The sequence below is a fragment of the Microbacterium gilvum genome, assembly GCF_039543865.1.
Lineage (GTDB): Bacteria > Actinomycetota > Actinomycetes > Actinomycetales > Microbacteriaceae > Microbacterium > Microbacterium gilvum.
In genome coordinates this window covers 111,154-167,558 of record NZ_BAABKO010000007.1, presented here as the reverse complement: position 1 = coordinate 167,558, position 56,405 = coordinate 111,154, and the positions used below count along the sequence as shown (strand labels likewise).

Below are 56,405 nucleotides of genomic sequence, written 5' to 3'. Positions count from 1 at the left end.
TCACGTACTCGACGGCGCGGCGGCCGGCGCGCTTGCCGAACACGTTGATGTCGAGGAGCGAGTTCGTGCCCAGGCGGTTGGCGCCGTGCACGGACACGCACGCGCACTCCCCCGCCGCGTAGAGGCCGGGGACGACGGTGGTGTTGTCGGCGAGCACCTCGGCGTCGTTGTTCGTGGGGATGCCGCCCATGGCGTAGTGCGCGGTCGGCATGACGGGCACGGGCTCGACGACGGGGTCGACGCCGAGGTAGGTGCGCGCGAACTCGGTGATGTCGGGGAGCTTCGTCTCGAGCACCTCGGCGCCGAGGTGCGTGCAGTCGAGGTAGACGTAGTCCTTGTGCGGACCGGCGCCGCGCCCCTCGAGCACCTCCTTGACCATGCAGCGCGCCACGATGTCGCGCGGCGCGAGGTCCTTGATGGTCGGGGCGTACCGCTCCATGAACCGCTCGCCGGAGGCGTTGCGCAGGATCGCCCCCTCGCCTCGGGCGCCCTCCGTCAGGAGGATGCCGAGGCCGGCGAGACCGGTCGGGTGGAACTGGAAGAACTCGATGTCCTCGAGCGGGAGGCCCTTGCGCCAGATGATGCCGACGCCGTCGCCCGTCAGGGTGTGCGCGTTCGACGTCGTCTTGAAGACCTTGCCGAATCCGCCGGTGGCGAAGATGACGGCCTTGGAGTGGAAGACATGCAGGTCGCCCGTGGCGAGCTCGTAGGCGACGACGCCCGCGATCTTCGTCTCGCCGTCCTCGCCCTCCACCGTGATGAGGTCGAGCGCGTAGAACTCGTTGAAGAAGTTGATGCCGAGCTTGACGCAGTTCTGGAACAGCGTCTGCAGGATCATGTGCCCCGTGCGGTCGGCGGCGTAGCACGCACGGCGCACGGGCGTCTTGCCGTGCTCAGCGGTGTGGCCGCCGAACCGGCGCTGGTCGATCTTGCCGTCGGGCGTGCGGTTGAAGGGCAGGCCCATGTTCTCGAGGTCGATGACCGCGTCGATGGCCTCCTTGGCGAGGATCTCCGCCGCGTCCTGGTCGACGAGGTAGTCGCCGCCCTTGACGGTGTCGAAGGTGTGCCACTCCCAGGAGTCCTCCTCCACGTTCGCGAGAGCTGCGGCCATGCCGCCCTGCGCGGCGCCCGTGTGCGAGCGCGTGGGGTAGAGCTTCGTGATGACGGCGGTCTTCGCGCCGGGGCCCGCCTCGATGGCGGCGCGCATGCCGGCGCCGCCCGCACCGACGATGACGATGTCGAACTCGTGGTAGTAGACGCCGTCCTTGAGGACGGCATCGGGGTGCTGTGCAGTCACGTCTTCCATCAATCCTGTCGTCAGTTGGCCGCGGCGGCCTGGCAGACCTCGTACAGCACGCTGTCGGGGTTCTCGAACGCCCCGAACACGCCGGCGCACGGGTCGAAGGTGAACACGACGAGCGTGCCGAGCACGATCATGAGCGCCGCGACGACGATGATCACCCCGACGAGCGCCGTGCGCACGGTCTTGCCCTGCACGTAGTCGTTCACGATCGTGCGCATGCCGTTGGCGCCGTGGATGAAGGCGAGCCAGAGCATGAGCACGTCCCACCACTGCCAGAACGGCGAGGCGAACTTGCCGGCGACGAACGCGAAGTCGATCGCGTGCACGCCGCCCTCCGGCACCATGAGGTTGACGAAGAGGTGGCCGAAGATGAGCACCACGAGCAGCACGCCGGAGACGCGCATGTAGAGCCATCCCCACTTCTCGAGGTTGACGCCCCGACGAGCCGGGCGCTGCGGCGAGCGGGGTGCCGCGAGATCCGCTGCGGTCATCAGTGCCCCCCTCCGAAGTCGCCGAACACGTTCATGAGGTGACGCGGGGTGAAGCCGGCCATGACGACCGCCCACACGCCCAGCACGCCCCAGAAGAGCTGACGCTGGTACTTCGCGCCCTTCGACCAGAAGTCCACGAGGATGATGCGCAGGCCGTTGAAGGCGTGGAACGCGATCGCGCCGACGAGGGCGACCTCGCCGACGCCCATGATGGGGGTCTGGTAGGTGCCGATGACCGCGTCGTACGCCTCAGGGGAGACGCGGATGAGCGCGGTGTCGAGCACGTGCACCAGGAGGAAGAAGAAGATCGCGATCCCGGTGATGCGGTGCAGCACCCACGACCACATGCCCTCGCGGCCGCGGTACAGGGTGCCCCTCGGTGTTCTCGATGTCGTCTCCGACACCCGCGGTGTCGGACGCACGGTAGCGGACAAGATCGTCCTCCTGCTCTCAGCCTTGCGAGGCGGGCGCATGGCGGCGCCGCCGATCGCCCTTCAGGCTACTCCCAGCCGAGGACGTCGGCCATCGAGGAGGGCCTAACTGTCTCGACATCGAGAGGTCAGGGCAACCTTACCGGATGGCCGCTCGTCGCGACGCGAGACCGTAACGCCCGCCTTGTAGCCTGGGCGCATGCCTGAACCGATCAAGGACTTCTTCGCCGTCATCCCCGCGGGCGGCGTGGGCTCGCGACTGTGGCCCCTCTCCCGCGCCGAGACCCCGAAGTTCCTGCACGACCTGACCGGATCCGGGCGGTCGCTGCTGCAGGAGACCTGGGACCGGCTCCTCCCCCTCGCCGACCGCGAGCACATCGCCGTCGTGACGGGCCGCGCGCACGGCCCGAAGGTGGAGAACACGCTTCCCGACATGCCGGAGCACAACGTGTTCGTCGAGGCCGACCCTCGCGAGTCGGCCGCCGCCATCGGCCTGGCCGCGGCCATCCTGCACCGCCGCAATCCCGACGTCGTCATCGGCTCGTTCGCCGCAGACCACGTCATCAAGCGCCAGCGCGTGTTCGAGTTCACGGTGCGCCAGGCCGTCGCCGTCGCTCGCGCGGGCTACATCTGCACCATCGGCATCCAGCCGTCCGAGCCTGCCGTGGGGTTCGGCTACATCAAGACGGGCGACGAGCTCGTCGTCGACGACGCGCCGCTCGCGGCGATGGTCGACACCTTCGTCGAGAAGCCCGACCTCGAGACGGCGCGGCGCTACTACGCCGACCGCTCCTTCCTCTGGAACGCGGGCATGTTCATCTCGCGCGCCGACGTGCTGCTCGAGGAGCTGAAGGCGAACGAGCCCGAGCTGCACGCGGGCCTCGTCGAGCTCGCCGAGGCGTGGGACGACCCGTCCCGCAAGGAGGAGACCGTCGCCCGCGTGTGGCCGACGCTCAAGAAGATCGCGATCGACTACGCCGTCGCCGAGCCCGCGGCCGCGAAGGGGCGTCTCGCCGTCGTTCCCGGCCAGTTCGACTGGGACGACGTCGGCGACTTCGCGAGCCTGTCGAACCTCGTCGCCGACGGCGACAGCCAGCGGATGAGCGTGCTCGGCGACAACGAGAAGGTCATCGTCGACGAGTCGACGGGCCTCGTGGTGTCGCACTCCAACCGCGTCATCGCGGTCATCGGGGTCGAGAACCTCATCGTCGTCGACACGGAGGACGCGCTCCTGGTGACGACGAACGAGCACGCGCAGCGCGTCAAGGGCGTCGTGGGCAAGCTGCACGAGGGCGGCCGCGACAACGTGCTCTGAGGCCGCTGTCGGGGGCGCTCGGTAGGTTGGACGGCATGCCACGAAACCTCCGCGTCGCCACCGTCAACGTCAACGGCATCCGCGCCGCCGCCCGCAAGGGCATGGCCGGATGGCTCGACGCAGCCGACGTCGACATCCTCACGCTCCAGGAGGTGCGCGGCGAGCGCGAGCACCTCGACGCCGCCCTCCCGGGATGGACCATCCTCGAGGACGTCGCCCTGCAGAAGGGGCGCGCGGGCGTCGCCATCGCGAGCAGGCTCGAGCCGACAGCGTCGCGCACGACCCTCGGCGACGACGCGCTGGAGTCGAACGGGCGATGGCTCGAGGCCGACTTCGAGGTCGAGGGCGAGCGGGTGACGGTCGTGAGCGCGTACGTGTTCACGGGCGAGGTCGACACCCCGAAGCAGGAGCAGAAGTGGGCGTTCCTCGACGCCATGAGCACGCGACTGCCCGAGCTCGCGGCCGAGGGAGCCCATGCCGTCGTGACGGGCGACCTCAACGTCGGGCACCGCGAGCTCGACATCAAGAACTGGAAGGGCAACGTCAAGAAGGCCGGCTTCCTCCCGCGCGAGCGCGCCTACTTCGACCGCTGGCTCGGCGAGAAGGGCGCCGAGATCACGGGCGTCGACGGCACGACGGGCACGGGGCTCGGCTGGGTCGACGTCGGCCGCCGGTTCCACGGCGACGTCCCGGGCCCCTACACCTGGTGGTCGCAGCGCGGCCAGGCGTTCGACACCGACACGGGCTGGCGCATCGACTACCAGCTCGCGACGCCTCCGCTCGCGGAGCGCGTCCGCGCGTACCGCGTCGACCGGCACGCCTCGTACGCCGAGCGCTGGACCGACCACGCCCCCGTCGTCGTCGACTACGCGTTCTGACCCCGACGCCGGAGGCCCCGCGGGGCCTTCGGCGTTCGCCCGTCCTCGTTCACCGCGTGTTCACCTGCGCACCGCAGTCTGGTCATCCGGCACTCCTAGCGTCACCACGTGCCCTGCGACCCGGCGGGGCCATCCCTGACACTGAACCGAATGAGGATTCACCGTGAAGATCACTCGTCTTTCGAGCCTGGCCGCCGTGGGCGCCGTCGCAGCCCTGTCCCTCGCCGGCTGCGCCGCGAACGAGGGGACCACGTCGTCGACCGGTGGCACCGAGGACTCCGCCGCCAGCTCGATCAGCGGCACGATCGAGGCGACCGGCGCCTCCTCGCAGGAGGCCGCGCAGCAGGCGTGGGTCACCGCGTTCCAGACCGCGAACCCCGACGCGACCGTGCTCTACACCGCCACGGGCTCCGGCACCGGCCGTGAGAACTTCATCTCCGGCGCCTCCGACTTCATCGGCTCCGACCGCGCCTACACGGCCGACGAGATCGCCGCCGGCGGCTTCGGCGCGTGCACGAGCGACGACATCCTCGAGGTCCCCGCCTACATCTCCCCCGTCGCGATCGCCTTCAACCTCGAGGGCATCGACACGCTCAACCTCGACGCGGCGACGATCGCCGGCATCTTCGCGGGCGACATCGCCAACTGGAACGACGACGCGATCGCCGCGCTCAACGAGGGCGTCGAGCTCCCCGACCAGGCGATCGTGCCGGTGCACCGCGCCGACGCGTCGGGCACGCAGGAGACGTTCACCGCCTACCTCGAGGCGACCGCGCCCGAGGTGTGGACGAACGAGGCCTCCGACGAGTGGCCGCTGCAGTCGGGTGAGGGCGCCGACGGCACGTCGGGCGTCGTCGACGCCATCACGAACGGCGTGGGCTACATCGGCTTCGCCGACGCGTCCCGCACCGAGGGCCTCGGCCAGGTCGCGGTCCAGAACGGCGACGAGTTCGTCGCGTACTCGGCCGACGCGACCGCCGCGCTCGTCGAGGCCTCGCCGCTCGAGGAGGGCCGCTCCGCCCACGACCTCGCGTTCGCCGTCGACCCGGCCGCCGCTCCCGCCGGCGCCTACCCGATCGCGCTCGTGAGCTACCTCATCGCCTGCACCGAGTACGAGGACGCCGAGGTCGCGGCCCTCGTCAAGGAGTACATCTCCTACGTCACGAGCGAGGACGGCCAGCAGGTCGCGGCCGAGGCCGCCGGAAGCGCCCCGCTCTCCTCCGCTCTGCAGGAGCAGATCGCCACGGCTCTCGACGCCATCGTCGTCGAGTGACCCGCAAGGGCCTCGACAGCTCGACACGACCATGAAGGTGCCCCCGCGCTCCGCATCCGTCCGGGATCGCGGCGCGGGGGCATCTCCGTGCGAACCACGCACCCCATCACGATCCGACCACCCGAGGAGCGGGACCGCATGACCACGACCACCACGGAGAGCGAGGCGCCCTCCGGCGCTCCCTCCGGCCCGACGGCGCGGCCCAAGGCCGTCACGCGCCTCGGCGACCGGATCTTCTCGGGAACCGCGCTCGCGGCCGGGACGATCATCCTCATCACCCTCGCCGCGGTGGCGATCTTCCTCATCGTCCAGGCGATCCCGGCGTTCAAGGCGGACACCTCCGACAACCACATCCTCGAGGGGCAGCCGTTCCTCGCCTGGGTGTGGCCCTTCGTCTTCGGCACGCTGTGGGCGTCGGCGATCGCGCTCGTCATCGCCGCGCCGATCGCACTCGGCATCGCGCTCTTCATCTCGCACTACGCCCCGCGCCGGCTCGCCGCCGTGCTCGGCTACGTCATCGACCTGCTGGCGGCCGTCCCCTCCGTGGTGTTCGGCCTGTGGGGGGCCCTGACGTTCGCGCCGATGCTCGTCCCCTTCTACCAGTGGCTGAACAGCAACTTCGGGTGGATCCCGATCTTCGGCGGGACGCCGTCGGGCACCGGCAAGACCATCCTCACGGCGTCGCTCGTGCTCGCGGTCATGATCCTTCCGATCATGACCGCCATCTGCCGCGAGGTGTTCCTGCAGACGCCGAAGCTCCATGAGGAGGCTGCGCTCGCGCTCGGCGCGACGCGCTGGGAGATGGTGCGGATGGCCGTGCTCCCGTTCGCGCGCAGCGGCATGGTGTCGGGCGCCATGCTGGGGCTCGGACGCGCACTCGGCGAGACGATGGCCGTGACGCTCGTGCTCTCGCCCCTCGGCATCGTCACGTTCAACCTGCTCAACCCGGAGAACCCGACGACGATCCCCGCGATCATCGCCCTCCGGTTCCCCGAGGCGCACGACGAGGGCGTGTCGACGCTCATCGCGGCCGGCCTCATCCTGTTCATCGTCACCTTCGCCGTCAACGCGATCGCGCGCTGGATCGTGGCGCGTCGTGCCGAGTTCTCTGGAGCGAACTGATGTCCGCCGTCACCGCAGGCGCCGCACCCCGCGCGTCGCTCTCCGCAGGCCACCTCCCGCGCTGGGTGCCGTGGGCGCTCCTCGCGTTCTCGATGTTTGCCTCAGCCGTGCTCTTCACGGTGCTGAACACGAGCGGCGACATCGCGGAGTTCAACATCGCCGGCACCGTCTTCGTGGGGATGGTCGTCTACATCGGCCTCATCGCGCTCACGTCCTCCCTCGGGGAGACGCGTCGGCACGCGGTCGACCGCGTCATGACGACGCTCGTCGCGACGGCGTTCATCATCGCGCTGCTGCCGCTCATCTCGCTGCTGTACACGGTCGTCGTGAACGGCATCGCGCGCTTCGACGGGGAGTTCTTCAGCTTCTCGATGCGCAACATCGCCGGAGAGGGCGGCGGGGCCGTCCACGCCATCTGGGGCACGCTGCTCATCACCCTCGGCGCCACCGTCATCTCGGTTCCGATCGGGCTCATGACGGCGATCTACCTCGTCGAGTACGGGCGCGGCCGACTCGCGAAGGCCATCACGTTCCTCGTGGACGTCATGACCGGCATCCCGTCGATCGTCGCGGGCCTGTTCATCTACGCGGTGTTCGCCCTCCTCTTCGGGGCCGGAACCCGCATGGGCATCATGGGCTCGCTCGCCCTGTCGGTGCTCATGATCCCCGTCGTGGTGCGCGGCAGCGAGGAGCTGCTCCGGATCGTCCCGAACGAGCTCCGCGAGGCGTCGTACGCGCTCGGCGTGCCGAAGTGGCTGACGATCGTCAAGATCGTCATCCCGACGTCGATCGCCGGCATCACGACGAGCGTCATGCTCGCCATCTCGCGCGTCATCGGCGAGACGGCACCGCTCCTCCTCACCGTCGGCATCGTCCCGAACATGAACCTCAACATGTTCGACGGCCAGATGGCGACGCTCCCCGTGTTCGCCTACATGCAGGCGAAGTACCCCGGTCTTCCGGCCGATGCGTACTTCGAGCGCGCGTGGGCGGCCGCTCTCACCCTCATCCTCATCGTCATGGTGCTCAACCTCGCCGCGCGTCTGATCGCCAAGATCTTCGCCCCGAAGATGACCGGCCGCTGACGGCCCCTCGACCCGAACGACTCCACAGAAAGAGACCCAGGTGTCCAAGAGCATCGAAGTCAACGACCTCAACGTCTACTACGGCGACTTCCTCGCCGTCGAGGGCGTGTCCATCGACATCAAGCCCCGCACCGTCACGGCGTTCATCGGCCCGTCGGGATGCGGCAAGTCCACGTTCCTGCGCACGCTCAACCGCATGCACGAGGTCATCCCGGGCGCGCGCGTCGAGGGCGAGGTCCTCGTCGACGGCCAGAACCTCTACGGGCAGGGCGTGGACCCCGTGCTCGTGCGCCGGCAGGTCGGGATGGTCTTCCAGCGGCCGAACCCGTTCCCGACCATGTCCATCCGCGAGAACGTGCTCGCGGGCGTGAAGCTCAACAACAAGCGCATCTCGAAGGGCGACGCCGACGACCTCGTCGAGAAGTCGCTCACGGGCGCGAACCTCTGGAACGAGGTCAAGGACCGCCTCGACAAGCCGGGCTCGGGCCTGTCGGGCGGCCAGCAGCAGCGTCTCTGCATCGCGCGCGCGATCGCCGTGTCGCCCGACATCATCCTCATGGACGAGCCGTGCTCGGCGCTCGACCCGATCTCGACCTTCGCGATCGAGGAGCTCATCGGCGAGCTGAAGAACGACTACACGGTCGTGATCGTCACGCACAACATGCAGCAGGCCTCGCGCGTGAGCGACCGGACCGCGTTCTTCAACATCGCCGGCACAGGCAAGCCCGGCAAGCTCATCGAGTACGACGACACGACGAAGATCTTCACGACGCCGTCGGTGCAGGCGACCGAGGACTACGTCTCCGGCCGCTTCGGCTGAGCAGTCCGCGCGCCTCGGAGGCCGGTCCCGCTCGGCGGGATCGGCCTCCGGCGTCTCCGGGCAGCGGTCATCCCCCGACGCGCCCGGGCTGCACGGGCGGCTGGGCACCCGCCGGGAATGCCGTGCTCCCGGTGCCCGTTAGACTGTGATGGCCGGGCCGCAGTAACCCCGGGCTCCAATATTCGCCGCTGCGAGCGGCCTTCCGCCGTGAGGCGTTCTCTGCGGCCCGGCTTCGTCGTCTCCGGCGGTCAGTCGAGCGACTCCCGTCGCCACAGCCGCGCCGCCGCCGTGAGGTCGGCGGCGAACGCCGACAGCCGCAGCGCCCGCGTCGTGAGCTCCGACGCCCGCGCCGGCTCGGTCGGCTCGTAGTCGTCTGCGAGGTGCGTCGCCCCCGATGCCTGCACGCGGCAGAACGCCGCCGTGCGGTCGAGTGCGACGGCGTAGTCGCCGGTGAACGCGCCGCGCAGGATGGTGTCGATGAGCGCGACGAGCTCGTCCGGCCCGGCCGGCGCCGGCGCGCCGGCGACCACGGTATCGGCCGAGTGCAGCTCCGCGCTCCCCCGCTGGTAGAGCAGCGACGCCGTCCGGGGGTCGTCGTGGATGGCGAGCTGCACGAGGTAGAGGCGCCAGAGCGAACCGGGGAGCGACCGGGCGGGCGACTGCGACCACAGCTCCGCGATGTCGTCGATGCCGTGGCTCGCGGTGAAGGAGACGAGGCGCTCGACGACGCCGGCGTCCGGTTCGTGGCGCACGCGGGCGAGCAGCGCCGTCGCGGTGGCATGCGCGGCGCGCGAGATCTCCGCGGGATCGGCTCCCGCGAACAGCCGATCGAACGTCTCGGACGGCCGGCGCACCGGCTTGCTGAACTCCGCACTCATCCCCAGAAGGCTACGCGCCGCACCGCGTCGCGGGGCCGGGAGCGCCTCCAGGGGGCGCCGGTAGAATAGGAGGCGTTCAACGGCCGTGCCGGGCCCTTCAACGGCCGTGCCGGGAGAGGTGCGCGAAGAACGCGTCGCCGAGCCGCTCGACGTCGTCGAACGTCAGCGTGAGGTGCTCGCCCAGCGCGTTCCCGAGGACCGACTCCGCGCGGTCGTAGCGGATGCCGCGGCGGTCCGCGAGCACCCCGTCGGCGAGCACGGCCTCGACGACGAGTGCGAGCTCTCCCGACGGCCCGCGGAGGTCGCCGCGGTCGATGAACCAGCGGTCGAGTGCGAGCAGGATGCCCTCCGACGCCCGCCGCTCGCCGATCGTGTGCACGTCTCTCGCCGCCCGGAGCGTCTCGTCGAACCACTCGCGGCCGGCCCTCTCGGCGTCCGCTCCGACGCCGCGCCTGCCTCGCATGGCCCGAAGCTACCACCGCGGCCGACTAAAGTGGATGCGGGCCTATAGCTCAGTCGGTAGAGCATCGGACTTTTAATCCGCGGGTCGAGGGTTCGAGCCCCTCTGGGCCCACCATCACGAGACGTCTGCATCAGTCCTGGACCTGCCGGTGCGCAGTCCCCTACCCTGGGCGGGTGGAGATCGCCTACCTCGCCGGAATCGCGGTGCTCGTCATCGTGACGGCGTCGGCGCGCGGCATCCTCCGTTCGGCGCGGACGCGGCGAGAGCTGCGCGATCGGCACGAGGCCATGGTGCGCACCGGCGCTCTCGACGTCCTCGCGGCGCCGTCCGAACGCTCGGGTCGGGGATGACGTGGGTCCGGGCGCACCGGCCCGGAGTCCCTAGACGAGCTCCGCTCCGGCGTGCGCGAGCTCGGCGAGGGCGCGCTCGGACGACTCGGCCGCGACCCCGGCGACGAGCGACGTCAGCACGCGCACGTGCTGCCCGAGGGCGATCGCGTCGAGCGCCGAGGCCCGGACGCAGTAGTCGGTCGCGATGCCGACGACGTCGACTGCCTCGATGCCGTTCTGCGCGAGCAGCTCGGCGACCGTGCCGCCGGCGTCCGCGGTCCCCTCGAAGAGCGAGTACGCGGGCTTCCCCTGCCCCTTCCTCACGTGATGCGTCACGGCAGACGTGTCGAGGCCCGGGTCGTACTCCGCCCCTGCCGTCCCGGCCACGCAGTGCACCGGCCACGTGTCGACGAAGTCGGGCGCATCGGGCGCGAAGTGGCCGCCGTTGTCGCCGTCCGCGTCGTGCCAGTCCCGTGACGCGATCACGAGCGCGTAGTCCGCGCCGTGATCGGCGAGATGCCGCGTGATCCCGGCGGCGACCGCGTCGCCGCCGTCGACGCCGAGCGCGCCGCCTTCCGTGAAGTCGTTCTGCACGTCGACGATGAGGAGCGCCCTGGTCATGCTCAGAGGGTACGCCGCCTCACGCGTCGACGCTCCCCGCGAAGGGCGCGAGGGCGTCGCGGATGGCCGTCAGCCGTTCGACGTCGAGCCCCGTCCGCGCCATGATCTGCTCCGGCACCTCGAGCGCCAGCCGGCGCAGCGCGGCACCCTCCTCCGTCAGCCCGATCGCGAGGCGGCGCTCGTCGTCGGCACGCCGCTCCCTGCGGACGTATCCCTGGGCCTCCAGGCGCTTCACGAGCGGCGAGGCCGTCGCGGGCTCCAGCGCGAGAGCCGATGCGAGGTCGCCGAGCGTGCGGGGCGACTCCTCCCAGAGCGCGAGCATGACGAGGTACTGCGGGTGGGTCAGCCCGAGCGGCTCGAGCACCGGCCGGTAGATCGCGACGACGTTGCGCGCGGCGGTGACGATGGCGAAGCACAGCTGGTTGTCGAGCTTGAGCAGGTCATCGCGTTCCGTCACGCATCCACCCTATCGCGAGCGAATAGTTAGTACACTAATCACTATGACCCCTCGCAGAAGGAAGCCCCTCCGCACGCGGATCCGCGAGGCCGGCGGGTTCTACCAGTGGTTCAACGGCACGCTCATCCGTCTGGCGGGCCCCGCCCAGCTCGGCGAGGGCCGCGGCACGCCCTGTCACCGGTGCGGTGCGGACAAGGCGGACCATGTGCTCGTGGACGGCGAGCTGCGCTGCCCCTGATCCGATCAGGCCGCTGCGAGGACGAGCTGGACGGCCGTCGAGACGACGCCGAGGGCGCCGAACCCCAGCGCCGTCCACGCGAGCAGCCGCGGGAGCGGCGACCGCGCGTGCAGTCGCGCGCTGCCCGGATGGTCCACCCGCGTGAAGAGGTCGAGCTCGTCGGCATCGCCGGCCGCTCGGCGCAGCTCCTCGGTGAGGGGCGCCTCGCCGACGACGTGGCCTGTCCCGAACCATCGCACGATGCCGTCGTCGGGGAGCACGAACGCCCGCACGGGCGTCCAGGTGCCGTCCGCGAGCCGCGCGACGACAGCGGCCGCCCCCAGCACGGCGAACGCGCCGAAGCCGATCCACGAGAACAGCTCGGTGATCGCGCCGATCACGCTGCTCGGGTCCATGACGCTCCAGGGGGTACGGCAGAAGGCGCGCCACGCGGGACGCGCCTTCTGCGACAGGCAGATCGATTCTAGAGGAGCGGCTCCCCCGGCGATGGCGCGGCAGGGGGGGTGCCGTCCCCCGCCGCGCGCCGCTCCGGGTCTAGAGTCGGTACCGACCACGGCAGTCCGATGAGGAGCGTGACGCATGCTGATCGTGTCGATGAGCACTTCGGTCGACGGGTACATCCACGACCGCACGGGGGACTTCCAGTGGGGCGCGCCCGACGCCGAGCTGTTCGCCTTCCACCTCGCGTTCGTCCAGGAGGCGAAGGGTGTCGTCCTCGGCCGGCGTCTCTACGAGACGATGCGCGTATGGGAGACCGATCCCGCCATGCGCGGCACGGCGGACGAGGCCGCCTTCGCCGACGCGTGGACCGCCCTGCCGAAGCTCGTCTTCAGCCGCACCCTGTCCGAGGTGGATGGCCGCGCGCGACTCGCGACGGGAGAGATCGCGGAGGAGATCGCGGCGTTCACAGCCAAGGTCGGCGGCGACGTCGAGATCGGCGGGGCGGAGATCGCCGGGCAGGCGATCGCCCTGGGTCTCGTGGACGAGTTCCGCGTCTTCCGCTATCCCATCATCGTGGGAGGCGGAGCACCGCTCCTCCCCCACGTCGCCGATCCGATCGCCCTCGACCTCGTCGAATCTCGCGTGTTCGGCGGGCGCGTCGTCTACGAGCGGTGGCGGCGCGCGGACGGCTGATCCGTCCGTCGGGGTGCGGCCGTCAGGCGCGCGCCGCGCGCCCGAACCGCGCCTGGTCGACGAGCTCGCGGAACTCCCCCACCCGCGGGACGTCGAGGAACCGGACGCCGACCATCGGAGCGTCCTCGGTCGGCTCGTCGAGGGGGCCGTACTCCGCGGGCGGGACGACCGCGGCGTCGAAGAACACCACCGTGCCGCAGCCGAAGATCCTGTCGAGCAGTCCCTGCTGCACCTCGATCGACGTGATACGCGACAGCGGGATCTCCCGGGACCGCTTCCAGATGACGCCCCAGCGGCGCTCCACCCGCAGCGTCGTGAGGGTGAAGACCGTGCACCACCACCTGCTCACCGGCACGACGAAGTAGACGATCTCGACGATCGCGATGATCGCGTGCACGACTGGCTGCCCCCAGTCGTCGAACCATGCGGCGCCCGTCGGTGCTGGCCAGAAGACCGCGACGAGCACATGCGCGGCGATGAGGACGAGCTGGAGCACGACCGTCCAGAACAGGCGCTTGGGATGCGTGCGCACGCGGGCCAGGAGAACCTCTCCCGTGTCGTCGCTCATCGTCCGCTCCTCCCTGTCGGCTGGCTCGATCGGAGCCAGCGTATCGGCAGGGGACGCGCGGATGTGATTCCGCCCCGCACCTGCCCTCGGCACCCCGGAACACGCGAAAGGCCCGGTCGGACATGCGTCCGACCGGGCCTCATCTGGAGCCACCTGTCGGAATCGAACCGACGACCTATTCATTACGAGTGAATCGCTCTGCCGACTGAGCTAAGGTGGCGTTCCCGTGCCGCCTGAGCGGCACAAGAGACAAGCATAGCGGCTCGCGACGCGTGCGGCGAACCGGCGGAGACGGCCGGGCGTTTCGCGCCACGGCCGTCTCGATCACGAGCAGACGCGGCCGTCCTCCGGCACCGTGCCATCCAGGAAGAACGCCTCGACGGTCTCGTTGACGCAGTCGCTCACGCCGTTGTAGGCCGTGTGCCCTTCGCCCTCGTAGGTGAGCAGGACGCCCGACGCCAGCTGGTCGGCGAGCGAGACGGCCCACTCGTACGGCGTGGCGGGGTCGCCTGTCGTGCCGATGACGAGGATGGGCGCTGCGCCGTCCGCGGCGATCTCCCCGCGCGTGCCCGTGGGCTCGAACGGCCAGTACGCGCACACCGACGCTCCCGACCAGTACGGCGCGATGGTCGGCGCCTCCTCGGCGATGCGCTGCTCGACCGCGGCCGACGCCTCCTCCGACTCGGCGGGGTAGTCCATGCAATTGTAGGCGTTGAAGGCCTCGGTCGAGTTGTCGGCGTAGCCGCCGCCCGCGTCGCGGCCGTTGTAGAAGTCGGCGAGGAAGAGCGCCGTCGCCGGATCGCCCTCGAGCGCCTCGGCGAGCGCCTGCGTGAGGTACATCCAGTTGGCCTCGTTGTAGAGCGCCGCGATGATGCCGGTCATGACCGTGTCGGCGCCGACGACCCGGCCGTCCGCAGCCGCGAGCGGGTTGGCGTCGACCGCGGAGAGGAGCGCGGAGAGGTCGCCCATGGCGTCGTCGACGGTGCCCGTGAAGGGGCAGTCGGCGCCCGTCGTGCCGTCGACGCACGCCTGCATGTAGGTGCGCAGGGCCGATTCGAAGCCGATCGCCTGCGTGAGGCCGACGTCTTCCCCCGACGCCGACGGGTCGATGGCGCCGTCAAGCACGAGGCGGCCCGTGCGCTCCGGGAAGTTCTTCGCGTACGTGGCGCCGAGGAAGGTGCCGTAGGAGTAGCCGATGTAGTCGAGCTCGGTCTCGCCGAGCACCGCGCGGATGAGGTCGAGGTCGCGCGAGGACTGCTCCGTGGTGATGAACTCGAGGATGCCGTCGCTGTTCGCGTCGCACGCGTTCGCGAAGCCCTCCGCGCGCGCCTCGAGGTCGGCCTGCCACTCGTCGGAGCCGCGCGTGCCCGCCGGCACGTCGTAGAGATAGGCGTCCATCTCGTCGGCGTCGAAGCAGCGCACGGCCGTCGAGTCGCCCACGCCGCGCGGATCCCATCCGACGATGTCGAACTCCTCCTGCAGCGGCGTGCCGGCCGCGTACCCCTGCAGCACGGGATCGATTCCGCTCGCCCCCGGCCCGCCGGGATTCGTCACGATCGACCCCTGCGACGTGCCCGAGAGCGCAGGCTGGCGGATGATCGCGAGGTCGATCTCCCCCGCGTCGAGGTCGTCCCAGTCGAGGGGCGCCGTGACGGTGGAGCACTCGAATCCGCTTCCGCACGCCTCCCACTCCAGCCGCTGGTCGTAGATCGGCAGCAGCTCGTCGGGGACGCCGTCGAGGACGGGCTCGGTGCCCGTCGTCGTCGCACCGTCGGGGATGAGCGCGCTCACGCAGCCGGACAGCGCTGTCGCCGCCACGGCGACGCCGGCGACCGCCACGGCGAGACGGCGGACGAGGGGTGTGCGGGCGATCATGGCTTCCTTCCGCTGACGATGGTGACGAGCAGGCTCTCGAGCGCGAGCGTCGGCTGGACGTTCTGCTCGAGGGCGTCGCGTGTCTCGGCGATGTGGTCGAGGACACGCAGCGTGCGCTGCGGTCTCCAGGCCGCGGCCAGCGCGCGGAGGTCGTCGACCAGCTCGACGTTGATGAGCCCGCCGTCGCGGCCGAGCTGGAGGAGGACGAGGTCGCGGTACAGCGACTGCAGGTCGGTGAGCACGCGGTCGATGCCGTCGCGGAGGCTGCGCGTCGCGCGCTTGCGCTGCTCGTCCTCGAGCGCCGAGAGCTGCGACCGTACGGCCGGCGGGATCTTCGCGCCGTCGGCGAAGCCGATCGTGCGCAGGAGGGCGCTGCGCTCCGCCTCATCGCGTTCCGCCGTCAGCGCCTTCGCGTCGTCGGTCGCGGCCTGCACGATCTCGCCCGCGACCTCGACCACGTCGCCGATGCCGCGCACCCGCAGGACGGCGCGCAGCGTCTCGTCTCGGCGGCGGCGCGCTGCCTCGTCGGTCGCGAGCCGCTGGGCCATCCCGATGTGACGCTGCGCATGGCGCGCCGACTGCTCCGCGACGTCGACCGAGACGTCCGTGCGGGCCTGGATGAGCCGTGCGACGTCGTCGACCTCGGGTTCGCGCAGGCGCAGCAGCCGCACGCGCGATCGGATGGTCGGGAGGAGATCGGCGTCGCTCGGCGCGCACAGCACCCAGATGGTCTCGGGGGGCGGCTCCTCGAGCGCCTTCAGCAGCACGTTCGACGTGCGCTCGGTCATCCGGTCGGCGTCCTCCACGACGATGACGCGGTAGCGGCCCGTGGACGGCGAGAAGTACGACCGCTCGACGAGCGCACGCGCCTGGGCGATCGTGATGATGACGCCCTCGGTGCGCAGCGCCGTGAGGTCGGGATGGGAGCCCGCGAGCACCTGGCGCATGGTGTGGACGTCGTCCGGGCCCTGCGCGATGAGGGCCGCGGCGAACGCGTAGGCGAGGGTCGAGCGACCGGAGCCGGGGGGACCCGTGACGAGCCAGGCATGCGCGAGGCTGCCGCCGTCTGCCGCCTGGCGGAGGATCGACACCGCCTCGTCCTGCCCCCAGACATCGCCCCACGGGAGCGCAGGTGCGGCGACGGAGGTCATGCTGCCAGCCTAACGACCGCCGCCGACGTCTCCGCCCGGCGCGTCGAGAGCGGCGGCGACGCGCGCGCGGACAGCGCCCGCCAGCTCGGTCACGGGGCGCGAGGCGTCGAGCACGAGGAAGCGGGCGGGCTCGTCCGCGGCGAGCGCGAGGAAGGCGTCCCGCACGCGGGCGTGGAACTCCTCCTTCTCCGCCTCGAGGCGGTCGAAGGGCTTGTCGTCGGCGTCGAGGCGCCGTCGTGCGGCGGCGGGGTCGAGGTCGAGCAGCACCGTCACGTCGGGAAGGGCGCCTTCCGCCGCCCACAGCGACAGCGCGCGCACCTCGCCCGCGTCGAGGACGCGCCCCGCGCCCTGGTACGCGACGGACGAGTCGAGGTAGCGGTCCTGGATGACGACCTCGCCGCGCCCGATCGCGGGGCGCACGACGGTCGCGACGTGGTGCGCGCGGTCGGCCGCGTAGAGCAGCGCCTCCGCTCGGGGCGCGATGTCGCCCCTGTGGTGGAGGACGATGTCGCGGACGAGCCGCCCCACGTCGCTGCCTCCCGGCTCGCGCGTGCGGACGACCGTCCGCCCCTCGGCCTCGAGTGCCTCCTGGAGGAGGCGCGCCTGCGTCGTCTTGCCGACGCCGTCTCCGCCCTCGAACGTGACCCAGAGGCCGCGTGCGGTGCTCACTTTCCTTCCGCGGCCTTCTTCGCCCGGTTCGCGGCGCGCGTTGCCGCGGCCTTCTTGGCCGCCTCCGAGCGGGACGACGACACGGTCTTCGACGCCGCCGTCGCCGCGGAGGTCTTCGCGGACGCGGACTTCGACGACGCGGACTTCGACGACGAGCTCTTCGACGCGGCGGCGCGGCCGCGCTTCGGGGCGGGGCCCTTGGCGCGCTTGTCCGCGAGCAGCTGCTTCGCCCGCTCGAAGTCGACGTCGTCGACCGACTCGCCGCGCGGGATGGTCGCGTTCGTCTCGCCGTCGGTCACGTACGGCCCGAACCGGCCGTCGCGCACGCGGATGGGCTTGCCGCTGACGGGATCGGCGTCGAACTCCTTGAGGGCGCTCGACGCGCGCCGCGCGCCGTACTTCGGCTGCGCGTACAGCTCGAGCGCCTTCTCGAGCGTGACGTCGAAGATCTGGCTCTCGCTCTCGAGCGAGCGCGAGTCGGCGCCCTTCTTGAGGTAGGGCCCGAACCGGCCGTTCTGCGCGGTGATCTCGTCACCCGACTCGGGGTCGACGCCGACGACGCGCGGCAGCGACAGCAGCTGCAGCGCGGTGGCGAGGTCGACCGTCTCGGGCGACATGCTCTTGAACAGCGAGGCGGTGCGCGGCTTCGGGGCGGCGTCCTTCTTCGCGCCGCGCTTCTTCGGCGCCTCGACGACCTCGCCCGTCGCGGCGTCGGCGGCATCCGCCGACGGCGGATCCTGCTCCTGCACGTACGGGCCGAAGCGGCCGTCCTTGACGACGATGACCTTGCCGTTCTCGGGGTTCTCGCCGAGCACGCGGTCGCCCGCGACGGGCGCCTCGATGAGCTCGACGGCCTTCTCGGCCGTCAGCTCGTCGGGCGCGAGCTCCTCCGGGACGTTGACGATGCGCGGCTTGGCGTCGGGGTTCTCGGGATCGGAGACCTCGAGGTACGGGCCGTACTTGCCCACGCGGAGCGTCGCGGTGTCGGTGATCGGGATCGAGTTGATCGCGCGCGCGTCGATCTCGCCGAGGTTGTCGACGATGTTGCGGAGCCCGGGATGCCCCTCGCCGCCGAAGTAGAACGACTTCAGCCAGTCGACGCGCTTCTGCTCGCCGCGGGCGATGGCGTCGAGGTCGTCCTCGAGCTCGGCCGTGAAGTCGTAGTCGACGAGCTCGGTGAAGTGGTCCTCGAGCAGGCGGATGACGCTGAACGCGATCCATGTCGGCACGAGCGCCTGACCGCGCTTCACGACGTAGCCGCGGTCGAGGATGACGCCGATGATGCTCGCGAACGTCGAGGGGCGGCCGATGCCGCGCTCCTCGAGTGCCTTCACGAGGCTCGCCTCCGTGTACCGGGGCGGCGGCGACGTCTCGTGGCCCTTGGCGATCGCGTCGGCGAGCGAGAGCTCGTCGCCCTCGGCCACCTGCGGGAGCGACTGGTCCTTCGCGGCGTCGGCGTCGCCGCGCTTCTCGTCGCGGCCCTCCTCGTAGGCCTCGAGGAAGCCCTTGAAGGTGTACACGGTGCCCGAGGCGGTGAACTCGACCGCGCGCCCCTCGGCGTCGGCCTCGATCGTGACGGTGGTCGTCTCGAACTTGGCGTCGGCCATCTGGCTCGCGACCGTGCGCTTCCAGATGAGGTCGTACATCCGCTGCTCGTCGCGGCCGAGCTGGCCGGCGACCTCCTTCGGCGTGCGGAAGCGGTCGCCGGAGGGGCGGATGGCCTCGTGCGCCTCCTGCGCGTTCTTGCTCTTGGACGCGTAGGAGCGGGGCTTGAGCGGCACGGCGTCGGGGCCGTAGAGCGAGACCGCCTGCTCGCGCGCGGCGCTGATCGCCTGCGACGACAGGTTCGTCGAGTCGGTGCGCATATAGGTGATGTATCCGCGCTCGTACAGGCTCTGCGCGACCGACATCGTCACCTTGGCCGACATGCCGAGCTTGCGGCCCGCCTCCTGCTGCAGCGTCGACGTCGTGAACGGCGCGTAGGGCCGGCGGGTGCCGGGCTTCGCCTCGACCTTGGCGACGCGCCCTGCGCCCGCCTTCTCGATGGCGGCGGAGAGCTCGCGGGCGGCCGTCTCGTCGAGGACGACGACGGCGCGCTTGAGCGCTCCCTTGTCGTCGAAGTCGCGCCCGACGGCGAGCGGCGCGCCGTCGACCCGGACGAGGCGCACGGAGAAGCCCTCCGCGCCGCGCGCGGCGGTCGCCTCGATGCCCCAGTACGCGGCGGAGACGAACGCCATCCGCTCGCGCTCGCGCTCGACGACCATGCGCGTCGCGGCCGACTGCACACGGCCAGCGCTCAGCGCGCTGCCCGACGAGCCGGAGCCGATCTTGCGCCACAGCACCGGGGAGACGTCCCAGCCGTAGAGGCGGTCGAGGATGCGGCGGGTCTCCTGCGCGTCGACGAGGGCGAGGTCGAGCTCGCGGGTCTTGTCGACGGCGGCGCGGATGGCGTCGGGCGTGATCTCGTGGAAGACCATGCGCTTGACGGGGACCTTCGGCTTCAGCGTCTCGAGGAGGTGCCACGCGATGGCCTCGCCCTCGCGGTCCTCATCGGTGGCGAGCAGGAGCTGGTCGGCTTCCTTGAGCGCCCGCTTCAGCTCCGTGACGGTCTTCGTCTTCCGGTCGCTCACGACGTAGTACGGCTCGAAGCCGTGCTCGATGTCGATGGAGTACTTGCCGTACGCGGCGCGGTCCTTCTCGGGGATGTCGCGCTTGTCGGCGAGATCGCGGATGTGCCCGACCGAGCTCAGCACCTCGTAGCCGTCGCCGAGATACCCCTGGATCGAGCGCATCTTCGTCGGCGACTCGACGATGACGAGCGTCTTGCCTGCTGCCGTCTTGCCTCTTGCCAAGGGGCGTCCTTTCCTCGAAGCACACCATACACAGGGCGCACCGTCCGTCGGCTCGGAGCCCGGATCATCCGCGCGCATGCCGGAACGGCCGCCCTGCGGCGTCCGGAGCGCGGCCGCTTCGGGTGCGGCGGCGCGGTGCGCCCCTCCACGCTACCCGACGGCCGGAGCGCGACCGCCTCCGCGGAAGCCCGCCTGCCGCCGTCGCACTTCCGCGTCTGCGCCGTCGTCCGCCCCGTCACCCTGCCTCGGCCGGGGGCGGCCCCGCGCGCGCCGTCGCCGAGACGGGGAGGGCGCCGAAGGCGGCCGACACCGCCACCGTCGCGACGAGGCCGTCGAGGGCGCATGACGACACCGACGCGCCCCCGGCCGCCGCGACGTCGGCGGCGAGGGCGCAGGGATCTCCCGTCACGGCGCCGCTCACGCCGTCCGCGGCGGCGAGCGCCGCCGCATCCGCGATGCTCGCGACCCGCTGGCTCTCCGCAGCCGCTCCACCGGCCAGCACGAGGCCGGCGACAAGCGCTCCGGCTGCCGCGACGACGCCCGCGGCGAGCGCGGCCCCCGCCATCAGAGACCGCCCGCGAGGGCGCAGCTGGTGGCGGCGAGGGGCACCGCGAGCGATCCGATGCGCGCGTCGGCGCGGGCGGTCGCGCACACGAGGTCGCCCTGGTGCGCGATGGAGAGCGCTCCGCCCGCCGTCGCCACCACGCCCGCCGCGCGCCCCTCGTCCTCGCCGCGCGCGATGAGGCGCGCGGCGTCGGCGGCGGCATCCTGCAGGCGCACCTGCAGCGACGCCGCACCGAGGCCGGCGATGCCGAGGGCCGTGACGAGCACGACCGCCGGGAGCGCGACGGCGAGCTCGGCGGCCACCGACCCGCGTTCGTCGGCGGCGCGGCCGCCCGCCCGCCGTCGCACCCTCATCACGGAACCGTCAGGGCCTTGCGGACGAGGTCGGTGAGGATCTGCTGCACCTCGCCTGAGCGCATGATCGCGACGAGCAGGCCCGCGAACGCGACGGCCGCCATCGTCACGATCGCGTACTCGGCGGTCGACGCTCCGGACTCGTCGTGCAGCAGCTCGTCGAGCGGCGGAGGGACGGGGATGGATGGGGACATGGCGCTCCTTCTCTCTGTGTGGTGTCGTCCTGGGGTCGTGATCACCCGCCGAGGGCGGGCAGGGGCGTCGCGGCGAGGACGCCGAGCATCATGGGCGCGACGCCGAGGCAGAGGAACGCCGGCAGGGTGCAGACGCCGAGCGGCAGCAGGAGGCGGGACCCGAGCCGGGCCGCCCGTGTGCGCCCCGATGTGCGCGCGTCGTGGCGGTCGTGCGCCGCCGACGCACGCAGCAGCTCGACGGCGGGCACGCCGGCCGCCCGCGACAGCGCGAGCACTCCGTCGACCTCGTCGGCACCGCGCGGACCGCCCGGGGCGGTGTCGACGAGGTCGTGGGCGCGCTCGATCGACACGCCGCCCGCGAGGGCGATGGCGAGCAGCTCGGCCGCCATGCCCGGTGTGCCCGGCGGGGGCTGCGCGGAGCGCACGAGCCGGCCCGTCCACAGCCGCGCGCCGGCGAGGAGGACGAGCCCCGCGACGAGGCACCCGATGCCGGCAGGGTGGGTGAAGAGGATCACGAGGGTGTCGAAGCCGAGCGCCCCGCCGATGACGAGGCCGAAGAGCGGCAGCCACCCCATCAGCCGTGCCGTGCCCGCGGGCTCCGCGAGCGCGACCTGCACGTCGTCGGCGCTCTCCTGCGCGTCGCGCAAGGCAGACGCCATGCCCCGCAGGCTGTCGGCGAGCGGAGCGCCCACCGCGATCGACACCTCCCAGGCCGCGGCGACGTCGAGCCATGCCGCGGCGAGGCGTGCCGACGCGGGAGTGCGGCCCGCCGATGCGGCGGACTGCGCCTCGATCGCCTCGACGAGCGGCATCCCGCCGGCCACGCGCTCGACGATCGCGCCCGCCGCCGCGTCGCCCGCTTCGGCGAGATGCCGCCAGGCGGCCGCCGGCGCGGCACCCGCCTGCAGCAGCACGGCCAGCCGGAGGACCGTCTCCGCGACGGCAGCGGGACCGCCGCCCGTCCGGCGACGCCTTACTCCCACGGACGCACCTCCTCGATCGCGAGGCGGCCGCCGCCATCCGCGAACCGCCCCACGCGCGCGAGCGTGCGCCGCCCCGCGGAGTCGCGCTCGACGTGCAGCACGAAGCCGATCGCGCTCGTCACCTGGCGCGCGACGGCGTGGTCGTCCATCCCCGCGAGCGCGCCGAGCGCTTCGAGCCGGGCCGGCACGTCGTCGAGGCCCGACGCGTGCAGCGTTCCGGCCCCGCCGTCGTGGCCCGTGTTGAGCGCCGTCAGCAGCTCGCGCACCTCCTCGCCGCGGCACTCCCCCACGACGATGCGGTCGGGGCGCATCCGCAGCGACTCGCGCACGAGGCGCGCGAGGCCGATCGCGCCGGCGCCTTCGAGATTCGGCTGGCGCGCCTCGAGCGCGACGTGATGGGGATGCGCGATGCGCAGCTCGGCGACGTCCTCGATCGTGACGATGCGCTCGTTCGGCGGCGTGTGCGCGAGGAGGGCGGCGAGCAGCGTCGTCTTGCCCGTGCCGGCGGCACCCGTGACGAGCACGTTCTCGCGGTCGCGCACGATGCGCTCGAGCCATCCGCGGACGGGAGCGGCGAACGCGCCGCCCCGGTGGAGCTCGTCGAGGCCCGCCCGCGCGAGCCGCGGGACCCGGACCGACAGCGCCGTGCCCGTCGAGCTGACCGGCGGCAGCACGGCGTGGATGCGCACGCCGCCGGAGAGCCGCACGTCGACGCACGGCGTCGCATCGTCGATGTGCCGGCCGCCGCGGGCGATGAGAGCCGTGGCGAGATCGCGCACCTCGCGCTCGGACGCACGCCAGGTGGCGTCGTGCCGCGGGCCGTCTCCCCGGTCGACGAAGAGCCCCGCGGTGCCGTTGACGAAGAGGTCGGTGACGGCGGCGTCGGCGAGGTACGGCGCGAGCGGCCCCAGGTCCGCCCGCGCCGCCTGGTCGCCCTCGCGCGGTGCCCGCGCCTCATCCCCGGCCGCACGGCGGGGGATTCCGCGCGGCTGGACGATGAAGGGAGCGGCCATGCCCCGACGCTACGGACGCGCGCCGTCCCCGCGAGGGGCCGGCGGCCATCCGTGGAGAGACGCGCGGGACGGACGGGCCTGTGGACGAGGCGACCCCCTCCTTTCGGAGGTAGCCGCCCCCGCGACGGCGGGCGTAGCGTCGTCGTGACGGCGATGCCGCCGCAGGACCGCACGCGAAGGAGCGCCCCGAATGTCCAGCCAGATCGACAACCTGCTCACCGAGAACCGGCGGTTCGCGCCGTCGGCCGACTTCGCGGCCGCGGCCGTCGCCGGCCCCGACCTGTACGAGCGCGCACAGGAGGATCGCGAGGGCTTCTGGGCCGCGCAGTCGCGGGAGCTGCTGCACTGGCAGGAGCCCTTCACTCAGGTGCTCGACTGGTCGACGCCGCCGTTCGCGAAGTGGTTCGCCGACGGCGAGCTCAACATCGCCTACAACTGCCTCGACCGGCACGTCGAGGCTGGGAACGGCGACCGCGTCGCCCTGCTGTGGGAGGGCGAGCCCGGCGACGAGCGGCGCGTCACCTACGCCGAGCTGACCGAGGAGGTGAAGCGCCTCGCGAACGTGCTCACGGAGCTCGGCATCGGCGAGGGCGACCGCGTCGCGCTGTACCTGCCGATGATCCCGGAGGCGATCGCGTCGATGCTCGCCGTCGCGCGCATCGGTGCCATCCACTCGGTCGTGTTCGGCGGGTTCAGCGCCGACAGCCTGCGCTCCCGCATCGACGACGCGGGCGCCAAGCTCGTCATCACGGCCGACGGCGGATGGCGCAAGGGCAAGGTCTCGCCCCTCAAGCCCGCGGTCGACCAGGCGCTCTCCGACCGGGGCGACGGCGTGCAGTCGACCGTCGAGCACGTGCTCGTCGTGCGCCGCGGCGAGAACGACGTCGCATGGACGGAGGGCCGCGACCTGTGGTGGCACGATGTCGTCCCCGCCGCGTCGCCCGAGCACGAGGCGCGCGCCTTCCCCGCCGAGAACCCGCTGTTCATCCTCTACACGTCGGGCACGACGGGGAAGCCGAAGGGCATCCTCCACACCTCCGGCGGATACCTCACGCAGGCGGCGTACACGCATCGCAACGTCTTCGACCTCAAGCCCGAGACCGACGTCTACTGGTGCACAGCCGACATCGGATGGATCACGGGGCACTCGTACGTCGCCTACGGCCCGCTCGCCAACGGCGCGACGCAGGTGCTGTACGAGGGGACGCCGGAGCACCCCGAGCCGGGCCGCTGGTGGGACATCATCGAGAAGTACGGCGTGACGATCTTCTACACGGCACCCACGGCCATCCGCGGGTTCATGAAGCAGGGGCGGGTCATCCCGCAGGCGCGCGACCTGTCCAGCCTGCGCGTGCTCGGCTCGGTCGGCGAGCCGATCAATCCCGAGGCGTGGGTCTGGTACCGCGACGTCATCGGCGCGGGCACGACGCCCATCGTCGACACGTGGTGGCAGACCGAGACGGGCGCCATCATGATCTCGGCGCTCCCGGGCGTGACGGAGACGAAGCCCGGGTCGGCGCAGGTCGCGCTCCCGGGGATCTCCATCGACGTCGTCGACGAGCAGGGCTCGCACGTCGGGGCGGGCGGCGGCGGGCTGCTCGTCATCACGGAGCCGTGGCCGAGCATGCTCCGCGGCATCTGGGGCGACCCGGAGCGCTACAAGGAGACCTACTGGGACAAGTTCGGCTCGCAGGGCTGGTACTTCGCGGGGGATGGCGCGCGCCTCGACGAGGACGGCGACATCTGGCTGCTCGGCCGCGTCGACGACGTCATGAACGTGTCGGGCCACCGCCTGTCGACGGCCGAGATCGAATCGTCGCTCGTCGCGCACGAGGCGACGGCCGAGGCCGCGGTCGTGGGGGCGTCGGACGAGACGACCGGGCAGGCGGTCGTCGCGTTCGTCATCCTCAAGGAGAGCTACCTGAAGCAGCACGGCCCCGACGGCCTCGCCCAGCAGCTGCGCGGATGGGTCGGCGAGCAGATCGGGCCGATCGCCCGCCCGCGCGACGTCTACATCGTCGGCGAGCTGCCGAAGACCCGCTCCGGGAAGATCATGCGGCGCCTGCTGCGCGACGTGGCCGAGGGCCGCGAGGTCGGCGACACGACGACCCTCGCCGACACCGCGGTGATGAGCGTCATCTCGGCGCAGGTGCGGTAGGCGGGCGAGCCGGTGGCACCGGGCGTCGCGCCCGGTGCCGCTCGGCAGTCAGCCGACCGCGTCAGGCGAAGAGGAAGGCGACCTCGACCTCGACGGGCGAGTCGAGCGGCAGCACGGGCACGCCCACGGCCGACCGCGAGTGGCGTCCGGCCTCGCCGAAGATCTCGCCGAGCACCTCGCTCGCGCCGTTGATGACGCCGGGCTGACCCGTGAACGCCGGGTCGGACGCGACGAAGCCGGTGAGCTTCAGGACGCCAGTGATGCGGTCGACGCCGCCGACGGCATCCGCCGCCGCCGCGAGCGCGTTCAGGGCCGACGTGCGTGCGAGGTCCTTCGCGACGTCGGCGGGAACGAACGCGTCGCCCTCGCCGACCTTGCCGGTGCGGGGCAGCGCGCCCGCGATCATGGGCAGCTGCCCCGACGTCTGCACGACGTCGCCGTGCACCTTGGCGGGGATGTACGCCGCGACGGGCGGCACGACGGCGGGCAGCTCGATGCCGAGCTCGGCGAGACGGGCGGAGACGGTCACTGCGCGCCTCCCTCGAACTGCTTCGCCGCCTCGGCGGCGGCGCCGAGGCCCGCGTTCGCGGCGGCCCCGTCGCTCACAGGCCGCTTGAGGTAGGCGACGAGGCCGCCCTCCGGCCCCTGCACGACCTGCACGAGCTCCCACCCCTGCTTGCCCCAGTTGTTGAGGATGGCCGCGGTGTTGTGGATGAGCAGCGGCGTGGTGAGGTACTCCCACGTGGTCATGGAACTCCTGTCGTCATGGCCGGGACGGCACTGGGAATGCGGCGAGAGCGCGCCGCGATCGCCGGGACGTTCAGGGAACTCCCTTACGATCAAGCCTATGCCCGGAGGAAAAAGGACTGCGAGCGGTGTCGTCGGTGGGGTCTTGGGACTCGTCGGACTGAGCGCCGTCGCCGGTGTGCTGGTGACCGCCACCGTGACCCCCGCCATCGCCATCGCGGGGAACTCGGCGTCGACCGCGATCGAGCTGTTCGACAGCCTGCCGTCGTACCTCGAGGTCGACACCCCCATGCAGCCGACGACGATCTACGCGACCGACTACGACGGCAGCGACTTCGTCCTCACCTCGTTCTACGATCAGAACCGCATCCCGGTCGCGTACGACGAGGTCTCGCAGACCATGTACGACGCCCTCCTCTCCAGCGAGGACCCGCGCTACTACGAGCACGGCGGCATCGACCTCATCGGCACGACCCGCGCCCTGCTGAACAACTTCCAGGGCGGCGATACTCAGGGCGGGTCGTCGATCAGCCAGCAGTACGTCAAGAACGTGCTCATCCAGCGCTGCGAGCAGCAGGCCGAGTCGGGTTCGGAAGAGCAGCAGGCCTGCTACTACGAGGCCATCGAGGCCGAGGGCGCAGAGGGATACGAGCGCAAGCTGCAGGAGATGCGGTATGCGATCTCGATCGAGCAGGAGTACTCGAAGGACGAGATCCTCATCGGGTACCTCAACATCGCCAACTTCGGCGGTCAGACCTACGGCATCGAGGCCGCAGCCGAGTACTACTTCGACACACGTGCGTCGGATCTGACGCTCAGCCAGGCCGCGACGCTCGCCGGAATGGTGCAGAACCCGAACCGGTACCGCATCGATCTTCCCGAGGGTTCGTACACCGACAGCGAGGGCACCCCGCGCAACAGCGCCGATGACGGCTACGCGGCGACGAAGGACCGTCGCGACTACGTGCTCGGGCGCATGCTCGACGACGGCAAGATCACCCAGGAGCAGTACGACGCTGCACTCGCCGAGGCGATCGAACCGAGCATCAACCCGCGCGAGACCGGATGCGGCGCCGCAGGCGGCTCCGCGTACTTCTGCAAGTACGTCCAGCAGACCATCCTCAACGACACCACCGGCACGTTCGGCGACACGTGGGACGAGCGGTGGGAGCTCCTGCGCCGTGGCGGCCTCAGCATCTACACGACGCTCGACTTCAACGTGCAGATGCCCGCAGAGACGGCCATGAAGACGTATGCCGCGTCGACGATCGAGGGCATCGCGTTCGGCTCGACGGCCGTCACGGTCGAGGCGAGCACGGGACGCATCCTCGCGATGGCCCAGAACACGACGTTCTCCGAGGACGAGGCGATGGCGAACACGCCGGGTTACTCATCGCTCGTCTACGCGGGCGACTACGCGCACGGCTCGTCGATCGGCTTCAACGTGGGGTCGACATACAAGCTGTTCACGCTCATCGACTGGCTCGAGAACGGCCGATCGATCAACGAGGTGCTGAACGGCAACAACCGCGTCTTCAACTGGACGTGCAACGGCGTGCAGCAGTACAACTCCACGAAGATCGGCAACTTCGCGAACGGCAACGGATACACCGGCACCGTCACGAGCTTCACGCGGGACTCTCTGAACTCAGGATTCCTCGCGATGGCCGAGCAGCTCGATGTGTGTGAGATCAACGCCGTCGCGGAGCGCTTCGGGCTCACGTGGGGCGACGGCGATTCGATCACGGATCCGCAGGAGCTCCCGCAGCACGCTCAGGTGCTCTACGACATCCTCGGCTCCAAGAACATCGCTCCGGTCGACATGGCATCCGCGTACGCGACCATCGCGAACGACGGCGTGCGCTGCGAGCCCCACGCGATCGACCGCATCGTCGACGCGGAGGGGTCGGAGATCCCGGTTCCCGAGACCGGATGCGAGCGCGTCATCGACTCGAACATCGCCGCCACTGCCGCGGAGGCGCTCAAGTCCGTCATGAACAGCGGCGGAACCGGCTCGGGGGCGAACCCGTTCGATGGCACCGAGCTGATCGGCAAGACCGGCACGCACGAGAACATCTCGACGATGATGATCGAGTCGTCGACCGCGGCGACGACGGCCGTCTGGGTCGGCCAGTCGTCCGGATCCGTCGACCTCCGCACCATCTACAGCAACGGCGTTCTCGGCAACAACGTCCGGTACTCCCTCGCACGCGACATCCAGGCGGCGGCGAACGCCCACTACCCGGGTGGGGCCTTCCCCGACCCCGACCCGAACCTCACCCGCCAGATCAAGAAGGACGTCCCCGATGTGACGGGCATGTCGATCGATGAGGCCACGAGCACCCTGACCGGTGCCGGCTTCCAGGTGAGCGTCGGAGATTCCGTGACGGGAGACCAGGCCGAGGGCCTCATCCAGTCGTACGAGCCGGGCGGGCAGGCGGCCGTGGGATCGGTCATCACGATCCACCCGAGCGACGGCAAGGGCGCGGCGGTCCCCGATGTGTCCGGTCTGTCGGTGCAGGCGGCCTTCGCCGCGATCACAGGGGCCGGCTTCGACAACGTCGAACGCGGCAGCTGCACGCAGAAGGACAGCGCGGGCAGCGGCAAGGCCACGGCCACCGACCCCGCCGCGGGCACCGTGACCGACCCGAACACCACCGTGACGGTCGACTACGAGGCGAAGAACTGCAACAGCCAGCGCAGCGAGGGGGACGACGACTAGTGGCGTCGTCTCGCCCGGGCCTCGCGGCCCTCGGCGTCGTCGCGGGCGCCGGGGCCGCGGCCGCCGTCTGGGGCATCGGCATCGAGCGCTACCTCTTCACCGTGCGTCACCACACCGTGCGCGTGCTCGAGCCGGGTGCGACGCCTCTTCGCGTGCTGCACGTCTCCGACGCGCACATGGCGCCGTGGCAGCACCGTAAGCAGGAGTGGATGGCGCGGCTCGCGTCGCTCCGCCCCGACCTCGTCGTCAACACGGGCGACAACCTCGGTCACCGCGACGGACTCGACGGCATCAAGCGCGCGTTCGAACCGTTCGCGGGCATCCCCGGCGTCTTCGTCCACGGCTCGAACGACCTCTACGAGCCCTCGCCCCGCAACCCGCTCCGGTACATCCTCGGCCCGTCGAAGCGCGCGCAGTCCGCGCCGCGGCTCGACACCGACGCCCTCGACCGGTTCTTCGTCGTCGAGCTCGGATGGACGGGACTCGACAACCTCGCGGCGACACTCGACGTGCGCGGGACGTCCGTCAACCTCGTCGGAGTCAACGACGCGCATCACGGGCTCGACGACCTCGAGGCGCTCCCCCCGCTCGTCGAGGCGCTCCCCTCGGCATCCGTCACGCTGGGCGTCACCCATGCCCCGTACGTGAGGGTGCTCGACGCGTTCAGCGACCTCGGCGCCGACGTGCTCATCGCCGGCCACACGCACGGCGGTCAGGTGCGCGTGCCGTTCTACGGCGCCCTCGTGTCGAACTGCGACCTCCCGCCGAAGCAGGCGCGCGGGCTCTCGACCTGGACGCACGACGGGCGCACCGTGCCGCTCAACGTCAGCGCGGGCCTCGGCCACTCGATCTACTCCCCCGTGCGCTTCGCATGCCCGCCCGAGGTCTCGCTCCTGACGCTGGCGCCGCGGCTCGGCTGACGGCCGCGGCACCCGTCGCCTGGTTCCGGCTCGCTGTCGGCGGCGGGGCTCTCGGCGTGCTCGGATGGGCGTACGGCCTCCGCATCGCCGCCGGCGACGCGAGCCCGATCGACTTCTTCGGCTACTTCACGAACCTGACGACGCTCCTCGCCGCGACGCTCCTCCTCACGACGGGCGCGCTGTCGCTCGGCGGCTTCACGTCTCCGCGTGCGCTCATCACGGCCCGCGCGGTCGGCGTCACGTGCCTCTTGGCCGTCGGCGCCGTCTACAACGTGCTCGTGCCCGGCACCGGGTCGGCGCCGCCCTGGGTGAGCGCCGCGCTGCACGTCGTGGTCCCGCTGATCGTGCTTGCCGACTGGGTGTGCGTGGGCGACCGTCCGGCGCTGCCGTGGCGCATGCTGTGGGTGGTGCTCCCCCACCCCGTCGTGTGGCTTGCCATCGTGCTCGCGCGCGGGGTGGCGGATGGCTGGGTGCCGTACGGCTTCCTGCTTCCCTCTCGCGGCGCGGCGTCGCTCGCCCTGCACGTAGCAGGCCTGCTCGCCGCGCTCCTGGCCGCGGGGGCACTCGTCTGGGCGCTCAGCCGCGGACGCGGCGTCTTGCTGCGCCGCGGCGCGTGACGGACGCCGCTCCCGGGGACACGCCGATTCGTCGGATGGCGGGGTGTCGGGTAGACTGGACGGGTTGCCACGGGGTGTGGCGCAGCTTGGTAGCGCGCGTCGTTCGGGACGACGAGGCCGCAGGTTCAAATCCTGTCACCCCGACCAGCATGAGAAGAGGGACCCGCGAGCGCGGGTCCCTCTTCTGCTTCTCCCCCAGCACTCCCAGGCCGCGTCCAGAACCGGCATAGGCGGGCCACGTAGCCTCGCCGACGATGTCCGACGCCACACCCCCGCGCTCCACCCGTGCGGCAGCCCGACGCGCAGCGCGGCGACGCGCGCGACTGCGCAGAGCCGCCATCCTCGGAGGCGGCGCCCTGCTCATCGCAGGAGGCGCGGTCGCCCTCGGCGTCGCCGACGACGGGGCCGACACGGCGATCCGCTCGGCGCAGGCGGCCCCCGACACCGTCGACGTCCGCGTCTCCGGCTCGGCCGACGACGCCGACGAGAAGGCCGGCGACGGCGCATCCGACGGCCAGGCCGCGTCAGCCGACGCCGAGCCGCACGTCGACGCCCTGAGCGCCACGGAGGGCTCTCTCGTCGCCGGAGAGACCGTCACGATCTCGGGAGCCGGCCTGGAGGGGGTCACCCGCGTCGCGTTCGGCGATGTCGACGCGCAGATCACCCGCGTCGCCGACGATGCCGTCGACGTCGTCGTGCCGACCGCCGTGGACTACGTCGCCGGCGACGTCCCCGTGGCCGTCGAGGCCGACGGCGCGGCACTCGCCGAGACATCCGACCTCGTGTACACGTACGCCGTCCAGACGGGCGTGGACGCGCAGCTCGCCTACGCGCTCGCCCACTGGGACGACTACAACGTCGCCGAGTTCGGCAACCTCAACTCCATCGGCGGCGACTGCATGAACTTCGCCAGTCAGACGCTGCTCGCACGCGGCTGGACGCAGAACGACGAGTGGTACAACGACGGCACCACCTCGAGCGAGGCGTGGCGGTACGTCCCGACGTTCCAGACCTGGATGACCGAGAACGCGGCGACGATCGGCGCGACGGAGCTGTCGCTCGACGAACGCGACCAGGTCAAGATCGGCGACCTCGTCGTGTTCGACTGGGATGTCTCGGGCGTCCCCGACCACATCCAGGTCGTCTCCGACGTGGTCCGCAACGCCGACGGCAGCACGACCATCCTCATGGTCGGCCACAACGAGGACTCCGACTACCGCGACCTCGATGAGGCGCTCACCGTCGACCATCCCGGCGGGACGGCGGTCTTCTGGAGCCTCCCCGCCGCGTAGGCGTCGTCAGGCTCCGCGCCGCCGACGCCGAGGCACGGCCTCGCGACGGTGGGCGCGACCCGCGATGAGCGCGCTCACCGCGACGAGCACGCCGCCCGCGAGCGACGCCCCGAGCGCGACGGCTGTCGCGAGCTGCGCCATCTCCTCCGGTGCCATGTCGACCTCCGCAATCTCCCTCTGCCCATGAGACGCGCCGTGCGGCCGTTCGTTACGCGAGACGGTTCGGCGTCATCCGCACGACCCGCCCCGACACGGGCCGTTGACGCGGATCGCATAGGCTGGACCGGTTCGCGCCCCTCGGCCATCCGGAGAGACATGCCCGCCACGCCTCGCCTCGTCGCATTCGACCTCGACGACACCCTGGCTCCCTCGAAGTCGCCCATCGAATCGCCCATCGGCGACCTGCTCATCGCACTCGCCGAGCGCGTGGAGGTGGCGATCATCTCCGGCGGCCAGATCCAGCAGTTCCGCATGCAGGTCGTCGACCGCCTGCCCGAAGCACCCGAGGCGCTCTCGCACATCCACCTGCTGCCGACGTGCGGCACGCAGTACTTCCGCCACTCCGGCGACGACTTCGCGGCCGTGTACGCACGCGAGCTCACCGCCGATGAGAAGAGCCGAGCCCTCGCCGCCGTCGAGGAGGAGGCGAAGCGCCTGGGCTACTGGGAGGCCGAGACGTGGGGGCCGATCCTCGAGGACCGGGGCTCGCAGATCACCTTCTCGGCGCTCGGCCAGGAGGCCCCGGTCGACGCCAAGAAGGCCTGGGACCCGACGAGCGCGAAGAAGTCGGCGCTGCGCGACGCCGTCGCCGCGCGCGTGCCCGACCTCGAGGTGCGCTCGGGCGGCTCGACGTCGGTCGACATCACCCGCAAGGGCATCGACAAGGCATACGGCATGCGCCAGCTCGCCGAGGAGACCGGCATCGCCCTCGACGACATGCTCTTCTACGGCGACCGCCTCGACGCCGACGGCAACGACTACCCCGTGCTCGCGATCGGCGTGCCCTGCGTCGCCGTCGAGGGCTGGGAGGACACCGCCGAGAAGCTGCGCGCGCTCATCCCGACCCTCCCCGCGCGCGGCTGAGCCGCCGCTGACGCAGAACGGCCTCCGGATCGCTCCGGAGGCCGTTCTGCGTCAGGGCCGCGTCACTCGGCGTAGCCGCGCGGGTTCTTCGACTGCCAGTTCCAGACGCTCGCCGTCATGTCGTCGATGCCGTAGCGCGCCGACCATCCCAGCTCCTGCTCGGCCTTCGCGGGCGTGCAGTACGTCGCGGCCAGATCGCCCGCGCGGCGGGGGGCGATGACCTTCGGCAGCTCCTTGCCGACGGCCTTCTCGAACGACGCGATGAGCTCGAGCACGCTGACGGGGCGTCCCGTGCCGAGGTTGTAGGAGGCGAGCCCCGGCTGCGCCTTCTCCAGGGCGGCGACGTGGCCCTCCGCGAGGTCGACGACGTGGATGTAGTCGCGCAGGCCCGTGCCGTCCGGGGTGTCGTAGTCGTCGCCGAAGACGTTGATCTCGGGCAGCGAGCCGACGGCCACGCGCGCGACGAACGGCATGAGGTTGTTGGGGATGCCCTGCGGGTCCTCCCCGATGAGACCCGACTCATGCGCGCCGACCGGGTTGAAGTAGCGCAGCAGCGTCACGTTGAGCTCGGGGTTCACGCGCTGCACGTCGGCGAGGATGACCTCGTTCATGAGCTTCGTCTTGGAGTACGGGTTCGACAGCTCGACGAGGTCGCGCGTCCCGGTCTCGGGGAACGGCAGGTCGGCCGGGTTCGAGTAGACCGTGCCCGTGCTCGAGAAGACGAACGAGCGGATGCCGTGGGCGAGGCCCACGCGCAGGAGCGCGAACGTCGAGTCGAGGTTGTTGGCGTAGTAGTCGAGCGGCTTCTGGGTCGACTCGCCGACCGCCTTGTGCGCGGCGAAGTGGATGATCGCCTCGAACGGGCCGTGCTCCGCGAACGCGCCCTCCACGACCTCGTCGTCCGCCGCGTCGCCGACGACGAGCGCGACGGGCGTGCCCGTGATCTGCTCGATGCGCGCGGCGACCACGTCGCTCGTGTTGGCCAGGTTGTCGAGGAGGACGACCTCGTGACCCGCGTCGAGGAGCGCGACGGCCGTGTGCGCACCGATGTATCCGGCTCCGCCGGCAAGGAGTACTCGCATGCCCTCAGGCTACGCGGCGGGGCATGTTGACGTCAACATGCCCTCACGCGGGGGTGAGAAGGTCGCCCGACTCCTCCACGTAGCAGACACCGCACAGCGACTCGTAGGTCACGAAGTGCTCGTCGCGCACCGCCGCGCCCTCGGCGTCGATCGCGACCTGGTCGCCGTCGAACACGAACCGGCCGGAGATGCGCCTGCCGTTGAAGAGCGCCTTGCGGCCGCACCGGCAGATGGTCTTCAGCTCCTCGAGCGAGTGCGCGATCTCGAGCAGCCGCCGCGACCCCGGGAACGCCAGCGTGCGGAAGTCGGTGCGGATGCCGTACGCCATCACGGGGATGCCGTCGAGCACCGCGATGCGGAACACATCGTCGACCTGCTGCGGCGTGAGGAACTGCGCCTCGTCGATGAGCAGGCACGCGACGTCGGCCGGCCGGTCGCCCGGGATGAGGGCATCCGACGCCTCGCGGCGCACGCGCGCACGGTGCGCCTCGAAGAGGTCGCGGACATCGCCATCCGCCGGCACGAGGAAGTCGACCGTGCGCGTGACGCCGAGCCGCGACGCGATCTGGTCTGCGCCCTTCGTGTCGATCTCGGGCTTCGCGAGGAGCACCGCCTGCCCGCGCTCCTCGTAGTTGTACGCGGCCTGCAGCAGCGCCGTGGACTTGCCCGAGTTCATCGCGCCGTAGCGGAAGTACAGTTTGGCCACCGGTCGAGTGTAGTCCGCGCGCGGCGCCGGCCCCGTCGACCGGGGCCCGTCCGGGACGCTAGGACGCGTGCGGGGTCCGGGCGGCGAGCAGCGGGAAGACGTGCTCGCGGTTGAGAGGGGCCTGCGACGCGTCGTGGATGGCCGCGCCCGGTGCGACCCAGCGGGCCTCCTCGATCTCCGCCTGCACGGCGGGCTCGACGTCCGCCTCCGTCTCGAACACGGTCGCGTGCAGCACGTGCCCCGCCTCGTTCGCGGCGTGCGTCGCGAACGCGCCGACCAGGCGCAGGTCGGATGGCCGCAGCACGATCCCGAGCTCCTCGCGCACCTCGCGCAGCGCCGTGTCGACGGCGCTCTCCCCCGCCTCCGGCTTCCCGCCGGGCAGCATGAACGCCGATGTGCCGCGCTTCCGCACCGTCAGCACCGTGCCATCCGCGCGGTGGAACGCGATGGCCGCGACGACGATCGTCGGCGCCGACGTCACGCGAGGACGCCGAGGGCCTCGGCCGTGCGCGCCGTCGTGCTCTTCGCCTTGGCCGCGTCGTCGTTGAGCGTCTCCCCGTACGTGGGGATGAGCGCCTTCAGCTGCGGCTCCCAGCCGGCGATGCGATCGGGGAAGCACGAGGCCAGCACGTTCAGCATGATCGTCGCCGCCGTGGAGGCGCCGGGCGACGCTCCCAGGAGACCCGCGATCGAGCCGTCGGCAGCCGAGACCACCTCGGTGCCGAACTGCAGCTTTCCGCCCTTCATCACCTGGGCGCGCTGACCGGCCTGGATGAGCTCCCAGTCCTCGGCCTTCGCCGTCGGCATGAAGACGCGCAGGCTGTCGAGCTTCTTCGCGGGGCTCTTCAGCAGCTCGGTCACGAGGTACTTCACGAGGTCGAGGTTCGTCGCACCGACCTTCAGCATCGAGCCGATGTTGTGCAGCCGCACCTGCGACACGATGTCGAAGAGCGACCCCTTCTTGAGGAACTTGGGGCTGAAGGTCGCGAACGGGCCGAACATGAGCGACCCCTCGCCCTCGACCATGCGCGCGTCGAGGTGCGGCACCGACATCGGCGGCGCGCCGACGGCGGCCTGCGAGTAGACCTTGGCCTGGTGCTTCGCGACGAGCGCGGGGTTGCTCGTCTTGAGGAACTGCCCGCCGATCGGGAAGACCCCGTACCCCTTGATCTCGGGGATGCCCGATCCCTGCAGGAGCTTGATCGCCCATCCGCCCGCCCCGACGAAGACGAAGCGCGCGTTGAGCTGCAGGGGCGCCTTGCCGATGCGGTTGCGGAAGCGGACGAGCCACGTGCCGTCCTTCTGCTTCGAGAGCTTCTTCACCTCGTGGTTCAGCAGCACCTCGGCGCCGCTGTCCTTGAGGTGGTCGAAGAGCTGGCGCGTGAGCGCGCCGAAGTCGACGTCGGTTCCGGCCGGAACGCGCGTCGCGGCGAACGGCTCGTCGGTCTTCCTCCGCTTCTCCATGAGCAGGGGCGCCCACTGGTGGATGACCCGGGAGTCCTCGGAGTACTCGATGCCGGCGAACAGGGGCTGCGTCTTGAGCGTCTCGTAGCGCCCCCGGAGATACGCGACGTCGCTCTTCCCCGTCACGAACGTCATGTGCGGCGTCGCGTTGATGAACGTCGACGGCGCGTCGAGGATGCCCTTCTCGACGAGGGAGGTCCACAGCTGGCGGCTCTGCTGGAACTGCTCGTTGATGCCGACCGCCTTCGAGGGGTCCTCGGGGTCGGGCATGTAGTTCAGCTCGCACAGGGCGGCATGGCCCGTGCCGGCGTTGTTCCAGGCGTTGGAGCTCTCCTGCGCGACCTCGCCGTCGCGCTCGAGGGCGACGATCTTCCAGTCGGGCTGCAGTTCCTTGAGCAGGGTGCCGAGCGTGGCGGACATGATCCCGCCGCCGATCAGCACGACATCGACGGTTTCACTCACCCGTCAATCCTATTCCCGCCTTTCGGACGCCCCCGACCATCCCAGCCCGAAAGAACGCGAGAACTTGCCGTGCGCGCATCCCCCGGGCCGGGCGGCCGTGGCGTCAGACCGCGGCGCGCGCCGACAGCTTCGCGGCGACGAGCTCGGCGATCTGCACGGCGTTGAGCGCCGCGCCCTTGCGCAGGTTGTCGTTCGAGATGAAGAGCACGAGGCCTTTGCCCTCTGGCGCCGACTGGTCGGCGCGGATGCGGCCGACGTAGCTGGGGTCGGAGCCGGCGGCCTGGAGGGGCGTCGGCACCTCCTCGAGCGCGACGCCGGGGGCGTCGGCGAGGATGGCGCGGGCACGGTCAGGCGTGATGTCCGACGCGAACTCGGCGTGGATGGAGAGCGAGTGGCCCGTGAAGACGGGGACCCGCACGCACGTGCCCGCGACCCGCAGGTCGGGGAGCTCGAGGATCTTGCGGCTCTCGTTGCGGAGCTTCTTCTCCTCGTCGGTCTCGTTCAGGCCGTCGTCGACGATGCTGCCGGCGAGCGGGATGACGTCGAACGCGATGGGCGCGACGTACTTCTCGGGCTGCGGGAAGTCGACAGCGGCGCCGTCGTGGACGAGACGGAGGGTGTCGCCCTGAGCGAGGACGCCCTCGACCTGCCCGAGGAGCTCCTGCGCACCTGCGAGACCCGAGCCCGACACCGCCTGGTAGGTGGAGACGAGGAGGCGCTCGAGACCCGCCTCCGCGTGCAGAGGCTTGAGGACGGGCATGGCGGCCATGGTCGTGCAGTTCGGGTTCGCGATGATGCCCTTGACGGCCTCGTCGATCGCGTGCGGGTTCACCTCGCTGACGACGAGCGGCACCTCGGGGTCCATCCGCCACGCGCTGGAGTTGTCGATGACGACCGCGCCGGCCGCGGCGAAGCGCGGCGCGTGCGCGCGCGACGCCGTCGCACCCGCGGAGAACAGCGCGATGTCGATGCCCGCGAGGTCGTCGGTCTCGACGTCCTCGACGACGACGGTCTCGCCGCCGAACTCGATCGCCGTCCCAGCCGAGCGGGCGGAGGCGAACAGACGCAGCTCGCGGATCGGGAACGACCGCTCCCCGAGAATCTCGCGCATCACGGCGCCGACCTGGCCGGTGGCGCCGACGACGGCGACGGAGAGTCCTGAATCAGAGATGCGGGTCATGGTGTTCCTCGGAAGACGCGTGAAGGGTTGCTCGATTCTACCGGGGCCGCGACGCGCCAGGCGCCGACGGCGAAGGCCCCCGCTCCGGCACGGAGCGGGGGCCTTCGACGACGCGGATGTCAGCGGCCGGTTCCGGCGTAGACCGTCGCCTCGATCTCGCCGTCGAGCCCGTACGCCGTGTGCACGGCGCGCGCGGCCTCGTCGAGCTCGGTGTCGCGGAGGATGACGGAGATGCGGATCTCACTCGTGGAGATCATCTCGATGTTGATGCCGGCCGCGCTCAGCGCCTCGAACAGCGTGAGCGAGACGCCCGAGTGGGTGCGCATGCCCGCGCCCACGACGGAGAGCTTGCCGACCTGGTCGTCGTAGACGAGGCTCTCGAAGCCGCTCTCCCCCTGGGCGGCCGACAGCGCCTTCGCGACCTCCGCGGCGGACTGCTTGGGCAGGGTGAACGAGATGTCGGTGCGGCCGGGCTTCGCCGACTGCACGTTCTGCACGATCATGTCGATGTTCGCGCCCGTCTTCGCGACGAGGGTGAAGATCTCCGCGGCGGAGCCGGGGACGTCGGGGACCCCGAGCACCGAGATCTTCGCCTGGCTGCGGTCGATCGCGACGCCGGCGACGACCGGCTCTTCCTTGCCGATGGCCTCGTCGGACATGTTCTCTCCCTTTGCGACGCGAGGGGACGCCATCCCCTCGCCCAGAACGTAGGTGCCCTCGTTCGACGTGAACGTCGACCGGGCGTGGATGAGCACGCCGTGGCGACGGGCGTACTCGACGGCGCGGATGTAGAGGACCTTGGCGCCGTTGGCGGCGAGCTCGAGCATCTCCTCGGCCGTGACCGTGTCGAGCTTGCGGGCGAGCGGGATGACGCGCGGATCGGCGGTGAAGATGCCGTCGACGTCGCTGTAGATCTCGCACACGTCCGCGTCGAGTGCGGCCGCGAGGGCGACCGCCGTGGTGTCGGACCCGCCGCGGCCGAGCGTCGTGATGTCCTTGGTGTCGCGGTTGAAGCCCTGGAAGCCCGCGACGATGACGATCGCCCCGTCGTCGAGCGCCTCGCGCAGCCGCACGGGCGTGACGTCGACGATGCGGGCGGAGCCGTGGTCGGCCGTCGTGATCATGCCCGCCTGGCTGCCCGTGAACGAACGCGCCTCGAAGCCCATCGAATGGATGGCCATCGCCAGCAGGGCCATCGAGATGCGCTCGCCGCTGGAGAGCAGCATGTCGAGCTCGCGCGGCGCCGGCACGGGGGCGACCTGCCCGGCCAGGTCGAGCAGCTCATCCGTGGTGTCGCCCATGGCGCTCACGGCGACGACGACGTCGTTGCCGGCGCGTCGGGTGTCGACGATGCGCTTGGCGACGCGCTTGATGCTCTCGGCGTCGGCGACGGACGATCCGCCGAACTTCTGGACGATCAACGCCAAGGTGGGGCTCCTCGATGCGTACGGGATGCGGCAGGCGCAGAGCGCGCCTCCCCCGATCTTAGAGGGCGGACCGCCGATGCCTCGACGCGGGTCAGAGTCGCCGGCGCCCCTCGAAGGCGCGGCCGAGCGTGACCTCGTCGGCGTACTCGAGGTCGCCGCCGACGGGGAGCCCGGAGGCGAGCCGCGACACGGCGATCTCGAGCGTCGTCAGCAGCCGGCTGAGGTAGGCGGCGGTCGCCTCGCCCTCCAGGTTCGGGTTCGTCGCGAGGATGACCTCCTGCACGGTGCCGTCGGCGAGGCGCGACATGAGCTGGGCGATGCGCAGGTCGTCGGGGCCGACGCCGGCGATCGGGCTGATGGCGCCGCCGAGCACGTGGTAGCGGCCCCGGAACTCCCGCGTGCGCTCGATCGCGGCGACGTCCTTCGCGTCCTCCACGACGCAGATGACGGTGAGGTCGCGCCGGGGGTCGCGGCAGATGGCGCACGTCTCGCTCTCGGAGACGTTGCCGCAGATCTCGCAGAAGCGCACGCGCTCGCGGACCTCCCGCAGCAGCTCGGACAGCCGCGACACGTCGAACGCGGGGGTCTGCAGGATGTGGAAGGCGATGCGCTGCGCCGACTTGGGGCCGATTCCGGGGAGCCGGCCGAGCTCGTCGATCAGCTCCTGGACGATGCCGTCGTACATGGCTGGATGGTGTCCTCTGTCGGGGGTGTCACAGGAAGCGGGTCACGGGCTCGTACGGCTCCTCATGCAGGAAGGTCGCACCGAGCACCTGCCGGACGACGGCCTCGCCGTACCGCTGGATGCCGTCGCCGCCGACCTGCCGCCGCTGCACCGTGGGAGCGGGCGGCGGCTGCGGGGCGATGGCCTCCGCCGGTTCCGGCGGGATGTCGCCGGGGTCGATGTCGTCGTCCTCCGGTGCGGGCGTCGGCACGGGGTACGGCGCCGCTGCGGCCGCGGGCACCGCGGGGGCGACGCCGGAGGCGGGCGCGGCAGGCGCGGCCGACGTAGCCGGCGCCTGCCGAGGGATGGGCGCCGAGGCGGCCGGCGCCTGCGCGATCCGAGGCGTGTGCGGGTCGGGATCGGCGTCGCCGTCCGGAGAGGACGGTCCTTCCGCCTCGACGGCGACGGCCGCCGCGCCGGGGATCGGCGCGACGGCCCACTCCGTCACCGCGGCGTTCGACGCGGCCGTCGCGCCGCCCGGCTGACCGCCGGAGCCCGCGCGCGGCGCCTCGCTCGATGGACGGGCGGGCGAACCTGCCTGGTTGCCAGCGGGCTGCGGCGCGGAGGGTCGGCCGTCTCCCCCGCCGGGTCCGCCCTGGCCGCCGGGACCACCCTGGCCGCCGGGACCACCGGAGCCGGGGTCGAGCCGGGCGAGGTACTTCACGCGGATGCCGAGCTCCGCCGCGATGGCGCCGCGCAGATCCTCGCTCGGCCCGCCGCCCTGCGGTGTGCGCTGCTTGAAGGACGCCAGGTCGCTCGCGTTCGTGAACGCGAGCGTGAGGACGTCGCCCTCGGCCGCGACAGGGCGGGCGCTCTGGAGCACGAGCCAGGTCGAGCGGCTCCGCTGCTCGAGCGTCTGGAGGACCGACGACCACGCTCCGCTGACGGCGGGAAGCGTGAGCGCCGCGGTCGGCTCGGGTCGCCGCGGTGCAGGCTCCGGTTCGTAGGCGGGCTCGTACGGCGGTTCGTCCTCGTCGGCCGGAAGCGGAGCGTCGTCGATCGGAACGCCCCCCGCAGGAGCGCCGGCACGGGAGCCGGGCCGAGGAGGCTCCGCGCGTGCGGCCGGCTCCGCCGTGCGCACGGGCCCGTCGGCCCCGGGCGGGATGGTCGCCCATCCGGCGGCGGGGACCGTGCCGTCGTCGACGGCGTGGCTCCCCGATGCGGCACCGGAGGGCCGATCCGCGACCTCGGAGGGCCGATCTGCGATCTCGGAGGGGTCGCCCGCACCCGGCGCCGTGGTCCGCCCCGGCGCCGCCTCGCGTGCAGGCGCGGTCGCCGTCGTCGTCTCGGTCTCGTCGGCGCGCGGCGCGGCAGCGGGAGGAGCGGCCGGGGCGGCAGCGGGAGGAGCAGCAGGGGCCGGAGCCTCGACCGGCGCCGCAGCAGGCGCCGCCACCGGAGGAGCGGCAGGAGCGGCCACCGGCGCAGCGGGGGGCGCAGCGGCCGGGGGCGCAGCCGGAGCCGCAACAGGCGCCGCAACAGGCGCCGCCACCGGCGCAGCAGCAGGCGCCGCCACCGGAGGAGCGGCAGGAGCGGCCACCGGCGCAGCAGCCGACGCCGCCGCCGGGCCGCCCGCGACGGCGCGCGCCGTCGAGGCCGAGCTCGTCGCGACCGCGCTCGCCGACGCCGCGGGGGCGGCCTGCGCGCCCTGGGTGAGCACGCGGGCGATCATGAGCTCGAGCTGCAGACGGGGCGACGTGGCGCCCGACATGGCGTCGAGGGCGGCGCTCACGACGTCGGCCGTGCGCGAGAGCCTGTCGGCTCCGAAGCGCTGCGCCTGCTGACCCATGCGGTCGAGCTCGTCGGCGGGGATGCCGCGCAGCACGGCGGATGCACCGGCTCCCGTCGCCGCGATGACGATGAGGTCTCGCAGGCGCTCGAGCAGGTCGTCGACGAAGCGGCGCGGGTCCTGCCCCGTCTGCACGACGCGGTCGACGGCGCCGAACGCCGACCCCGCGTCGGCGAGCGCGAACGCGTCGACGACCTCGTCGAGGAGCTCGCCGTGCGTGTAGCCGAGCAGGGCGACGGCGCGCTCGTATCCGACGTTGCCGCCCTCCGACCCCGCGATGAGCTGGTCGAGGATCGACAGCGTGTCGCGCGGCGAGCCCCCGCCCGCACGCACGACGAGCGGCAGCACGCCGGGCGCGACCGCCACGCCCTCCTCGGCGCAGAGCTTCTCGACGTAGCCGAGCATGGCCGCGGGCGGCACGAGGCGGAACGGGTAGTGGTGCGTGCGCGAGCGGATCGTCCCGATGACCTTGTCGGGCTCGGTCGTCGCGAAGATGAACTTCACGTGGGCCGGAGGCTCCTCGACGAGCTTGAGCAGCGCGTTGAAGCCCTGCGGCGTCACCATGTGTGCCTCGTCGAGGATGAAGATCTTGAAGCGGTCGCGGGCGGGCGCGAAGATCGCGCGTTCGCGCAGGTCGCGCGCGTCGTCGACGCCGTTGTGGCTCGCGGCGTCGATCTCGACGACGTCGAGCGAGCCGCCGCCCGTGCGGGAGAGCTCGACGCAGCTGTCGCACGTCCCGCACGGGGTGTCCGTGGGCCCCTCCGCGCAGTTCAGGCAGCGCGCGAGGATGCGGGCGGAGGTGGTCTTGCCGCAGCCGCGCGGGCCCGAGAACAGGTAGGCGTGCCCGATGCGGTCGCCCCGCAGGGCGGTCATGAGCGGTTCCGTGACCTGCGCCTGGCCGATCATCTCCCCGAAGGTCTCCGGCCGGTAGCGGCGATACAGTGCGGTGGTCACGGATCCAGCCTACGGCTCGCCGCCGACATCGCGCCGCGCGGCGGGGGCGCTCCCCTCGCGCGGCGGCGGATGGTCACGCGGCCAGCGCCTCCGCCATCCGCGCGACGCCCTCGCCGCGTGCGAGGAGCTCGGCGACGAGGATGCGGGCCTGTCCCGCCCGCAGGGTCCGGGCCAGCACGGCGCCGGACGACACGAGATCGTGTCCTCCGCCTCCGCCTCCGTAGACGGCCGCGAGCGAGCCGCGCGGCACGCGGCTCGAGACGACGACGGCGACGCCCGCGTCGACGCACCGGCGCACCCCCGCGACGACGTCGGCCGACGCGTTGCCCGTTCCGAGGGCCAGGAGCACGATGCCGCGTGCGCCCGCGGCGAGGCTCGCGTCGAGGTGGACGTCATCGCCGCCCGGGACGACCGCGACCAGGTCGACGCGCACGGCGGCGACCCCGTCGTGCGCCCGTCGGGCCGTCGCGAGCGCGGGGGCGAGCGCGTCGTCGTTGCGCCGGAAGGCGTCGGGATGGTCGGTGCGGGCCTTGTACGCCCCCCAGGCGGGCAGCACGCGCCCTCCGAAGGCGATGACGGCGCCGCCCGTCGCGGGATGGCGCGGCGCGGGCTCGCTCCCCGATGCGATCGCGAGCGCATGCGCGAGGTTGGCCGGTCCATCCGCACGCGGGTCGTCCGGCAGGAACTGCGCGCCCGTGACGACGATGGGGCGCGGATCGGCGCCGCACTGCAGCCCGACGAGCAGAGCGGTCTCCTCCATCGAGTCGGTGCCGTGGGAGACGACGACACCGCGCACCGCGGGGTCGGCGAGCGCGTCGGCGACGGCATCGGCGATGGCCTGCATGTCGGCCAGCCGGAGGGCCGACGAGTCCAGCGCCATCAGCTCGACGACGCGCAGCGGCACGTCGGCGCCGGCGGCGAGCTCCTCGCCGGACAGCACGGGCACCGCGGCGCCGTGCGCGGACAGGCGACCGGCGATCGTCCCGCCCGTGGCGATCACGACGACGTGGGGCGTGCTCGACACGGTCTCCGCCTTCGGCTCGGGCGGTTCGTTCACCGCGCAGATCTGGCAAGCTGCCAGACAGGTCAGAGCAGAAGGATACGCCAGACCGGAGCCGAGCGCACTCAGCCCAGGGCGGCCGACCTCGTCAGCGGGATGACGACGCGCTCGACCTCGCCGAGGTGCTGCCTCATCGCCTCGCGGGCCTCGATGGGCGATCCCACCCCGATCGCCTGGGCGATGTGCCGGTGCTCCCGGCTCGAGGGCTCCCTGCGCGCCGCGACGCGGTTGACGAGCTCCGACTGCCGGGCCAGCGCATCGCGGATGTCGGCCACCGCCTTGGCGAAGACGGCGTTGCCCGAGGCCTGCGCGATGAGCGAGTGGAACCGCGAGTCGAGGAGAACCCACTCGTGGGGGTCGTCGCACGCGTCCATCTCGTCGCACAGCGCCGTGAGGGCGTCGCGCTGCTCGTCCGTGCGGCGCTCCGCCGCGAGCCCCGCGGCCGGCACCTCGATGTGCGGCCGCGCCTCCATGAGATCGCGCGCGGAGAACTCGCCGTAGGCGAGCTCCACCTCGGCGCGATCGGCGATGACGTACGTCCCGCTGCCCGTCCGCGTGCGGGTCAGGCCGAGCGTCTGCAGCGAGCGCAGCGCCTCCCGGATGATGGGTCGGCTGACGGCGTACCGCTCGGCGAGGAGCGCCTCGGACGGCAGGCGGGTGCCCACGGGGAGGGCTCCGCGCGCGATGGCGCCGCGGAGGTCCTCGATCACGGACTCGGCCACGCTGCGCCGGGAGACGGGCGCGACGCTCGCGGTCCATTCATCGGGCATGGAGTCAACTGTCGGCATCCGGGCCCGCGATGTCAAACCGCGGGCCCGGTCGCGTCACTCGCCCGCGCGGTCGACGAGGTCGTCCGCCACGATCGGGATGGCCGTCGTGACAGGCGGCAGCGTGGGCTCGAGCGGCGTGCCGTCCTCGCGACGCAGCGACGAGTGGCGTCGCATCGTGGGACGGCCGGGGATGACCGGCCCCTGGTCGGCGAGCGGGACGACGGCGTCGGCGGCCGCGCTCGCGACGTACTCGGCCCCGCGCACGCCGAACGCCACCGGCTCGCCCGCCGTGACGTGCACGCGAAGCTCCGAGCGGCGGATGGTGACCTCGAGCTGCGATCCCTGCCAGGTCAGCGCGAACTGCAGCTGCGGCCATCCCTCCGGCAGGCGCGGATCGAAGGTGAGCGCGCCGTCGTGGTCGCGCATCCCTCCGAAGCCCGAGACCAGCGCCGTCCACACGCCGCCCGCGGACGCGACGTGCACGCCGTCGGAGGTGTTGCGGTGCATGTTCGCGAGGTCGACGAAGAGCGCGTGCTCGAAGTACTCCAGGGCGAGGTCCTGGTAGCCGACCTCGGCCGCGAGGATCGACTGCACGACGGCCGACAGGGTCGAGTCGCCCGTCGTGAGCGGGTCGTAGTAGTCGAAGTCGGCCTTCTTCTCGGCCGCCGTGAACTGGTCGCCCTGCAGGAACAGCGCGAGCACGACGTCGGCCTGCTTGAGCACCTGGAACCGGTAGATGACGAGCGGATGGAAGTGGAGCAGGAGCGGCCGCTGCTCGTCGGGCGTGTGCTCCAGATCCCAGACCTCCCGCTCGAGGAACAGGGCGTCCTGCGGGTTGATGCCGAGGTTCTCGTTGTAGGGGATGTACATGGCGTCGGCCGCGCGCTCCCACACCTCCGGCTCCCCCGCGTCCAGCTGGACCCGGTCGACGAGGTCGCGGTAGGCGCGCCCCGACCGCTCGGCCAGCTGCCGGACGACCTCGGCCGCCGCCCGCAGGTTGAAGCGCGCCATGACGTTCGTGAAGAGGTTGTCGTTGACGACCGTCGTGTACTCGTCGGGGCCCGTGACGCCGTGGATGTGGAAGCTCTCCTCGCCGTCGGTCTGGCGCCAGAACCCGAGGGTCGTCCAGAGCCGCGCGGTCTCCACGAGCACGTCGGCGCCCTCGCGCGCCATGAACTCGACGTCGCCCGTCGCCCGCACGTACCGGACGAGGGCGAAGGCGATGTCGGCGTTGATGTGGTACTGCGCCGTGCCGGCGGCGTAGTACGCCGACGCCTCCTCGCCGTTGATCGTGCGCCACGGGAAGAGCGCTCCGGCCTCGCTCATCTGCGCCGCGCGGCGCCGCGCGGCGGGCAGCATCTTCGTCCGCATGCGCATGGCGTTGCGCGCCCACAGCGGCGTCGTGTACGCGAGGAACGGGAGGATGTAGATCTCGGTGTCCCAGAAGTAGTGCCCGGAGTACCCCGACCCCGTGACGCCCTTGGCCGGGACGCCCCAGCCGTCTGCGCGTGCCGAGGCCATCGCGAGCTGCAGGAGGCACCACCGGGTGGCCTGCTGCAGGTCGTCGTGGCCCGCGATGCGCACGTCGGATCGCGCCCAGAAGCCGTCCATCCAGGCCCGCTGCGCCGTGTGCAGGGCCGCGGCCCCCACGAGCATGGTGCGGTCGAGGGTGCGCCGGCAGCGGTCGACGAGCTCGGACGGCGGCACGCTGCGCGAGGTGTGGTACGACACGAACTTCGTGATGGTGACGGGCACGCCGGCGCGCGCGTCGATGCGGAAGACGTTCTTCGCGATGTCGGGGTCGATGAGGGCCCGGTGGGTGTAGGGGTTCGTCGTCTCCACCACATGGTCGGCCACGACCGCGAGCGTCATGCCCGACGACGCTGCGCGGTACGACAGCGCGGACCGGGTGCCGTCCTGCCAGTGCTCGTCGGGGACGAGGACGCGGTCGGCCTCGATGCGCTCGGCCCTGCGCGGATCGAACGATCCCGTCGCCGCGGCGGGCCGGCCCCCGTAGACGTCCTGCCCGTCCTGGCGGTTGATGAGCTGGCAGTTGACGACGACGGGCGCGTCGGCGTTGAGCACCGTGACGGTCATCCGCTCGACGGCGAGGTGGCGCTCCTCGAACGGCACGAGCCGGTCGGACTCGAGCAGCACCTCCTTGCCCGACGGCGTCACCCACAGCAGGCGGCGGCGCAGCACCCCGTCGCGGAAGTCGAGCACGCGCTCGTACTCCCGCACGTCGGCGAGGTCGAGCGAGAGCGGCTCGTCGTCGACGTACACGCGCATGACCTTCGGGTCGGGCACGTTGACGATGGTCTGGCCCACCTCGGCGAAGCCGTAGGCGCTCTCGGCGTGGCGGATGGGCCAGGTCTCGTGGAACCCGTTGATGAACGTGCCGTGCTCATGCGCGTGGCGTCCCTCGGGGTAGTTGCCGCGCAGGCCGAGGAAGCCGTTGCCGACGGCGAAGTTCGTCTCCGTCACGCCCGCATCGTCCTCGGAGTAGCGCGTCTCGACGAGACGCCAGGGGTCGACGGGAAAGCGGTCGCGGTCGATCATGCGGATGCTCCGGATGTCGGGGGCGGATGCCCGGGCGGGGGTGGGCGGACGGCCCGTGCAGCTCAGTGCCGCTGCTCCGTGCGGCTGCTCGGTGCTGCGGATCGGTGCTGCGGATCAATGGTGCGGATCGGGGCTGCGGACGAGCGCTGTTCAGCGCGATGCGGGTCCGACGAGCTCGGCGAGGTCGTCGACGACGATGTGCGCTCCTGCCGCGGCGAGGGTCGCCGCCCCGGCGCCGCGGTCGACGCCGACGACGAGGCCGAACCCGCCGGCCGCCGCCGAGGCGACGCCGCTCAGGGCGTCCTCCACGGCGGCCGAGCGGGCGGGCGAGACGCCGAGGAGCCGTGCGCCCGCGAGGAACACGTCGGGCGCGGGCTTCGACGGCAGGTGGTCGCGCTCGGCCAGGAGGCCGTCGACGATCACGGGGAACCGGCCGCGGATGCCGGCTGCATCGAGGACGTCCCCGGCGTTCTTCGAGCTCGACACGACCGCGACGGGCACGCCGGCCGCGTCGAGGGCGTCGAGGAGCGCGAGCGAACCGGGGTACGCCGCGATGCCCTCCGCCTCGAGCACCGCGGAGAAGACGGTGTTCTTGCGGTTGCCGATGCCGCAGACCGTGTCGACGGAGGGATCGTCCGCGGGGTCGCCCCACGGGATCTCGACGTCGCGGCTGCGCAGCAGCGCCGCGACGCCGTCGTAGCGCTTCTTGCCGTCGAGGTGGTCGAAGTAGTCCTGATCGGCGTAGGGCGGCTCGATCTCCCACTGCGCGAAGAGCTGCTCGAACATCGTGCGCCAGGCGTGCATGTGCAGGTCGGCGGTCGGCGTGAGGACGCCGTCGAGATCGAACAGCACGGCGTCGTACCGGGTGAGGTCGGGAAGTGTCGCGTCGGGCAGTGAGGTCACAGATCCTCCGTCACGCAGGATGTCCGGGTCGACCCCAGCGTAGTGCGTCAGGCGGCCGTCGCCGCCAGGGCTTGACGGGCGATCTCGAGCTCCTCGTCCGTCGGGACGACGAGCACGGCGACGCGCGCGCCCTCGGGCGAGATGACGCCGACCTCGCCGCGCCGCACCGACGCGTTGCGCTCGGCGTCGACCTCGACGCCCGCGAACGCGAGCGTCGCGAGCGCGCCGGCGCGGACATCCGCCACGTTCTCGCCGACCCCGGCCGTGAAGGAGACGACGTCGACGCCGCCGAGCTGCGCGATGTAGGCGCCCGCGTACGCGCGCAGGCGGTGGATGTACACGTCGAACGCGAGCTGCGCGGCGGCATCTCCCGCCGCCCGCCGTTCCTGGATGTCGCGCATGTCGGAGACGCCGGCGAGCCCGAGCAGGCCGCTGCGCTTGTTGAGGAGCGTGTCGAGGTCGCCCGTCGTCATGTCGGCGCGGCGGGCGAGCTGGAACAGCACGGCGGGATCCAGGTCGCCCGACCTCGTGCCCATGACGAGACCCTCGAGCGGGGTCATCCCCATCGACGTCTCGACCGACCGACCGCCGTCGACGGCCGTGACGGACGCGCCGTTGCCGAGGTGGAAGACGAGCTGGCGCAGCTCATCGAGGGGGCGCCCGAGGAATCGCGCGGCGGTCTCGGAGACGTACTTGTGGCTCGTGCCGTGGAACCCGTAGCGGCGCACGCGGTGGGCGGCGGCGACCTCGCGGTCGATCGCGTACGTGTAGGCCGCGGGAGGCAGCGTCTGGTGGAAGGCCGTGTCGAACACGGCCACGTGGGCGACGTCGGGGAACGCCGCCCGCGCCGCGCGGATGCCCTGCAGCGCGCCGGGGTTGTGCAGCGGCGCGAGCACCGACAGCTCGTCGATGTTGATCTCGACGAGGTCGGTCACCACGGTGGGCTCGAAGAACCGCGCGCCGCCGTGGACGACGCGGTGCCCGACCGCGGCGAGCGCCGCGGGATCGAGTACGGGCCCGTGCGCCGCGAAGGCCTCCAGCATGACGCGGAACCCGGCGGTGTGGTCGGGGATGGCCGTCTCGCGTCGGTGGGTGGCGTCGGCGATGGCGGGCGACGGCTCGCCCGCGCCGGCCGCGAAGCGCACGGTGTGGCTCGCGGAGCCGAGCTCCTCGCCGATCCGCTCGACGAGGCCCGAGGCGAGCACGCGCTCGTCCGCCATGTCGATCAGCTGGTACTTGAACGACGAGGAGCCGCTGTTGACGACGAGGACCTGCTGCGCGCTCATGCGCCCTCCCCCTGGGCCTGGATGGCGGTGATGGCGACGGTGTTGACGATGTCGTCGACGAGGGCGCCGCGCGAGAGGTCGTTGATGGGCTTGTTCAGCCCCTGCAGCACGGGGCCGATCGCGACGGCGCCGGCCGACCGCTGCACGGCCTTGTAGGTGTTGTTTCCCGTGTTGAGGTCGGGGAAGACGAACACCGTCGCGCGGCCGGCGACGGCGGAGCCGGGCAGCTTGGCCTTCGCGACGGCCGCGTCGGCGGCGGCGTCGTACTGGATCGGCCCCTCGATCGGCAGCTCGGGAGCGCGCTCACGCGCGATGCGGGTCGCCTCCCGCACCTTGTCGACGTCGGCGCCCGAGCCCGACTCGCCCGTGGAGTACGACAGCATCGCGACGCGCGGGTCCACGCCGAACTGCCGGGCCGTGGCGGCGGAGGAGACCGCGATGTCGGCGAGCTGCTCGCTCGTGGGGTCGGGGATGACGGCGCAGTCGCCGTACACGAGCACGCGGTCGGCGAGCGCCATGAGGAAGACGCTCGACACGACCGAGACGCCGGGCTTCGTCTTGATGATCTCGAACGCCGGGCGGATGGTGTGCGCCGTCGTGTGCGCGGCGCCCGAGACCATCCCGTCGGCGAGGCCCAGGTGCACCATCATCGTGCCGAAGTAGCTGACGTCGGTGACGGTGTCGGCGGCGCGCTCGTACGTCATGCCCTTGTGCGAGCGCAGCCGTGCGTACTCGGCGGCGAACTTGTCGACGTGCACGGGGTCGAAGGGGCTCAGCACGGTCGCCTGCGAGATGTCGACGCCCAGCTCGATCGCGCGGGCGCGCACCTCGAAGGGCTCGCCGAGGATCGTGAGGTCGGCGACCCCGCGCTGCAGCAGGATGCCCGCCGCCCGCAGCACGCGGTCGTCGTCGCCCTCGGGCAGGACGATGCGACGGCGGTCCGACCGGGCCCTCTCGAGGAGCGCGTACTCGAACATGAGCGGCGTCACGACGGTCGACTGGGCGACGCCCAGCACGAGGGTGAGGTCGGCGATGTCGACGTGCTTCTCGAACAGCGACAGCGCGAGGTTGTAGCGCTGCGGCGACGACGCGGCGAGCCGGCCGCGGGCGCCCATGACGCGCACGGCGGTGGCGTAGGTGTCGCCGTCGGCGCGGATGATCGGCAGGCGCGATCCGAGCCCGTCGAGGAGCCGCGACACCGACTCCGGCACCTCGAAGGGGCCGTTCAGGATGATGCCGGCGATCGAGGGGAAGGTGCCGGAGGCGTTGGCGAGGAGGGCCGCGAGCAGCACCTCGCTGCGATCGCCCGGGACGATGAGGCAGGCGCCCTCGGTGATGCGCGGCAGCACGTTCTCCATCGACATGGCCGCCACGACGACCCCGAGCGCCTCGCGCGTGAGGAGCGCCTCGTCGCCGCCCACGAGGCGGCCGTCGACAGCGCGCATGACGTCCCGCATCGACGGGGCCACGAGCATGCGGTCCTCCGGGATGGCCCAGACCGGGATCCCCGGGACGGCGCCGCGCACATCGTCGATGGTGTCGTCGAGGCGGTCGCCGTCCGCGCGGTTGACGACGACGGCGAGCAGCTCGGCTCGTTCTCGCACGACCTCGGGCACTGCGAGAGCGGCGATCTGCGCCATCTCGCCGGGAGTGCGCGCGGCGGTCGTGCCGAGCTGCTCGGAGTGCCCCTGGTGCGCGCGCCCGCCGAGCACGAGCAGGACGGGGATGCCGAGGTTCGCGGCGACCCGCGCGTTGTAGGCGAGCTCCGCGGGGCTGCCCACATCGGTGTAGTCGCTGCCGAGCACGACGACTGCGTCGCACGTCGCCTCGACGGCCTTGAACCGCGCGACGATCGTCGCGAGCGCCGCATCCGGATCGGCGCGCACGTCGTCGTAGGTCACCCCCACGCACTCGTCGTACGCGAGGTCGGTGCCGTCGTGGTCGATCAGCATCTCGAGGACGTAGTCGCGCTCGTCCGCCGAGCGCGCGATGGGGCGGAACACGCCGACGCGGGGCGTCGCCCTGCTGAGGGCGTCGAGCATCCCGAGCGCGATCGTCGACTTGCCGGAGTGACCCTCCGCTGACGTGATGTAGATGCTTCTCGCCACGATTTCTACCCTATGTCGAAGAAGGGCGATGCGACGGGCTCCACAGCGGATTCTCCGCGGGGAATGAAAAGACTCTCCGCGTACCCGGCAGAGCCCGGTTACCCTTGCTACGTTTCCGTCCTGGGGGAGTTGGCCTGGATGCCGCCACGCGGAGAGCTGACATCAGTCTAACCCGGATTGCGAGGTGCCCCGTGACAGAGACCATGTCGGCCGAGGTGTTCCAGGAGTCGGCGGGCGGCATCGCGCGCGCCGTGTCGAGTGTCATCGACGGGAAGCCTGCGGCCGTCGACAGCGCCGTCATCACGCTCCTCGCCGAGGGGCACCTGCTCATCGAGGACGTCCCCGGCGTCGGCAAGACCCAGCTCGCCCGCGCGCTCGGCGCGTCGATCGCCGCGAGCGTGCGCCGCATCCAGTTCACCCCCGATCTCCTCCCGAGCGACGTCACGGGCGTGTCGGTGTTCGATCCCGCCCGGCGGGAGTTCGAGTTCAAGCCGGGGGCCGTGTTCGCGAACGTGGTCATCGCCGACGAGATCAACCGCTCGTCGCCGAAGACCCAGTCCGCGCTCCTCGAGGCCATGGAGGAGGTGCAGGTGACGGTCGACGGCCGCACCCATCCGCTCCCCTCCCCGTTCCTCGTCGTCGCCACCCAGAACCCGCTCGAGATGGAGGGGACGTACGCGCTGCCCGAGGCGCAGCGCGACCGCTTCATGATGCGCATCTCGATGGGCTACCCCGACGCGGAGGCGGAGGAGCTCATGCTGCGCCAGCGCGACACCGCGAACCCCCTCGACGCCCTGCGACCCGTCGTCGACGTGGACAGGGTCGCCGCGCTCATCGCCTGGGCGCGTGCCGTGCACGTCGCGCCCGTGGTCGCGCAGTACGCCGTCGCGCTCGCTCAGGCCACACGGCGCCATCCCGATCTCCGGCTCGGGGCGAGCCCGCGCGCGACCATCCAGCTCGTCCGCGCCGCGAAGGTGCGTGCGGCGCTCGACGGACGCGACTACGTCATCCCCGACGACGTCTCGGCGCTCCTCGTCCCGGTGTTCGCGCACCGCCTCATCCCGACCAGGGCGGCGTCCGCGCACCGCGGAGAGCACGAGGCCGTGCCGACGGTCCTCGCCCGCATCGTGCAGTCGATCCGCGTGCCGCTCGCGACGGCGCGCTGAGCGCATGTCGCCGTGGCCGCTCACCGCCAGGGGCACGGGCGCCGTGCTGCTGGGCGCCGGCCTGTGCGTCGCCGCGCACCTGCTGGGCTCCGCGGAGGCGCTCGCGTTCGGCGTGCTCCTGCTCGCGCTCGTCGCCGCGTGCCTGCTGTCGCTGTACCTGCGCACGCGCCCCGAGCGCGTCGTCCGGACGCTGCGGCCGGAGTCGGTGTCGATTGGCGATGAGGCCCTCGTCGAGCTGCGCATCTCGGGCCGCTCGGCGCTGCCGACCCCCGGCGGCCGCTGGGCCGACGGGCTGCCCGCCGGGTTCTCGGGCGATCCGACCGGTGCGTTCCCCGCGATGCTCCTTCCCCGGCGCGGGGCGAACGACACGCTGAGGCTGGAGTATGCCGTCACGGGCATGCGCCGCGGCACGTGGGCCCTGGGGCCCCTGTCGGTCGTCGAGCACGACCCCTTCGGCATCGCCCGCCGCAGCCGCCGACTCGGCGAGCGCACGGCGGCGACCGTGACGCCGTGCATCGTGCCGCTCGCCCCGCTCCCGCGCACCGCCGGCGACTCGGGGCTCGCGCTCACGACCGCGGAGCGTCGCGGCCAGGGAAGCGACAACCTCATCCCCCGCCCCTACGCGCCCGGAGACTCGATGCGCCGCATCCACTGGCGCGCCTCCGCTCGGCTGGGCGACTTCATGGTGCGCGAGGAGGAGCAGGAGGCGTCGCCGCACGCCGTCGTCGTGCTCGACCGCGGCACGGCGCGCTGGTCGGACGAGGCGGCCTCCCCGGGAGCCGACGCCGCGTTCGAGACCGCCGTCGCGCTCGTCGTCTCGGCCGCGTGGCGGCTCGCCGGAGACGGCTATCTCGTGAGCGTGGTCGACGGCGACGGCGCGCTCCTCGCCGCACTCGGCGTGCAGGGCGCCTCGCACGTCGACGAGCGCGCCGACCTGCTGCGCGCGTTCGCCTCCGTCGCGACGCGCTCGTCCGACACGCTGCCGAAGCTGGCGGACACGCTGGCGGGCGCCGCGACGGGACCGCTCGTCGTCGTCGTCGGCCGGCTCGAGGCGGCCGACGTCCCCTCGCTCTCCCGGCTGTCGCGGTGGGGCGCCCTCCCCTTCCTCTTCGCGGCGGCGCCCGGCGTCGAGGCGCTCGACGCGGCCGGGCGCTCGGGATGGCGCGCGCACGCGCTCGGCGACGACCCGGCCGCCGCATGGGCGCTGGCGACGGCGACCGGGGGCTCGCGTGTCGGCGTCTGAGCCGGCCGGCATGCGCCGGCCGCGTCCCCGCAGGAGACGTGCCGACGCTGCGCTGGCCGTGTGGACCGGCATCGCCGTCATCGCCGCTGTGCTGCCGCTCGCGCGCATCGTGACGCCATCGTGGCTTCCCGGCACCGTGCTCGTGGTCGCGATCGTGCTCGCCGCCGGCTTCGCGGTGCGGCGCACCCGCCGCCCCGGATGGGCCGTGGTGGCGGAGATCGCCGCATGGGTCGTCTGCGCGACGGTCGCGCTCCCGGCGTCCGTGCCGCGCGCCGTCGTCGTGCCCGTGCCGGAGACGTTCCCCGCGTTCGACCGCCTCCTCATCCGCGTCGCGGAGGAGATCCTCCAGGGCGTCGCCCCGCTCGACGCGTCGAGCGGCCTGTCGTGGGTTCTCCTCGCCGCGATCGGCCTGTTCGCGATCGCGATGGCGCACGTCGTCCTCACCGCTCGCCTGCCTCTCCTCGCCGCGGTCGGATTCATCACGGTGTCGCTCATCCCGTCGTTCGTCGTGCCGCAGCGCGTCGAGCCGGTGTACTTCGTGCCCCTCGCGGTCGCGGTCCTCCTCCTGCTCCGCGCCGACACGCGGGCGCGCGATCCGCGTCGCGGGGTCGGCCACGCCGTGTCGGCGTCGGCCGTCGCCGCCGTCGTCGGGACCGTCGCCGTCGTCGCGGCCCTCGCCATCCCGCCGTTCCTGCCGCAGCCCGTCGCCAGGCCGGGATCGGGCCTCGGTCCCACGACGACGATCGATGCCGACCTCGACCTCGGAGCGAGCCTGCGCGAGCCCTCGCAGACCGAGGTGCTGCAGCTCACGACGGCCGTCGGCTCGGCGCCCTACCTCCGGGTCGCGACGCTGTCGTCGTTCGACGGCGACGTGTGGACGCCCGATACGGGGGCCCTCACGGGTGCGGGGGCCGCTCTCCCCGGCGTCCCCGGCATCGAGGTCGCGACCGTGCCCGGAACGGCGCGCATCGAGATCACGCGCCTCGCCGGCGAGTTCCTCCCCGTCCCCTACGCTCTGACGGGCCTCGACGCCGACGGCGCGTGGTCGATGCTGGAGGCCAACCGCACGATCGCATCGAGCTCGGAGACGTCGCTCGGCGCCGAGTACGGGGTGCAGTGGCAGCGCGCCACGCCGACGCGCGAGCAGGCGCAGGCGGCGGCGGTCGGAGCCGACGCCCCCGCGCAGGCGCTCGCCCTCCCAGCGCTCCCCGACATCGTCACCTCCCTCGCGCAGGAGGTCACGGCGGAGGCGTCATCACCGTACGACCGGCTCCGCGCGCTGCAGACGTGGTTCCGCGGAGGTGCGTTCGCCTACTCCCTCGACGCGCCCGTCGAGGAGGGCTTCGACGGCTCGGGGGTCGAGGCGATCGCCCGGTTCCTCGAGGTGCGCTCCGGCTACTGCGTGCACTTCGCGTCGGCGTTCGCGGTCATGGCCCGCTCGCTCGGGATCCCGACGAGGGTCGTCGTCGGGTACCTGCCCGGCACGTCGACGGGCACCGCCGACGACGAGGACGGCGCCTTCGTGTACTCGTACACGAGCGCGCAGCTGCACGCATGGCCGGAGGCCTACCTCGACGGCATCGGATGGACGCCGTTCGAGCCGACCGCATCGCTCGGCGTGCCGACGAACTTCCTCCCCGAGACGCCGGGCGAGGCCGGCTCCGAGGAGGAGGCGCCCCTGCTGCCGAGCAGCGCCCCGACGCCGACCGCGACGGCGGACGATGCGGGCCGGGCCCCCGAGGACGTCGGCGGCGGGGTCGCGCAGGGCGACGACGACGGCCTCGCGCGAGCGCTCGCCGCGACGGGCGCAGCCGTGCTGGCGCTCCTCGCGCTGCTGCTGCCCTTCCTCGTCCGGACGGCGAGGCGGATGCGCCGGTTCGGCGCGGGCGACGACGCGCGCCCCCGCGCCGTGTGGCGGGAGGTCGTCGATCTCGCGATCGACGCCGGCGTGCCGGTCGCCGCGAGCGACAGCCCGCGCGCGCTCGGAGCGCGCCTCGTCGCGGAGCACGGCGCGCCGTCCGCCGACGTGGATCGGCTCGTGGGCGCCGTGGAGCGCTCCGCCTACGGCCGCGAGGGCGGCGCCCTCACTCAGGAGGCCGCCGCGGCCTCCGTCGAGCGCATCCGCCTCGCCCTCCTTCCCACCCGCGGCTCGCGCGCTCGTGCGGCGCTCCTGCCGCGATCGCTCGCCGTCCGGCCGACCGTGGTCGACCCGGTCTGAGCGCCAGGGACGCGGTGGCTCACGCCACGGGGACGACGGCGTTCTTGCCGACGAGCGTGATCCCGCTCGGCGTCACGGCGAAGCCGCGCGCCATGTCCGCATCCCGTGAGATCCCGATCGACGCGCCCGCCTCGACGACGACGTTCTTGTCGAGGATGGCGCGGCGCACGGTCGCGCCCGGCTTGATGCGGGCGTTCTCGAAGATGATCGAGTCGCTCACGTGCGCGCCCGATTCCACGATGCCGCCCGTCCCGAGCACGCTGCGCTCGATGTGCGCGCCCGACACGACGGTGCCGCCCGCCACGAGCGAGTCGATGACGGTGCTCAGCGTGCCGCGCGCGTCGCGCGTGAACTTCGCCGGGGGCATGTTCACCTGCTGCGTGAAGATCGGCCACTCCTGGTTGTACAGGTTGAACACGGGCAGCACCGAGATGAGGTCCTGGTGCGCCTCGAAGTACGAGTCGATCGTCCCCACGTCGCGCCAGTAGTACCGATCACGCGGCGACGCGCCGGGCACGGTGTTGCGCTTCATGTCGTACACGCCCGCCGTGCCGCGCTCGACGAACGCCGGGATGATGTCGCCGCCCATGTCGTGGTTCGAGTCGGGCCGGTCGCCGTCGCGGAGCACCTCGTCGATGAGCGCCTGGGCCGTGAAGACGTAGTTGCCCATGGACGCGAGCACCTCGCCGGGCGAATCGGGCAGGCCC

General features: G+C 72.0%; 54 protein-coding genes, 3 tRNA genes and 1 other RNA gene (2 of these 58 only partly in view). 20 read left to right on the top strand and 38 right to left on the bottom strand.

The genetic code is table 11. The features are described from left to right. The 3 genes in view from sdhA to sdhC are tightly spaced (at most 20 nt apart) and all read right to left on the bottom strand, a layout consistent with a single transcriptional unit that may run on beyond the window. A protein-coding gene (gene sdhA / locus ABD998_RS17110) for a succinate dehydrogenase flavoprotein subunit (RefSeq protein ID WP_425563001.1) crosses the window boundary here: on the bottom strand, positions 1-1,297 show its 5' portion. 533 nt of this gene lie to the left of the window's left edge; the window shows 1,297 of its 1,830 coding nt (coding positions 1-1,297); its start codon is at positions 1,295-1,297; its stop codon lies off the left edge, out of view. Positions 1,298-1,317: 20 nt separating this feature from the next. Then, on the bottom strand, positions 1,318-1,794 hold the full coding sequence (gene sdhD, locus ABD998_RS17105; protein ID WP_345442024.1) for a succinate dehydrogenase, hydrophobic membrane anchor protein: 477 nt from the start codon (positions 1,792-1,794) through the stop codon (positions 1,318-1,320). Beyond that, positions 1,794-2,228: a succinate dehydrogenase, cytochrome b556 subunit gene (sdhC, locus tag ABD998_RS17100; protein WP_345442021.1), complete on the bottom strand. Its 435-nt coding sequence runs from the start codon at positions 2,226-2,228 to the stop codon at positions 1,794-1,796. Before sdhC ends, sdhD begins: the two co-directional genes overlap by 1 nt. A 196-nt stretch (positions 2,229-2,424) precedes the next feature. Between sdhC and ABD998_RS17095 the strand changes: the two genes are divergently transcribed. The 6 genes from ABD998_RS17095 (at position 2,425) to pstB (ending at position 8,718) form a co-directional block, all read left to right on the top strand. Continuing rightward, the gene (locus tag ABD998_RS17095) at positions 2,425-3,540 is read left to right on the top strand and encodes a mannose-1-phosphate guanylyltransferase (protein WP_345442018.1); all 1,116 of its coding nucleotides are present in this window, start codon (positions 2,425-2,427) and stop codon (positions 3,538-3,540) included. A gap of 35 nt (positions 3,541-3,575) precedes the next feature. Further along, on the top strand, positions 3,576-4,418 hold the full coding sequence (locus ABD998_RS17090) for an exodeoxyribonuclease III (RefSeq protein ID WP_345442015.1): 843 nt from the start codon (positions 3,576-3,578) through the stop codon (positions 4,416-4,418). A 163-nt stretch (positions 4,419-4,581) separates the two neighbouring features. Further along, positions 4,582-5,691, top strand: a complete 1,110-nt coding sequence (locus ABD998_RS17085; RefSeq protein WP_345442012.1) for a phosphate ABC transporter substrate-binding protein PstS — start codon at positions 4,582-4,584, stop codon at positions 5,689-5,691. A 138-nt stretch (positions 5,692-5,829) separates the two neighbouring features. Then, entirely contained in the window at positions 5,830-6,813 is a 984-nt protein-coding gene (gene pstC, locus ABD998_RS17080; protein WP_345442009.1) for a phosphate ABC transporter permease subunit PstC, read from the top strand. Further along, positions 6,813-7,898, top strand: a complete 1,086-nt coding sequence (gene pstA, locus ABD998_RS17075; protein WP_345442006.1) for a phosphate ABC transporter permease PstA — start codon at positions 6,813-6,815, stop codon at positions 7,896-7,898. The genes pstC and pstA overlap by 1 nt, the downstream gene beginning before the upstream one ends. Positions 7,899-7,938: 40 nt before the next feature. After that, positions 7,939-8,718 (top strand): phosphate ABC transporter ATP-binding protein PstB, encoded by a 780-nt coding sequence (pstB, locus tag ABD998_RS17070; RefSeq protein WP_345442003.1) that lies wholly within the window; start codon positions 7,939-7,941, stop codon positions 8,716-8,718. A 248-nt stretch (positions 8,719-8,966) separates the two neighbouring features. Here the strand turns inward: pstB and ABD998_RS17065 are convergent, their stop codons facing one another. Both ABD998_RS17065 and ABD998_RS17060 read right to left on the bottom strand, forming a co-directional pair. Beyond that, on the bottom strand, positions 8,967-9,596 hold the full coding sequence (locus tag ABD998_RS17065) for a DNA-directed RNA polymerase subunit beta (RefSeq protein WP_345442000.1): 630 nt from the start codon (positions 9,594-9,596) through the stop codon (positions 8,967-8,969). Between the two features lie 97 nt (positions 9,597-9,693). Next, a complete protein-coding gene (locus ABD998_RS17060) occupies positions 9,694-10,059 on the bottom strand; it encodes a hypothetical protein (RefSeq protein ID WP_345441998.1) in 366 nt (121 codons plus the stop codon). 38 nt (positions 10,060-10,097) lie between these two features. On the opposite strand from ABD998_RS17060, the gene ABD998_RS17055 reads away from it, so the two are divergent. Both ABD998_RS17055 and ABD998_RS17050 read left to right on the top strand, forming a co-directional pair. Then, positions 10,098-10,173 (top strand) — tRNA-Lys (locus ABD998_RS17055). A 59-nt stretch (positions 10,174-10,232) separates the two neighbouring features. After that, positions 10,233-10,409 (top strand): hypothetical protein, encoded by a 177-nt coding sequence (locus ABD998_RS17050; RefSeq protein ID WP_345441995.1) that lies wholly within the window; start codon positions 10,233-10,235, stop codon positions 10,407-10,409. A gap of 30 nt (positions 10,410-10,439) precedes the next feature. Here ABD998_RS17050 and ABD998_RS17045 read toward each other — a convergent pair whose 3' ends face one another. Next, positions 10,440-11,009: an isochorismatase family protein gene (locus ABD998_RS17045; protein WP_345441992.1), complete on the bottom strand. Its 570-nt coding sequence runs from the start codon at positions 11,007-11,009 to the stop codon at positions 10,440-10,442. A 19-nt stretch (positions 11,010-11,028) separates the two neighbouring features. After that, entirely contained in the window at positions 11,029-11,466 is a 438-nt protein-coding gene (locus ABD998_RS17040) for a MarR family winged helix-turn-helix transcriptional regulator (protein WP_345441989.1), read from the bottom strand. A gap of 43 nt (positions 11,467-11,509) precedes the next feature. Between ABD998_RS17040 and ABD998_RS17035 the strand changes: the two genes are divergently transcribed. Beyond that, positions 11,510-11,704, top strand: coding sequence for a hypothetical protein (locus ABD998_RS17035; RefSeq protein WP_345441986.1), 195 nt, complete (start codon positions 11,510-11,512; stop codon positions 11,702-11,704). Positions 11,705-11,709: 5 nt separating this feature from the next. Here the strand turns inward: ABD998_RS17035 and ABD998_RS17030 are convergent, their stop codons facing one another. Next, positions 11,710-12,099 carry a hypothetical protein gene (locus ABD998_RS17030; protein WP_345441983.1) on the bottom strand — a complete coding sequence of 130 codons (390 nt, stop codon included), beginning with the start codon at positions 12,097-12,099 and terminating at the stop codon, positions 11,710-11,712. 184 nt (positions 12,100-12,283) lie between these two features. Here ABD998_RS17030 and ABD998_RS17025 point away from each other — a divergent pair, with 184 nt between their 5' ends. Beyond that, positions 12,284-12,838, top strand: a complete 555-nt coding sequence (locus ABD998_RS17025; protein WP_345441980.1) for a dihydrofolate reductase family protein — start codon at positions 12,284-12,286, stop codon at positions 12,836-12,838. Between the two features lie 22 nt (positions 12,839-12,860). Here ABD998_RS17025 and ABD998_RS17020 read toward each other — a convergent pair whose 3' ends face one another. From ABD998_RS17020 to ABD998_RS16970, 11 genes are all read right to left on the bottom strand, one after another. Continuing rightward, positions 12,861-13,406: a PH domain-containing protein gene (locus ABD998_RS17020; protein WP_345441977.1), complete on the bottom strand. Its 546-nt coding sequence runs from the start codon at positions 13,404-13,406 to the stop codon at positions 12,861-12,863. Positions 13,407-13,550: 144 nt separating this feature from the next. Next, positions 13,551-13,626 (bottom strand) — tRNA-Thr (locus tag ABD998_RS17015). Between the two features lie 104 nt (positions 13,627-13,730). Further along, positions 13,731-15,281 carry an alpha/beta hydrolase gene (locus ABD998_RS17010; protein WP_345441974.1) on the bottom strand — a complete coding sequence of 517 codons (1,551 nt, stop codon included), beginning with the start codon at positions 15,279-15,281 and terminating at the stop codon, positions 13,731-13,733. Continuing rightward, positions 15,278-16,432 (bottom strand): DNA polymerase III subunit delta', encoded by a 1,155-nt coding sequence (locus ABD998_RS17005; RefSeq protein ID WP_345441971.1) that lies wholly within the window; start codon positions 16,430-16,432, stop codon positions 15,278-15,280. Before ABD998_RS17005 ends, ABD998_RS17010 begins: the two co-directional genes overlap by 4 nt. Positions 16,433-16,441: 9 nt before the next feature. Beyond that, positions 16,442-17,101, bottom strand: a complete 660-nt coding sequence (tmk, locus tag ABD998_RS17000) for a dTMP kinase (RefSeq protein ID WP_345441967.1) — start codon at positions 17,099-17,101, stop codon at positions 16,442-16,444. Then, entirely contained in the window at positions 17,098-19,953 is a 2,856-nt protein-coding gene (topA, locus tag ABD998_RS16995; RefSeq protein WP_345441964.1) for a type I DNA topoisomerase, read from the bottom strand. The genes tmk and topA overlap by 4 nt, the downstream gene beginning before the upstream one ends. A gap of 235 nt (positions 19,954-20,188) precedes the next feature. Next, positions 20,189-20,518 carry a helicase gene (locus ABD998_RS16990; RefSeq protein WP_345441961.1) on the bottom strand — a complete coding sequence of 110 codons (330 nt, stop codon included), beginning with the start codon at positions 20,516-20,518 and terminating at the stop codon, positions 20,189-20,191. Further along, positions 20,518-20,871 carry a TadE family type IV pilus minor pilin gene (locus ABD998_RS16985; RefSeq protein WP_345441958.1) on the bottom strand — a complete coding sequence of 118 codons (354 nt, stop codon included), beginning with the start codon at positions 20,869-20,871 and terminating at the stop codon, positions 20,518-20,520. The genes ABD998_RS16990 and ABD998_RS16985 overlap by 1 nt, the downstream gene beginning before the upstream one ends. Beyond that, entirely contained in the window at positions 20,871-21,065 is a 195-nt protein-coding gene (locus ABD998_RS16980) for a DUF4244 domain-containing protein (protein WP_345441955.1), read from the bottom strand. Before ABD998_RS16980 ends, ABD998_RS16985 begins: the two co-directional genes overlap by 1 nt. Positions 21,066-21,106: 41 nt before the next feature. Continuing rightward, the gene (locus ABD998_RS16975) at positions 21,107-22,048 is read right to left on the bottom strand and encodes a type II secretion system F family protein (protein ID WP_345441952.1); all 942 of its coding nucleotides are present in this window, start codon (positions 22,046-22,048) and stop codon (positions 21,107-21,109) included. After that, entirely contained in the window at positions 22,039-23,061 is a 1,023-nt protein-coding gene (locus ABD998_RS16970) for a TadA family conjugal transfer-associated ATPase (protein ID WP_345441949.1), read from the bottom strand. The genes ABD998_RS16975 and ABD998_RS16970 overlap by 10 nt, the downstream gene beginning before the upstream one ends. Positions 23,062-23,251: 190 nt before the next feature. Between ABD998_RS16970 and acs the strand changes: the two genes are divergently transcribed. Beyond that, positions 23,252-25,219 (top strand): acetate--CoA ligase, encoded by a 1,968-nt coding sequence (gene acs / locus ABD998_RS16965; protein WP_345441946.1) that lies wholly within the window; start codon positions 23,252-23,254, stop codon positions 25,217-25,219. A gap of 61 nt (positions 25,220-25,280) precedes the next feature. On the opposite strand, the gene ABD998_RS16960 is transcribed toward acs, so the two are convergent. Continuing rightward, positions 25,281-25,748 (bottom strand): RidA family protein, encoded by a 468-nt coding sequence (locus ABD998_RS16960; protein ID WP_345441943.1) that lies wholly within the window; start codon positions 25,746-25,748, stop codon positions 25,281-25,283. Continuing rightward, positions 25,745-25,969 carry a DUF4177 domain-containing protein gene (locus ABD998_RS16955; RefSeq protein WP_345441941.1) on the bottom strand — a complete coding sequence of 75 codons (225 nt, stop codon included), beginning with the start codon at positions 25,967-25,969 and terminating at the stop codon, positions 25,745-25,747. The genes ABD998_RS16960 and ABD998_RS16955 overlap by 4 nt, the downstream gene beginning before the upstream one ends. A 181-nt stretch (positions 25,970-26,150) precedes the next feature. Here ABD998_RS16955 and ABD998_RS16950 point away from each other — a divergent pair, with 181 nt between their 5' ends. From ABD998_RS16950 to ABD998_RS16930, 5 genes are all read left to right on the top strand, one after another. Then, entirely contained in the window at positions 26,151-28,688 is a 2,538-nt protein-coding gene (locus ABD998_RS16950; protein ID WP_345441939.1) for a transglycosylase domain-containing protein, read from the top strand. Next, a complete protein-coding gene (locus ABD998_RS16945; RefSeq protein WP_345441936.1) occupies positions 28,688-29,608 on the top strand; it encodes a metallophosphoesterase in 921 nt (306 codons plus the stop codon). Before ABD998_RS16950 ends, ABD998_RS16945 begins: the two co-directional genes overlap by 1 nt. Beyond that, positions 29,560-30,225 carry a Pr6Pr family membrane protein gene (locus ABD998_RS16940; RefSeq protein ID WP_345441933.1) on the top strand — a complete coding sequence of 222 codons (666 nt, stop codon included), beginning with the start codon at positions 29,560-29,562 and terminating at the stop codon, positions 30,223-30,225. The genes ABD998_RS16945 and ABD998_RS16940 overlap by 49 nt, the downstream gene beginning before the upstream one ends. 70 nt (positions 30,226-30,295) lie before the next feature. After that, a tRNA-Pro gene (locus ABD998_RS16935) sits at positions 30,296-30,372 on the top strand. 107 nt (positions 30,373-30,479) lie between these two features. Next, positions 30,480-31,517 carry an amidase domain-containing protein gene (locus ABD998_RS16930; protein ID WP_345441931.1) on the top strand — a complete coding sequence of 346 codons (1,038 nt, stop codon included), beginning with the start codon at positions 30,480-30,482 and terminating at the stop codon, positions 31,515-31,517. Positions 31,518-31,523: 6 nt separating this feature from the next. Here the strand turns inward: ABD998_RS16930 and ABD998_RS16925 are convergent, their stop codons facing one another. Continuing rightward, a complete protein-coding gene (locus ABD998_RS16925) occupies positions 31,524-31,673 on the bottom strand; it encodes a hypothetical protein (RefSeq protein ID WP_345441929.1) in 150 nt (49 codons plus the stop codon). 159 nt (positions 31,674-31,832) lie between these two features. Here ABD998_RS16925 and ABD998_RS16920 point away from each other — a divergent pair, with 159 nt between their 5' ends. Then, entirely contained in the window at positions 31,833-32,600 is a 768-nt protein-coding gene (locus ABD998_RS16920) for an HAD-IIB family hydrolase (protein ID WP_345441926.1), read from the top strand. A 62-nt stretch (positions 32,601-32,662) separates the two neighbouring features. On the opposite strand, the gene galE is transcribed toward ABD998_RS16920, so the two are convergent. From galE to ffs, 15 genes are all read right to left on the bottom strand, one after another. Further along, positions 32,663-33,682, bottom strand: a complete 1,020-nt coding sequence (gene galE / locus ABD998_RS16915; RefSeq protein WP_345441923.1) for a UDP-glucose 4-epimerase GalE — start codon at positions 33,680-33,682, stop codon at positions 32,663-32,665. A gap of 43 nt (positions 33,683-33,725) precedes the next feature. Next, a complete protein-coding gene (locus ABD998_RS16910) occupies positions 33,726-34,388 on the bottom strand; it encodes a thymidine kinase (protein WP_345441920.1) in 663 nt (220 codons plus the stop codon). A 58-nt stretch (positions 34,389-34,446) separates the two neighbouring features. After that, on the bottom strand, positions 34,447-34,869 hold the full coding sequence (locus tag ABD998_RS16905; protein ID WP_345441917.1) for an NUDIX hydrolase: 423 nt from the start codon (positions 34,867-34,869) through the stop codon (positions 34,447-34,449). After that, positions 34,866-36,272, bottom strand: coding sequence for a malate dehydrogenase (quinone) (gene mqo / locus ABD998_RS16900; protein ID WP_425563002.1), 1,407 nt, complete (start codon positions 36,270-36,272; stop codon positions 34,866-34,868). Before mqo ends, ABD998_RS16905 begins: the two co-directional genes overlap by 4 nt. 145 nt (positions 36,273-36,417) lie before the next feature. Beyond that, positions 36,418-37,494, bottom strand: coding sequence for an aspartate-semialdehyde dehydrogenase (locus ABD998_RS16895; protein WP_345441911.1), 1,077 nt, complete (start codon positions 37,492-37,494; stop codon positions 36,418-36,420). A gap of 119 nt (positions 37,495-37,613) precedes the next feature. Beyond that, positions 37,614-38,921, bottom strand: coding sequence for an aspartate kinase (locus tag ABD998_RS16890; RefSeq protein ID WP_345441908.1), 1,308 nt, complete (start codon positions 38,919-38,921; stop codon positions 37,614-37,616). Between the two features lie 91 nt (positions 38,922-39,012). Continuing rightward, on the bottom strand, positions 39,013-39,606 hold the full coding sequence (gene recR / locus ABD998_RS16885; RefSeq protein ID WP_345441905.1) for a recombination mediator RecR: 594 nt from the start codon (positions 39,604-39,606) through the stop codon (positions 39,013-39,015). A 28-nt stretch (positions 39,607-39,634) separates the two neighbouring features. Further along, complete coding sequence (locus ABD998_RS16880; protein WP_345441902.1) at positions 39,635-42,385, bottom strand: DNA polymerase III subunit gamma and tau; 2,751 nt, start codon at positions 42,383-42,385, stop codon at positions 39,635-39,637. A gap of 73 nt (positions 42,386-42,458) precedes the next feature. Continuing rightward, a complete protein-coding gene (locus ABD998_RS16875) occupies positions 42,459-43,409 on the bottom strand; it encodes an asparaginase (RefSeq protein ID WP_345441899.1) in 951 nt (316 codons plus the stop codon). A 101-nt stretch (positions 43,410-43,510) separates the two neighbouring features. Then, positions 43,511-44,215, bottom strand: coding sequence for a FadR/GntR family transcriptional regulator (locus ABD998_RS16870; RefSeq protein WP_345441896.1), 705 nt, complete (start codon positions 44,213-44,215; stop codon positions 43,511-43,513). Positions 44,216-44,269: 54 nt separating this feature from the next. Continuing rightward, on the bottom strand, positions 44,270-46,774 hold the full coding sequence (locus ABD998_RS16865) for a glycoside hydrolase family 65 protein (protein WP_345441893.1): 2,505 nt from the start codon (positions 46,772-46,774) through the stop codon (positions 44,270-44,272). A gap of 150 nt (positions 46,775-46,924) precedes the next feature. Beyond that, the gene (locus ABD998_RS16860) at positions 46,925-47,668 is read right to left on the bottom strand and encodes an HAD family hydrolase (RefSeq protein ID WP_345442124.1); all 744 of its coding nucleotides are present in this window, start codon (positions 47,666-47,668) and stop codon (positions 46,925-46,927) included. A 56-nt stretch (positions 47,669-47,724) separates the two neighbouring features. Then, complete coding sequence (locus tag ABD998_RS16855; protein ID WP_345441890.1) at positions 47,725-48,963, bottom strand: acetate kinase; 1,239 nt, start codon at positions 48,961-48,963, stop codon at positions 47,725-47,727. Next, a complete protein-coding gene (gene pta, locus ABD998_RS16850) occupies positions 48,960-51,071 on the bottom strand; it encodes a phosphate acetyltransferase (RefSeq protein WP_345441887.1) in 2,112 nt (703 codons plus the stop codon). Before pta ends, ABD998_RS16855 begins: the two co-directional genes overlap by 4 nt. 64 nt (positions 51,072-51,135) lie before the next feature. Then, an RNA gene (ffs, locus tag ABD998_RS16845) (signal recognition particle sRNA small type) lies at positions 51,136-51,232 on the bottom strand. A gap of 42 nt (positions 51,233-51,274) precedes the next feature. Here ffs and ABD998_RS16840 point away from each other — a divergent pair. The 3 genes from ABD998_RS16840 to ABD998_RS16830 are packed head-to-tail and all read left to right on the top strand — an operon-like array spanning position 51,275 to position 55,698. Continuing rightward, complete coding sequence (locus ABD998_RS16840; protein ID WP_345442121.1) at positions 51,275-52,237, top strand: AAA family ATPase; 963 nt, start codon at positions 51,275-51,277, stop codon at positions 52,235-52,237. Between the two features lie 4 nt (positions 52,238-52,241). Continuing rightward, on the top strand, positions 52,242-53,480 hold the full coding sequence (locus ABD998_RS16835) for a DUF58 domain-containing protein (RefSeq protein ID WP_345441884.1): 1,239 nt from the start codon (positions 52,242-52,244) through the stop codon (positions 53,478-53,480). A gap of 10 nt (positions 53,481-53,490) precedes the next feature. Beyond that, complete coding sequence (locus tag ABD998_RS16830) at positions 53,491-55,698, top strand: transglutaminase TgpA family protein (protein WP_345441881.1); 2,208 nt, start codon at positions 53,491-53,493, stop codon at positions 55,696-55,698. Positions 55,699-55,717: 19 nt separating this feature from the next. Here the strand turns inward: ABD998_RS16830 and glgC are convergent, their stop codons facing one another. Continuing rightward, positions 55,718-56,405, bottom strand: the 3' portion of a protein-coding gene (glgC, locus tag ABD998_RS16825) for a glucose-1-phosphate adenylyltransferase (RefSeq protein WP_345441878.1). 551 nt of this gene lie beyond the right edge of the window; 688 of the gene's 1,239 nt are visible here — the last part of the coding sequence; the start codon falls outside the window, past its right edge — the gene reads right to left on this strand; the stop codon is at positions 55,718-55,720.

Excerpts from the sequence above, each read along its gene's own strand:
- sdhD (WP_345442024.1), bottom strand. The coding sequence starts at position 1,794 with ATGACCGCAGCGGATCTCGCGGCACCCCGCTCGCCGCAGCGCCCGGCT.
- ABD998_RS17095 (WP_345442018.1), top strand. The coding sequence starts at position 2,425 with ATGCCTGAACCGATCAAGGACTTCTTCGCCGTCATCCCCGCGGGCGGC.
- ABD998_RS17090 (WP_345442015.1), top strand. The coding sequence starts at position 3,576 with ATGCCACGAAACCTCCGCGTCGCCACCGTCAACGTCAACGGCATCCGC.
- pstC (WP_345442009.1), top strand. The coding sequence starts at position 5,830 with ATGACCACGACCACCACGGAGAGCGAGGCGCCCTCCGGCGCTCCCTCC.
- pstA (WP_345442006.1), top strand. The coding sequence starts at position 6,813 with ATGTCCGCCGTCACCGCAGGCGCCGCACCCCGCGCGTCGCTCTCCGCA.
- ABD998_RS17065 (WP_345442000.1), bottom strand. The coding sequence starts at position 9,596 with ATGAGTGCGGAGTTCAGCAAGCCGGTGCGCCGGCCGTCCGAGACGTTC.
- ABD998_RS17060 (WP_345441998.1), bottom strand. The coding sequence starts at position 10,059 with ATGCGAGGCAGGCGCGGCGTCGGAGCGGACGCCGAGAGGGCCGGCCGC.
- ABD998_RS17045 (WP_345441992.1), bottom strand. The coding sequence starts at position 11,009 with ATGACCAGGGCGCTCCTCATCGTCGACGTGCAGAACGACTTCACGGAA.
- ABD998_RS17035 (WP_345441986.1), top strand. The coding sequence starts at position 11,510 with ATGACCCCTCGCAGAAGGAAGCCCCTCCGCACGCGGATCCGCGAGGCC.
- ABD998_RS17030 (WP_345441983.1), bottom strand. The coding sequence starts at position 12,099 with ATGGACCCGAGCAGCGTGATCGGCGCGATCACCGAGCTGTTCTCGTGG.
- ABD998_RS17025 (WP_345441980.1), top strand. The coding sequence starts at position 12,284 with ATGCTGATCGTGTCGATGAGCACTTCGGTCGACGGGTACATCCACGAC.
- ABD998_RS17020 (WP_345441977.1), bottom strand. The coding sequence starts at position 13,406 with ATGAGCGACGACACGGGAGAGGTTCTCCTGGCCCGCGTGCGCACGCAT.
- ABD998_RS17010 (WP_345441974.1), bottom strand. The coding sequence starts at position 15,281 with ATGATCGCCCGCACACCCCTCGTCCGCCGTCTCGCCGTGGCGGTCGCC.
- ABD998_RS17005 (WP_345441971.1), bottom strand. The coding sequence starts at position 16,432 with ATGACCTCCGTCGCCGCACCTGCGCTCCCGTGGGGCGATGTCTGGGGG.
- ABD998_RS16990 (WP_345441961.1), bottom strand. The coding sequence starts at position 20,518 with ATGGCGGGGGCCGCGCTCGCCGCGGGCGTCGTCGCGGCAGCCGGAGCG.
- ABD998_RS16985 (WP_345441958.1), bottom strand. The coding sequence starts at position 20,871 with ATGAGGGTGCGACGGCGGGCGGGCGGCCGCGCCGCCGACGAACGCGGG.
- ABD998_RS16980 (WP_345441955.1), bottom strand. The coding sequence starts at position 21,065 with ATGTCCCCATCCATCCCCGTCCCTCCGCCGCTCGACGAGCTGCTGCAC.
- ABD998_RS16970 (WP_345441949.1), bottom strand. The coding sequence starts at position 23,061 with ATGGCCGCTCCCTTCATCGTCCAGCCGCGCGGAATCCCCCGCCGTGCG.
- acs (WP_345441946.1), top strand. The coding sequence starts at position 23,252 with ATGTCCAGCCAGATCGACAACCTGCTCACCGAGAACCGGCGGTTCGCG.
- ABD998_RS16955 (WP_345441941.1), bottom strand. The coding sequence starts at position 25,969 with ATGACCACGTGGGAGTACCTCACCACGCCGCTGCTCATCCACAACACC.
- ABD998_RS16940 (WP_345441933.1), top strand. The coding sequence starts at position 29,560 with ATGCCCGCCCGAGGTCTCGCTCCTGACGCTGGCGCCGCGGCTCGGCTG.
- ABD998_RS16930 (WP_345441931.1), top strand. The coding sequence starts at position 30,480 with ATGTCCGACGCCACACCCCCGCGCTCCACCCGTGCGGCAGCCCGACGC.
- ABD998_RS16925 (WP_345441929.1), bottom strand. The coding sequence starts at position 31,673 with ATGGCACCGGAGGAGATGGCGCAGCTCGCGACAGCCGTCGCGCTCGGG.
- ABD998_RS16920 (WP_345441926.1), top strand. The coding sequence starts at position 31,833 with ATGCCCGCCACGCCTCGCCTCGTCGCATTCGACCTCGACGACACCCTG.
- galE (WP_345441923.1), bottom strand. The coding sequence starts at position 33,682 with ATGCGAGTACTCCTTGCCGGCGGAGCCGGATACATCGGTGCGCACACG.
- mqo (WP_425563002.1), bottom strand. The coding sequence starts at position 36,272 with ATGTCCGCCACGCTCGGCACCCTGCTCAAGGAACTGCAGCCCGACTGG.
- ABD998_RS16895 (WP_345441911.1), bottom strand. The coding sequence starts at position 37,494 with ATGACCCGCATCTCTGATTCAGGACTCTCCGTCGCCGTCGTCGGCGCC.
- recR (WP_345441905.1), bottom strand. The coding sequence starts at position 39,606 with ATGTACGACGGCATCGTCCAGGAGCTGATCGACGAGCTCGGCCGGCTC.
- ABD998_RS16870 (WP_345441896.1), bottom strand. The coding sequence starts at position 44,215 with ATGCCCGATGAATGGACCGCGAGCGTCGCGCCCGTCTCCCGGCGCAGC.
- ABD998_RS16865 (WP_345441893.1), bottom strand. The coding sequence starts at position 46,774 with ATGATCGACCGCGACCGCTTTCCCGTCGACCCCTGGCGTCTCGTCGAG.
- ABD998_RS16855 (WP_345441890.1), bottom strand. The coding sequence starts at position 48,963 with ATGAGCGCGCAGCAGGTCCTCGTCGTCAACAGCGGCTCCTCGTCGTTC.
- ABD998_RS16840 (WP_345442121.1), top strand. The coding sequence starts at position 51,275 with ATGTCGGCCGAGGTGTTCCAGGAGTCGGCGGGCGGCATCGCGCGCGCC.
- ABD998_RS16835 (WP_345441884.1), top strand. The coding sequence starts at position 52,242 with ATGTCGCCGTGGCCGCTCACCGCCAGGGGCACGGGCGCCGTGCTGCTG.
- ABD998_RS16830 (WP_345441881.1), top strand. The coding sequence starts at position 53,491 with ATGCGCCGGCCGCGTCCCCGCAGGAGACGTGCCGACGCTGCGCTGGCC.